Source organism: Pseudomonas sp. AU12215 (genome assembly GCF_001675465.2).
In the GTDB taxonomy this organism is placed as follows: Bacteria; Pseudomonadota; Gammaproteobacteria; order Pseudomonadales; family Pseudomonadaceae; genus Pseudomonas; species Pseudomonas nitroreducens.
In genome coordinates, this window is the sequence record NZ_MACM02000155.1 from 1 (window position 1) to 55,760 (window position 55,760).

Below are 55,760 nucleotides of genomic sequence, written 5' to 3' on the forward strand. Positions count from 1 at the left end.
CCCGCCGTACCGACAAGGGTATCGAGCTGCGCGTGCACCCGACCCTGATCCCGGCCGACCGCCTGATCGCCAATGTGAATGGCGTGATGAACGCGGTCATGGTCAACGGCGATGCCGCCGGTTCCACGCTGTTCTACGGCGCCGGCGCCGGCATGGAGCCCACCGCTTCCTCGGTGGTCGCCGACCTGGTGGACGTGGTTCGCGCCATGACCGCCGACCCGGAGAACCGCGTGCCGCACCTGGCCTTCCAGCCGGACTCGCTCTCCGACCACCCGATCCTGCCGATCGACGCCTGCGAAAGCGCCTACTACCTGCGCATCCAGGCCAAGGACCATCCGGGCGTACTGGCCCAGGTGGCGACCATCCTCTCCGAGCGCGGCATCAACATCGAATCGATCATGCAGATGGAAGTCGAAGAGCATGACGGTCTGGTGCCGATGATCCTGGTTACCCACCGCGTGCTCGAGTCGCGCATCATCGAAGCCATCGCCGCGCTGGAAGCGCTGGATGACGTCGTCGGCAATGTCGTACGCATCCGCGTCGAACAACTGAACTGAATCGACTGCGGCGGCGCCTGCGCGCCGCCGCCAACCCGAAGGTTTCACACCATGCGTTACATCAGTACCCGCGGCCAGGCGCCTGCGCTGAACTTCGAAGACGTGCTGCTGGCTGGCCTGGCCAGCGACGGCGGCCTCTATGTGCCGGAAAACCTGCCGCGCTTCACCGTCGAGGAGATTGCCTCCTGGGCCGGCCTGCCTTACCACGAGCTGGCCTTCCGGGTGATGCGCCCGTTCGTTGCCGGCAGCATTTCCGATGCCGACTTCAAGAAGATCCTCGAGGAGACCTACGGCGTGTTCGCCCACAACGCCGTGGCGCCGCTGCGCCAGCTCAACGGCAACGAGTGGGTGCTGGAGCTGTTCCACGGCCCGACGCTGGCCTTCAAGGACTTCGCCCTGCAACTGCTCGGCCGCCTGCTCGACCACGTGCTGACCAAGTGCGGCGAGCGTGTGGTGATCATGGGCGCCACCTCCGGCGACACCGGCTCGGCCGCCATCGAGGGCTGCAAGGCCTGCGAGAACGTCGATATCTTCATCATGCACCCGCACAACCGTGTGTCCGAGGTGCAGCGCCGGCAGATGACCACCATCCTCGGCGAGAACATCCACAACATCGCCATCGAAGGCAACTTCGACGACTGCCAGGAAATGGTCAAGGCCAGCTTCGCCGACCAGGGTTTCCTGAAAGGCACCCGCCTGGTGGCAGTGAACTCGATCAACTGGGCGCGGATCATGGCCCAGATCGTCTACTACTTCCACGCCGCCCTGCAGCTCGGCGCACCGGCCCGCTCCGTGGCCTTCTCGGTGCCCACCGGCAACTTTGGCGACATCTTCGCCGGCTACCTGGCGCGCAACATGGGCCTGCCGGTCAGCCAGCTGATCGTCGCGACCAACCGCAACGACATCCTGCACCGCTTCATGTCCGGCAACCGCTACGACAAGGACACCCTGCACGCGTCGCTGTCGCCGTCCATGGACATCATGGTCTCGTCCAACTTCGAGCGCCTGCTGTTCGACCTGCACGGCCGCAATGGCAAGGCTGTTGCCGAGCTGATGGACAACTTCAAGGCCACCGGCAAGCTGGCCGTCGAGGATGACCGCTGGACCGAAGCCCGCCGCCTGTTCGATTCGCTGGCGGTGAGCGACGAGGAGACCTGCGAGACCATCGCCCAGGTCTACGCCGAGTCCGGCGAACTGCTGGACCCGCACACCGCCATCGGCGTGCGCGCCGCTCGCGAGTGCCGTCGTAGCCTGGCGGTGCCCATGGTCACCCTGGGCACCGCGCATCCGGTCAAGTTCCCGGAAGCGGTGGAGAAGGCCGGCATCGAGGCTGTCCCGGCGCTGCCGGCGCACCTGACCGACCTGTTCCAGCGCGAAGAGCGTTGCACCGTTCTGCCGAACGAGCTGGCCAAGGTACAGGCCTTCGTCAGCGCCCACGGCAACCGCGGCAAGCCGCTCTAAAACGCGGCTCGCTGTCCGGAAAAACCCGCCAATCGGCGGGTTTTTTCATGCCCGCAGGAACGGGCTGTGAAACATGCCGTCATGACCAACGGTACTGAAACTCGCGAACTTTATCGCCGAACGTGCGGTCTTCTTCCTGTGTTTTTTCATTTCGCAACAAGGAGATACGACATGGACCGGCTAAGCGCCCTGCTGACCGAGACCTTCGCTCCCTACGCTCCCTCCCTGGGCCCGGCACGCCCCGACGGCGGCCGAATTCTGACCCTCACCAACGACGAAGGAGACGTGGTACTACGGCGAGTCATCGAGGGCCAGCATCTGGCCGACCATGACCAGAGTGCGGATGCGGTGCAGACCATCCGCCGTGACCTGCTGATCTCTGAAGGTCGCATGGAGGATGATGTCGTTTCCCAGTTGCGCCGGCGCGCTCAGGTGCTGAGCTACGGCACCTGATCCACCCCGATGTGAGAACGCCGCCCACCGGGCGGCGTTCTCGTTTGTGCGTCAGAAATGAAAAACGGCCCCGAAGGGCCGTTTCTTAATGCAACGGGAAAGGTCAGCCGCCGAGGTACGCGTCGCGCACCTTGGGGTTCACCAGCAGGTTGGCGCCGGTGTCCTGCATGACGATGCGACCGTTTTCCAGCACGTAGCCGCGGTCGGCGAGCTTGAGCGCCTGGTTGGCGTTCTGCTCGACGAGGAAGACGGTCACGCCTTCCTGGCGCAGCTGTTCGACGATGTCGAAGATCTGCTGGATGATGATCGGCGCCAGGCCCAGGGACGGCTCGTCGAGCAGCAGCAGCTTGGGCTTGCTCATCAGCGCACGGCCGATGGCGAGCATCTGCTGTTCGCCGCCGGACATGGTGCCGCCGCGCTGGTTGAAGCGTTCCTTCAGGCGTGGGAACAGGGCCAGGACCTTGTCCATCTGCTCCTGGTAGTCACCCTTGCTGGTGAAGAAACCGCCCATGGCGAGGTTCTCTTCCACGGTCAGGCGGGCGAACACGCGGCGGCCTTCGGGCACGACGGCGATGCTCTTGCGCATGATCACGGAGGATTCCTTGCCGACCAGCTCCTCGCCCATATAGGTGATGCTGCCGGAGGAGGCGCGCGGCGAGCCGCACAGGGTCATCAGCAGGGTCGACTTGCCGGCGCCGTTGGCGCCGATCAGGGTGACGATCTCGCCCTGCTGGACTTCCATGCTGACGTCGTGCAGCGCCTGGATCTTGCCGTAGAAGGTGGAAACCTTGTCGAACTTCAGCATGACTCAGGACTCCCCCAGATAGGCTTTGATCACATCCGGGTTGCCGCGGATTTCCTCCGGGGTGCCGTCCGCCAGGGGAGTGCCCTGGTTGATCACGTAGATATGGTCGGAAATGCTCATCACCAGCTTCATGTCGTGCTCGATGAGCAGGACGGTGACGCCGTGCTCGGAGCGCAACATGGCGATCAGCGCCTTGAGGTCCTCGGTTTCCCGCGGGTTCAGGCCGGCCGCCGGCTCGTCCAGCATCAACAGTTGCGGGCGGGTCATCATGCAGCGGGCGATCTCCAGGCGGCGCTGTTGGCCGTAGGCGAGGGTGCCCGCCGGGCGGTTGGCGATGTCCTTGAGGTTGACGATGTCCAGCCAGTGCGAGGCGTAGTCCAGGGCCTCGGCTTCCGCGCGACGGAAGGCCGGGGTCTTGAGCAGGCCGGCGAGGAAGTTGGTGTTGATGTGCCGGTGTTGCGCCACCAGCAGGTTCTCCACCGCGGTCATTTCCTTGAACAGGCGTACGTTCTGGAAGGTCCGCACCACGCCCTTGTGGGCGATCTTGTGGCCCGGCAGGCCCTGGATGGGCTCGCCGCGCAGCAGGATCTCGCCACCGGTGGGGGCGTAGAAGCCGGTCAGGCAGTTGAATACGGTGGTCTTGCCGGCGCCGTTGGGGCCGATCATCGAGATCACCTGTTTTTCCTGGACCTTCAGGGCCACGTTGTTGACGGCCAGCAGCCCGCCGAAGCGCATGGTGAGGCCGGATACTTCAAGAATCGGTCGGCTCATTTGCGCAACTCCAGGTGCGGGCGCTGCATGGGCAGAAGCCCCTGCGGACGCCAGATCATCATCAGCACCATGAGGGCGCCGAACATCAGCATGCGGTACTCGCTGAACTCACGCATCAGTTCGGGCAGCAGGATCATCACCACGGCGGCCAGGATGACGCCGAGCTGGGAACCCATGCCACCCAGCACCACGATGGCGAGGATGATGGCCGATTCGATGAAGGTGAACGACTCCGGGGTGACCAGGCCCTGGCGCGCGGCGAAGAAGCTGCCGGCGAAACCGGCGAAGCAGGCACCGAGGGTGAAGGCGGAGAGCTTGATCAGCGTCGGGTTCAGGCCCAGCGCGCGGCAGGCGATCTCGTCTTCGCGCAGGGCTTCCCAGGCGCGGCCCAGGGGCATGCGCAGCAGGCGGTTGATGACGAACAGCACCAGCAGTACCAGCAGCAGCGCGACCAGGTAGAGGAACACGACCTTGTAGTTCGAGTTGTAGGCAATGCCGAAGAACTCGTGGAAGGTCTGCATGCCCTCGGGGGCGCGGCGCTCGAAGGTCAGGCCGAACAGGGTCGGCTTGTCGATGTTGCTGATGCCGTTGGGGCCGCCGGTCAGCTCGGTCATGTTGCGCAGCAGGATGCGAATGATCTCGCCGAAGCCCAGGGTCACGATCGCCAGGTAGTCACCGCGCAACCTCAACACCGGGAAGCCGAGGATGAAGCCGAAGAACGCCGCCATCAGCCCGGCGATCGGCAGGCATACCCAGAAGCCCAGGCCGTAGTAGTGCGACAGCAGCGCGTAGCTGTAGGCGCCCACTGCGTAGAAGCCGACGTAGCCGAGGTCGAGCAGGCCAGCCAGGCCCACCACGATGTTCAGGCCCAGGCCCAGCAGCACGTAGATCAGGATCAGGGTGGCGATGTCCACCGCGCCGCGCGAGCCGAAGAACGGCCAGGCGAGGGCGACGACGATCAGGCCCATGATGATCTTGCGTTGCACGGAGGCGTGGGTCAGGCGTTCGGCCAGACGGGTATGCGGATGCGACAGGGCTTGCTTGACGCTGCCGCCGAAGGCGAAGCGGTCACGCACCAGCTGCCAGACGAACATCAGCACGGCACAGGCGGCGATGGTCCACAGGCGGGTGGGGCTGACGTTTTCCAGCTGCAGGCCGATACCGATCACGCTGAGCTTCAGGCCCAGCACCGGGTAGGCCACGGCCATCACCAGCAGGGCGCTGAAGAAGGCGGTCTTGAGTTTCCGAGTCATACCTTTTCCACCTCCGGGCGACCGAGCAGGCCAGTGGGGCGGAAGAGCAGCACGAGCACCAGCAGGGTGAAGGCCACCACGTCCTTGTACTGGTCACCGAACACGTCGGCGCCAAAGGCTTCGGCCACGCCCAGCACCAGGCCGCCGAGCATGGCGCCCGGGATGCTGCCGATGCCGCCCAGCACCGCGGCGGTGAATGCCTTGATGCCGGCGAGGAAGCCGATGTGCGGGTTGATCACGCCGTATTGCAGGCCCAGCAGCACCGCAGCCACGGCGGCCAGGGTGGCGCCAATGACGAAGGTCAGGGCGATGATGTTGTTGGTATTGATGCCCAGCAGGTTGGCCATCTTCAGGTCCTCGGCGCAGGCGCGGCAGGCGCGGCCCAGGCGGGAGCGGGAGATGAACATGGACAGGCCGTACATGGTCAGCAGGGTGACGATGAAGATCAGCACCTGCATGTACGAGATGGTCACGCCGGTCATTTCGTCGGCGCCGATCACGAAGTTGCCCGGCAGCAGGTTGGGGATTGCCTTGTCCTTGGAATCCTGGGCGAGTAGCACTTCGTTCTGCAGGAAGATCGACATGCCGATCGCGGAGATCAGCGGAATCAGCCGGTTGCTTCCGCGCAGGGGCCGATAGGCGATCCGCTCGATGCTGTAGCCGTAGGCGCTGGTGACGATGATCGCCGCGGCGAAGGTGCAGATGATGACGACAGGAAGACTCACGATTCCCATCATCGCCAGCCCCGTGATCACGATGAAGGCCACGTACGAGCCAATCATGTACACCTCGCCATGGGCGAAGTTGATCATGCCGATGATGCCGTAGACCATGGTGTAGCCGATGGCGATCAGGGCATAGGTGCTGCCGACGGTGAGACCGTTGATCAGCTGTTGCAGGTAGTGATAGAGCTCAGGCATTACCTAACTCCTCGGGCGTCGCGTGAAGCGGCGCTTGTGGCGCGACGGACCCCCGGAATACTCGGATAAACAAAGCCCACTGCGTGGGCAGTGGGCTTTGTGTGGCGGCGGGTGGCTTACTTGGCTTCGGTCTTGGTGCCGTCCTTGTGCCACTGGTAGACCACGAAGTTGAAGTTCTTCAGGTCGCCCTTCTCGTCGAAGGCCAGGTCACCGGTCGGGGTTGCGAAGGTGTTGGCACGCAGAGCGGCGGCTACCTTGTCGGTGTCCTCGCTGCCGGCTTTCTTGATGCCTTCGGCGATGACCTGGACCGCGGCGTAGGCCGGGAACACGAACGGACCGCTCGGGTCTTCGTTCTTGGCCTTGAAGGCGTCAACCAGGGCCTGGTTCTTCGGATCCTGGTCGAAGGACTTCGGCAGGGTCACATACAGGCCTTCGGAAGCCGGGCCGGCGATGGCGGAGATTTCCTTGTTACCCACGCCTTCCGGGCCCATGAAGCCGACTTTCAGGCCTTTCTCGGCAGCCTGGCGCAGGATCAGGCCCAGCTCCGGGTGGTAGCCGCCGTAGTAGACGAAGTCGACCTTGGCCTGCTTGAGCTTGGCGATCATCGCGGAGAAGTCCTTGTCGCCGGCGTTGATGCCTTCGAACAGGGCGACCTTGATGCCGGCGCCTTCCAGGGTCTTCTTCACGGCAGTGGCGATGCCTTCGCCGTACTGCTGCTTGTCGTGGATCACGGCCACGGTCTTGGGCTTGATGTGCTCGGCGATGAACTTGCCGGCGGTCGGGCCCTGCAGGCTGTCGAGACCGATGGTGCGGAAGATCAGCTTGTAGCCGCGGGAAGTGATGTCCGGGCTGGTGGAGGCGGCGGTGATCATCAGCACGCCTTCGTCTTCGTAGATGTCCGAAGCCGGTTGAGTGGAGCTGGAGCACAGGTGGCCAACGACGAACTTGACGCCATCGTTGACGATCTTGTTGGCAACGGCCACGGCTTGTTTCGGGTCGCAAGCGTCGTCGTAGACCACGCCTTCGAGTTGCTTGCCGTCGACGCCGCCGGCCTTGTTGATCTGCTCAATGGCCATTTTCGCGCCAATGAACTGCATCTCCCCATACTGGGCGACTGCGCCGGTCACCGGGCCGGCCAGAGCGATCTTGATGGTGTCGGCGGCCATGGAGAAGCTGGCAACGCCGGCCAGGGCCATGGCGGTGAACAGCTGGGAAAGACGCTGAGTACCCTTTTTCATAGTGCTCCACTCTTCTTGTGTTTTCGTTTTTGTAGTCCTGGTGGCCGAAGGGCTACCGGACCGGGATTGCCCCGGACAGGCCCACCGGCAACTGTACCGGTACAGTGTAGAGTGCCGCCGGACCGCTTGAAAAGCGGGGGGCGGACAGCCGATTGTGGGCATGTCGCAAGATTGAAACAAACGTACAGAAAAACGGCGCCTTCCGACTTATCCCCCTGGGTTTTCCGTCACCATGGAAAACGCCGTCCGAACCTTGCCTGGCGCGGTCCCGGCGCTATCATGGCGCCGTTCGTTTACCAGGTGAGATCCATGACAGAAGAAGCTAGCACCCTCTATGCCAAGTTGCTTGGCGAAACCGCGAAGATTTCCTGGCAGGAGCTCGCGCCCTTCTTTGCCCGCGGCAACCTGCTCAAGGTCGCGGGTTCTGCCGATCTGGTGGAGGTCGCGATGGGCGTGGCCGAGGACGACAGGGCGAAGGTATCGGCCTGGCTGGCCAGCGGTGAGCTGAGCAAGGTCGACGAAAAACTGGCGCAGGATTTTCTCGACCGTGACCCGGAGCTCTGGGCGGTAGTGATCGCCCCCTGGGTGCTGGTACAAGAAAGAGTTCGAAAAGAATCCGTGCACTGACGCGGGGCGATTTCCAATTCGAAAAGGCCGGCTAGACTGTCGGGATTCCATCGAAGGAGATTCGCCATGTTCGAACCGGGCCATCTGCACCTACAGTCCCTGCCGGGGCTGGGGCAGCAGGAGATCGACGCTCACATCAACTATGAAGTCCGCAAGGATGTGGAAAAAGGCACCATCGTTCACTTCGTCATGAAGGGCGAAATCGACGGCAATGCCTTCACCGAAGAATGGGACATGCCCAAGGAACAAGCCTTCAATTTCGCCAGCGATGCCACCCGCATCGCGCAGAAGCATGGCCTGCACCCGCGATTCGGCTCGATGGTGCGCAACCACAAGGAATACGACGCGATGTTCGAGGACATCCGTCAGAAGCTCGGCACCCAGCCCGGCGACCCGATCGACCTGGACAAGGTGATCCACGGCGACTCGTAACCGACGCACGCAATAAAAAGCCCGGCCTGTGCCGGGCATTTTATTGCGTGCAGTTCAGCCCCGCCAGGCGACGGCGGTTTGCCTGTAGGAGCGAGCTTGCTCGCGAACGGATTCACCGGTGACTTGGTCGTGAGGCGGTTCGCGAGCAAGAACAGGGCGTCCTACTCGTTTCCACCAGCGCTAGTGGCTCACCCAGCGCTGCCGCGCCCAGGCGCTGAGCGAATCCACACACAGCACCAGAAGCAGCATGGCGAGGATCACGGTCGCCGCCTGGGCCTGCTGGAACAGGCTGAGGCTGAAATACAGCATCTGCCCCAGCCCACCCGCGCCGACGAAGCCGAGCACGCTGGCCATGCGGATGTTGTTCTCCCAGCGGTAGAGCATGTACGCCACCAGTTGCGGCCAGACGGCCGGCAGGGTGCCGTAGGCGAATGCGGCGATGCGTCCGCCACCGGCCAGGCGCACGGCTTCTGCCGGGGCGCTCGGGGTATTCTCCAGCGCCTCGGCGAACAGCCGGCCGAGCACGCCGCCGGTGTGCAGGGCCAGGGCGAGCGTGCCGGCGTTCGGGCCCAGGCCGGCGGCCAGCACCATCAGTGCGCCCCAGACCAGCTCCGGCACCGCGCGCAGGGCGTTGAGCAGCAGCCGCGAGAGGCTCTGCGCAATACGCCCGAAGCGCCCGGCCGCGGGCAGCGCCAGCAGCATGCCCAGCAGCGCTGCGAGCAGGGTGCCGATGGCCGACATGGCCAGGGTCTCCAGGGCGCCGCGCCCGACTGCCGCGAGGTGCGTTGCGCTCAGGTCCGGCGAGAGGAAATCGCGCCCGTAATCGAGCATCTGGCCCAGGCCGCGCGCGTCGAACAGGCCGCCGCTGTCCATCTCCAGGTAGGCGAAAGACGCGCCGACGGCGAGCAGGATCAGCAGCAGCCAGCCCAGGCTGCGCAGCAGGCCGGTCATTCGAGCCTCCCGCGCAGGAAGCGGCTGAGCAGGTCGGCGGCCAGCACCAGCACCAGGAAGGTCAGCAGGATGCTGGCCACCTCGCCGCCGGCGAACATGCGCAGCGACAGGTCGATCTGCTGGCCGAGGCCGCCGGCGCCGACGAAGCCCATCACCACCGAGGCGCGGATCGCGCACTCCCAGCGATAGACGGTGTAGGAAATCAGTTCCGCCGCCGCCGAGGGCAGCACGCCGTAGGCGAAGGCCTGCAACCGCGAGCCGCCGCCCAGCAGCACGGCGCGCGTCGGTCGCGGGTCCACCGATTCGAAGATTTCCGCGTAGACCTTGCCGAGCATGCCGCCGTAGGTGATGGCGATGGCCAGCACGCCGGCGGTGGGACCCAGGCCCACGGCGCGGACGAACAGCAGCGCCCAGACAATTTCCGGCACGCTGCGCAGCACGATCAGCAGGCCGCGCACCGGCCAGCGCAGCGCTCGCGCCCACCAGGCCGGCAGCCCGCCGCGGGGCAGGGCGGAGATCGACAGCGCGCGGGTTGCCAGCAAGGCGGCGGGGAAGGCGATCAGCCAGGCCAGCGCCATGCCGGCGGTGGCGATGGCCAGGGTTTCCAGGGTGGCGCGGCCGAGCAGGGCGAGGAATTCCTCGTCATGGGCCGGCGGCCAGAAGCCGGCTAGGAAGTTCGCCATGGTCCGCGCGTTGTCGCCACTGAACAGGCCGGCGATATCCAATTCGGACAGGCGCACTCCAGGCCACAGCAGGGCCAGGGCCAGCAGGGTGAGCAGCAGGCGCGGCAGCGCCGCCGGATCGCGGAGCGAGGTCTTCGACAGAGCAGGGTTCAGCATCGCGGGATCTGCACCACCACGGGCCTGCCTTCCGGCGAGGAAGCGCCCTGCTGGCCGAGCTGCTCGTTGGCGTACAGCGCGCGCAGGTCGTCGGGGCTGACGCTCTGTGCCGCCTTGTCGAAGGCGATACGGCCATCACGCACGCCGACGATACGCGGGAAGTGCTCCAGCGCCAGGTCCACGGCATGCAAGCTGGCGAGCAGCGTTACGCCGCGGTTCTGCGCTTCCCGAGTCAACACGCCGAGGGTGTGGCCGGCGAGCACCGGGTCCATGGCCGAGACGGGTTCGTCCGCCAGCAGCACTTCGGCCTGCTGGTACAGCGCGCGAGCGATGCCGACGCGTTGCAGTTGGCCACCGGAAAGCTGATCGCAGCGCTCGAAGAGTTTGTCGCCCAGGTCCAGGCGTTGCAGCTCGCTGTGGGCGCCGGTGCTGTCGAGGGGGTAGAGCAGGCTGGCCAGGCTTTTCCACAGCGGCCATTGGCCGAGGCGGCCGGCGAGAACGGCGGTGACCACCCGCTGGCGCGGTGGCAGCGGCGGAGCCTGATGCACCAGGGCGATACGCGAGCGCAGGCGCTGGCGCGCGGGGCCGCTCAGTGCCCAGGGCTGGGTGCCTAGCAGGTCGAAACTGCCGGAAGCGGGTTTCAGGGCGGTGGCCAGGATGCGCAGCAGGGTGGTCTTGCCGGCGCCCGAAGGGCCGATGATCGCCACCCGTTCGCCGGTGTCGACATTGAGGTCGATGCCGGCGAGCGAGCGCTGGCCATTGGCGTGGATGTGCTCCACGCCGGTCAGTTTCAGGGTCACTTCAGCAGGCCGGCGGCGCGCGCCGATTCCTCGATGCCCTTGTAGTTCTCAGGCTGGGTCTCGATGAAGCGGCTGGCCGCCTGCAGGTCGAGGATTTCCTTGTCGCGCGGCTTGCCCGGGTCGAGGGCGAGGAAGGCTTTCTTGATCTTCTCGGCCAGGGCCGGATCGAGGTTGCCGCGCACGGTCCAGTTGTAGTCGTAGTAGGTCGGCGTAGTGGCGAAGACCTTCACCTTGTTGGTGTCGACCTTGCCGCTGTCCACCAGCTTCTGCCAGACCGAAGCGTTGAGCACGCCAGCATCGACCTTGCCGGCCTGGACCCAGGCCACGGTGGCGTCGTGGGCGCCGGAATAGGCGACGCGGGAGAAGAACTGCTCGGGCACCACGCCGTCCTTCTGCATGAAGTAGCGCGGCATCAGGCTGCCGGAGGTGGACGAGACCGAGCCGAAGGCGAAGGTCTTGCCCTTGAGGTCCTGGATCGATTTCACGTTCGGGTCGGCAGTGATGAATTTGCTGGTGAACTGCTGGTCCTGCTCGCGCTGCACCAGCGGGATGGCGTTGCCGGTCTTCAAGCGCGCCTGGACGAAGGTGAAGCCGCCCAGCCAGGCCATGTCCAGGCGATCCGAGGCCAGGGCCTCGACCACGCCGGCGTAGTCGGACACCGGGATGAACTTCACCGGCATGCCCAGTTGCTCTTCAAGGTAGGCGCCCAGCGGCTTGAACTTGCGCAGCAGTTCGGTCGGGGCTTCGTCGGGGATGGCGGAGACCTTGAGTTCCTTCGGTGTATCGGCGTGGGCGAAGACGGCGGACAGGGACAGAGCGAAACCGGCGGCGAGCGCCAGGGTGCGTTTGAGCATGGGGAGAGTTCTCCGGGTCAATGGCGGAAAAAACTCCGGCAGTATAGTGGCGGCGCGACTGTTTGGCTGCTCTGGCATCGTCGCAGCGGCTGCGGCCGGCAACCGGCGGTGCCTGCTAGAATGCCGCTCCCCGTACTTTCCCAGCCTTGTACCGGAGATTACTCATGTCGTCCGCCAGCCCCTCTCTTGCCTTTGCCGGCCTCGGCCTGATGGGCGTGCCCATGTCCCGCCGCCTGCTTGCCGCCGGCTTCCCGCTGACGGTGTGGAATCGCTCCGCCGGCAAGCGCGAACTGCTCGCCGCCGAAGGTGCGCAGGCCGTGGCGATGCCTGCGCAGTTGTGTGCCGATGCCGAGGTGGTGATGCTCTGCCTGGCCGATACTGCCGCCGTGCGCGAAGTGGTGTTCGGTGCCGGCGGCATCATCGAGGGCGCTCGCGCAGGCCAGGTGCTGGTGGACTTCTCCAGCCTGGAACCGGCCGCCACCCGCGAGATGGCCGCCGAGCTGGAAGCGCGCACCGGCATGCGCTGGGTCGACGCGCCGGTCTCCGGCGGTACGCCGGGCGCCGAAGCGGGTACGTTGGCAATCATGGCGGGCGGGCGCGTCGAGGACATCGAGCGCGTGCGGCCGATCCTGGCCCATCTCGGCCAGCGCCTGACGCGCATGGGCGACGTCGGCGCGGGGCAGGTGACCAAGGTGTGCAACCAGATGATCGTCGCCTGCAATGCGCTGGTGATCGCCGAAGTGGTGGCGCTGGCGGAGAAATCCGGCGTCGATGCCAGCCTGATCGCGCCCGCTCTGGCCGGCGGTTTCGCCGATTCCAAACCCTTGCAGATCCTGGCTCCGCAGATGGCGCAGAGCCAGTTCGAGCCGGTGAAGTGGCACGTGCGCACGTTGCTCAAGGACCTGGACACTGCCGTGAAGCTTTCCCGCGAGGAAGGCTCGGCCACGCCGATGAGCGGCCTCGCCGCCCAACTGATGCGCCTGCACGGTAGCCAGGGCAACCTTGAACGCGACCCGGCTACCCTGGTCGAGCAATACCGTCTTTCGAAGGAATTCCCCGTATGAAACTCTGCGCCAACCTGTCCCTGCTGTTTACCGAAGTCCCCCTGCTGCAGCGTATCGACGCCGCCGCCAAGGCCGGTTTCGAGGGCGTGGAGATCCAGTTCCCGTACGACGTCCCCGCGCAGGACCTGAAAGCTGCACTGGATGAAGCCGGCCTGCCGCTGATCCTCATCAACCTGCCGGCCGGCGACCTGATGCAGGGCGGCCCGGGCATTGCGGCTGTGCCGGAGCGCGCGGCGGAGTTCGAGGCGGCGCTGGCCAAGGCGCTGGACTACGCGCGCATCGTCAAGCCGCAGCACGTCAACGTGCTGGCCGGCCGGCTGGTCGAGGGGCAGGAGCGCGAGGTTGCTCTGCAGACCCTGGCCGAGCGTCTGCGCAGCACCTGCGATGCCTTCGCCGGCACGGGCACCGACGTGCTGATGGAAGCCATCAACTGCCATGACATGAAGGATTTCCTGCTCAATACCCCGGAGCACCTGCAGGACATGCTCGAGCGCGTGGCGCGGGAAAACCTGCGTGCGCAGCTGGACCTCTACCACATGGCGCGCATGGGCCTGGAGCTGGTGGATTGCATCTACGCGCTGATGGGCCAGATCGGCCACGTGCAGTTCGCCGACTACCCCGAGCGTGGCGAACCGGGCTCGGGCGAGATGGAATTCGAAGTGCCGCTGCAGGTGCTCGATGACGTCGGCTACGACGGCTGGCTGGGCGCGGAGTACCGCCCCACCGGCACCACCGCCGACTCCCTGCGCTGGCTGCCGCGCTGGCGTGCGGGGAAGTTCGATTTCTGAGGGAACCCCGCAGTCAGGCCTGATTGCGCAGCAAGGCCGTGTCGCTGTCTTCGCGGTAGGCCTCGAGGAACTCCACCAGTGCGGAGAGGGGCAACGGGCGGCTGAACAGGTAACCCTGGGCCAGCTCGCAATGGTTATCGCGCAGGAACGCCAGTTGCTGCGCGTGCTCTACGCCCTCGGCGATCACCTTCAGGTGCAGCTTCTGCGCCATGGCGATGATCGCCTGGGCGATCTCGCTGTCGCGGCGCGACTGCGGCACGTCGCGGATGAAGGAGCGGTCCACCTTCAGCGCATCCAGCGGCAACTGGCGCAGATAGGACAGCGATGAGTAACCGGTGCCGAAATCGTCGATCGACAGGCTCACACCCAGCTCGCGCAGGCGGTTGAGCAAGGGGACGGCCTGGCTGATATTGGACATCACGGCGTTCTCGGTGACCTCCATCTCCAGGTAGCGCGCGGCAAGGCCGGTTTCTTCGAGCGTCTGCTGGACTTCATCGACCAGCCCTTCGCGGCCGAGGTTGCTGGCGCAGCAGTTCACCGCTACCCGCAGGTCCGTGTGGCCCAGGTCGTGCAGGCGTCGCAGGTCCTCGCAGGCGCGGCGCAGTACCCAGGCGTCGAGCGCGCCGATCAGGCCATTGGCGGTCGCCAGGCCGATGAAGCGGTCCGGCGCCAGCAGGCCGTGGGTAGGATGCTTCCAGCGCACCAGCGCTTCGAGCTGTTCCACTTCGCCATGATCGATACGCAGGATCGGCTGGTAGTAGAGCACCAGCTCGTCGTCCCACAACGCCTTGCGCAGTTCTTCCTCCAGCTGCAGTTCCTGGGTCGCCTTGGTCTTCAGGTGCGGGCTGAAGAAATGCGTGGCGTTGCGGCCGTTGCCCTTGGACTGATAGAGCGCCAGGTCCGCGTGCTTGAGCAGTTCTTCGGGTTGATCGCCGTCGTTGGGGAACAGGCTGATGCCCACGCTCATGGTCATCACCAGGTTGCGCCCGGCCGTGCTGATCGGCTCCTTCATGCGCTGCATCAGGCGTTGCGCGAGGATGCGCGCCTCGTGGTCCTCACCCAGGTCGGCGAGGATGCAGAACTCGTCGCCGCCAAAGCGCGCCAGCAGGTCGGTGCTGCGCAGCGCACTGCGCAGGCGCTCGGAAACGATGCACAGCAGCTCGTCCCCGGCGGCATGGCCAAGGGAATCGTTGACCCGCTTGAAGTGGTCGACGTCCAGCAGGATGACCGCCATGCCCTGGCCCTTCTGCCGATTGCGCTGCAGGCGGGCGGTGAATTCCTCGTTGAGCGCGTTGCGGTTGTGCAGGCCGGTGAGGCCGTCGAAGCGGGCCAATTGCTGCAGCGAGGCATTGGCGTGGTCCAGTTGGCTGAGCAGGGCGTTGACCCGGCTCAACTCGCTTTCCTTGCTTTCCAGGCTGTCTTCGATCCAGGCCGCCCAGAGCCCGGCGAGCACTACGGCGAGGGCCAACAGGCCAACCATCAGGCCGAGCTGGATGGCGTTGTTGCGCCCAAGGTCCGCCACCGGCGCTACCCAGGAGGGCAGGGTCAGGGTCAGGGCGGCCATGCCGGTGAAGTGCATACTGGCGATGGCGCCACCCAGCAGCAGGCTGGCGAAAACCTGGTAGATCCACTGGCGGCCCGCCGGCTGGCGATTGAGTACCGGCGCCAGTACCAGGGCGACGAAGGCCACCAGCACGGCCATCAGCACCGACAGGGTAACCAGCAGCGGGTCGTAATGCTGCATCGGCGGCGACTCGATGGCGGCCATGCCGGTGTAGTGCATCCCGGCGATGCTGGCGCCGATGCAACAGGCGGCCAGCAGGTACTGCAGGGGGCTAAGGCCCGCGTGGGCGAGCAGGCGCATGGCGACCACGCAGATGGCGATGGCGATGAGCAGGGAGATCAGTGTCAGGCCGCCGGAGAAGTGCAGCGGAACCGACGAGCGGAAGGCCAGCATGGCGACGAAGTGCATCGACCAGATGCCGCTGCCCAGGCAGATGCCGCCGACCCACTGCCAACGGTGCGCATGTTGCGGTGCGCGGACCATCCGTGCGGCGATGCTCAGCGCGACGAAGCTGGCGACGCAGGCGATGAGGATGGCCAGCAGAACCAGGCCGGAATTGTGAGAGCACTCCAACAGCACAGCATCGGGTAAGGCGTCCTTCTGCCAGTCCATGGGCGGGATGCTCCAGATGTCGGGGGAGGTGGTTGGCGAATTGATATCACTTTGATGTGAGTCTAGGAAGCTGTCCGCGGCCCGCAAGGTCTTGCGGCCATTTCCGACAAACTGGTTAATACGAAACGACGTACGGTAGTGCCAGATTCTGCTTTGATATTCTCCAGACTCTGAAGGAAGTGCGGTGTTTCGAAATTGACACTTTTTTGACTAATTGCCCGCTAGAGTTGCGCCGCCGGCCGGCAGCATCGGCCATCCCATTTCCTATCCGACTATCGATGTAAGGAGTGCGCTCGATGTCCGAGGGCAAGCGCCGCCTCTTCCCCCAGGTCAGCTCTGCAAGGCTGGTCCTGCTGTTCTCGCTGGCACTGGTGCTGTTCTACAACTTCGCCACCTGGCGGGCCCTGAACAGCCTGGTGCCCATGGAGGGCCTCTGGGGCGTGGCGTTCTTCGCCTCGTTCGCCTTGTTCCTCTGGGCCGCCTTCACGTTGTTGCTGACCCTGGTGTCCTTCCGTCCTTTGCTCAAGCCGGCGTTGACCCTGGTGGCGCTGGTTTCGGCGGCGGCGGCGTACTTCATGAACTCCTACGGTGTCGTGATCGATACCGTGATGGTGCAGAACGTCATCGAGACCAACCCCGGCGAGGCCGCCGCGCTGTTCAGCGCGCGCATGGTCGGCTACCTGCTTCTGCTGGGCGTGCTGCCGGCGGTGATCATCTGGTTGACGCCCGTCCGCTACAGCCCGTTCTTCCGCGGGCTGCTGAACAAGGTGCTGGTCATCCTCGGTTGCCTGGTGGTGGTCGCCGTCTGCGTCGGTTCGTTCTATTCCACCTACGCGCCGGTGTTCCGCCAGGAAGAGAAGCTGACCCACTTCATCAACCCGACCAACTACATCTATGCGGTGAGCAAGTTCACCAAGCAGCGCCTGGGCATCAAGGAACATCTGGTGGTGCAGCCCATCGGCGAGGACGCGGTAATGCCGCGCAAGGTGAATGCCGACGGCAAGAAGTCGCTGATGATCTTCGTGGTCGGCGAAACCGCCCGTGCGGACCATTTCTCCCTCAATGGCTACGCGCGCGAGACCAACCCGGAGCTTGCGAAGCTCGATATCCTCAACTTCACCAACGTCAGTTCCTGCGGCACGTCGACGGCGGTTTCCGTGCCCTGCATGTTCTCGAAGTTCCCCCGCGAGGACTACAGCGACAAGAAGGGCAAGACCAACCAGGGGCTGCTCGACATCCTCCAGCGGGTCGGCGTGTCGGTGCTCTGGTTGGACAACAACAGCGATTGCAAGGGCACCTGCCTGCGTGTGCCCAGCCGCGATATCTCGAAGGATCAGCCGGGCCCGTTCTGCGACGGCAATCGTTGCCTTGACGAAGCCATGCTGCAGGACCTGCAGGCTTACATCGATGGCCTGAAGGACAACGCGATCATCGTCCTGCACGCCGATGGCAGCCATGGTCCGGAGTATTACGATCGTTATCCGAAGTCCATGGAGCGCTTCACCCCGGTCTGCCATACCAACCAATTGGGCAGTTGCAGCAAGGAAGAGCTGGTGAACGTCTACGACAACACCATCCTCTACACCGATTACTTCCTCTCCAAGGTCGTGGAGCTGCTCAAGCACAACGAGGGACGCTTCGATACGTCGATGCTTTACGTCTCCGACCACGGTGAGTCGCTGGGTGAGAACGGTGTGTATCTGCACGCCGCGCCCTATGCCATCGTGCCCAAGGCGCAGACCCACGTGCCCATGGTGATGTGGTTCGGCGACGGCGCCCTGGGTGGCATGGGCGTAGATCGCGGCTGCCTGGAGAAGAAAGCCGGCGGCGACGAGCTGAGCCATGACAACCTGTTCCATTCGGTGCTCGGGCTTTACGGTGTACAGACCAGCCTGTACCAGCCGGACCTGGACATCTTCCACTCCTGCAAACGTGCCATGACCGCTTCGCAATGACTGAAGGGCCGATCTGAACGGCGGCCATGAAAAAGGCCCTGCGGCTTCTGCCGCAGGGCCTTTTGTTTTCCGGGAGCTGTTACTTCTCGCGAACCAGCAACACCGGACGGTTGCTGACGCGCAGCAGGCCTTCGGCCACGCTGCCCAGCATCAGGCGACGTACGCCACGGCGGCCGTGGGTGCCCATCACGATGACATCGGCCTTGGAGGCTTCGGCCTCGATCTCGATGCGCTCGGCAATTTCCTCGCTGGCGCGCTCCTGGCAGACCCGCTCGAAGCTGGTTTTCACCGGGAACTCGGCGATCTTCTCCTTCGCCTTGCCGAGGATGTCATCGGCGGCCTTCAGCGCGGCTTCGCGCAGCGGCTCCGGGTTGTAGTACACGGCGTAGTCGGGCAAATGGCGCAGCGGGCTGTCGACGATGGTGATGACGCGCAGCTCGCCGCCGCTCAGCTGAGCCAGCTTGGCCGCCTCGACCAGGGCTCGGTCGGAAACCGGGCTGCCGTCCACCGCTACCAGAATGCGCTCGTACATGATGTGTTCCCTCAATGAGTGGCTTGGTAGGGAAACTCTATCCCCCCATGGGCGAGAATCCCTTGCGCAGCGTCAATGGTAGTCGGTGTGCCTGAATATGCCGGGAATAGAGCGGGTTGTTTCGCTGATCGTGGGGCTCGCCATTGCGTAGGAACGGTGCCCATGAAAAAAGCCGCCACCGGGTGCCCGGTGGCGGCTTCTTCATTTCGGCGTTGCCGCGATCAGCCGGCGACCAGCACGCGGATCGCCTCCAGGCGCAGCGAGGCCTTGTCCAGCATCGCCAGGCTGTCGTCACGCTGCTTGCGCAGGGCATCCAGCTCGCTGTCACGCACGCTGGGGTTGACGGCCTTGAGCGCGGTCAGGCGCGCCAGCTCTTCGTCCAGGGTCGCTTTCAACTGCTGGCGAGCCAGCTCCACGCGCTCGGCATGGCGCGGGGTGATCTTGGTCTCGGCCACGGAGAATTGCTTCGCCAGCACGTCGCGCTGGGCCTGCACGAACTTGTTGGCGCTGGCGCGCGGCACGCTTTCCAGCTGATCGTTCAGGGTGTCGAAGGACACGCGCGAGGACAGGTCGTTGCCGTTGGCGTCCATCAGGCAGCGCAGCGCCACTGGCGGCAGGAAGCGGCCGAGCTGCAGCTTGCGCGGTGCCACGGCCTCGCTGACGAACAGCAGTTCCAGCAGCACGGTACCGGGCTTGAGTGCCTTGTTCTTGATCAGCGCCACCGAGGTATTGCCCAGCGAGCCGGACAGCACCAGGTCCATGCCGCCCTGCACCATGGGGTGTTCCCAGGTGAGGAACTGCATGTCTTCACGGGCCAGCGCCTGGCCGCGGTCGTAGGTGACGGTCACGCCTTCGTCGTCGCCCAGCGGGAAGCTGGCGTCGAGCATCTTCTCGCTGGGGCGCAGGATCAGGGCGTTCTCGGAATGGTCCTCGCTGTCGATGCCATAGGTGTCGAACAGGCGCTCCATGTAGATCGGCAGGGCGAACTGGTCGTCCTGTTCCTCGATCTCCGCCACCAGCGCCTCGCCTTCGCCGGCGCCGCCGGAGTTGAGCTCCAGCAGGCGGTCGCGGCCGTTGTGCATCTCGGCTTCCAGCGCCTCGCGGGCAGCGGTGCCTTCGGCCAGCAGGGCCTCGAAGGCGTCGTCGTCGCCGCCGTCCAGCAGTTCCACCAGGCGCGGGCCGAAGCGGTGCTGCAGGGCGTTGCCGGTGGGGCAGGTGTTGAGGAAGGCGTTCAGCGCCTGGTGGTACCACTGGAACAGGCGTTCCTGCGGGCTGTTTTCCAGGTGCGGGACGTGGATCTGGATGGTGTGCTTCTGGCCGATCCGGTCCAGGCGGCCGATGCGCTGTTCCAGCTGGTCCGGGTGGGCCGGCAGGTCGAACAGCACGAGGTGATGGGCGAACTGGAAGTTGCGGCCTTCGCTGCCGATTTCCGAGCAGACCAGCACCTGGGCGCCGAACTCTTCATCGGCGAAGTAGGCGGCGGCGCGGTCGCGTTCGAGGATGCTCATGCCTTCGTGGAACACGGTGGCCGGGATGCCGGACTTCAGGCGCAGGGCGTCGCCCAGGTCCATGGCGGTCTCGGCATGGGCGCAGATCACCAGCACCTTGTACTGCTTGAGCATCTTCAGGGTGTCGATCAGCCACTCGACGCGCGGGTCGAAGCGCCACCAGCGGTTGTTCTCGTCGCCGTCGTCGGCCTGGGCCTGGAAGCTGACTTCCGGGTAGAGGTCCGGGTGCTCGCCCAGCGGCAGCTCCATGTACTCGATCGGGTTGGCCAGTACGTAAGGATGCAGTTGGCGTTCCGGGAAGCCCTGCACGGCGGCGCGGGTATTACGGAACAGCACGCGGCCGGTGCCGTGGCGGTCGAGCAGCTCGCGTACCAGGCGGGCGCGGGCCTCTTCATTGCCGGCCTCGACGCTGGCCAGCAGCTCGTCGCCCTCGCTGCCGAGGAAGCCGTGGATGGCCTGGCGCGCGGTAGGGGAGAGGGTGCCCTGGTCGACCAGCTCCTGTACCGCTTCGGCAACCGGGCGGTACTGACTGCTTTCGGTGCGGAAGGCTTCCAGGTCGTGGAAGCGGTCCGGATCGAGCAGGCGCAGACGGGCGAAGTGGCTATCCAGGCCGAGCTGTTCCGGGGTCGCGGTGAGCAGCAGCACGCCAGGGATGACCTGGGAGAGTTGCTCGACCAACTGGTATTCCGGGCTGGCCTGTTCCGGGTGCCACACGAGGTGGTGGGCCTCGTCGACCACCAGCAGGTCCCATTCGGCAGCGAACAGCGCGTCCTGGGCCTTCTCGTCCTCGCGCAGCCATTCCAGCGCCACCAGGGCCAACTGGGTGTCCTCGAAGGGATTGCTGGCATCGCTCTCGACGAAGCGCTCGCGGTCGAACAGCGCGACTTCCAGGTTGAAGCGCCGGCGCATTTCCACCAGCCACTGGTGCTGCAGGTTTTCCGGTACCAGGATCAGTACGCGGCTGGCGCGGCCGGAGAGCAGCTGGCGGTGGATCACCAGGCCCGCTTCGATGGTCTTGCCCAGGCCCACTTCGTCGGCCAGCAGGACGCGCGGCGCCATGCGGTCGGCGACTTCGCGGGCGATGTGCAGCTGGTGCGCGATGGGTTGCGCGCGGGCGCCGCCCAGGCCCCACAGCGAGGACTGCAGCAGGCGGGTGCGGTGTTCCAGGGTGTGGTAGCGCAGGCCGAACCAGGACATCGGGTCGATCTGCCCGGCGAACAGGCGGTCGCTGGCCAGGCGGAACTGGATGAAGTTCGACAGCTGGGTTTCCGGGACGGTGTGCGGCTCGTTCTGCGCGGTGATGCCGTGGTAGATCAGCAGGCCGTCGATCTCGTCCACTTCGCGGACGGTCATCTTCCAGCCTTCGAAGTGGGTGATCTGATCGCCCGGGGCGAAGCGCACGCGGGTCAGCGGCGCATTGCGCTCGGCGTACTGGCGGGTATCACCGGTGGCCGGATAGAGCACCGTGAGCATGCGGCCATCCAGCGCCAGGATGGTCCCCAGGCCGAGTTCCGCTTCACTGTCACTGATCCAGCGTTGACCGGGTTGATACTGCGCCATGGACACCTCCCAAAAAAAGCCGGCTATGGTACCGGAACGCGCAGCGTTCAGCGATGGCCGTAGGCGCCTCCGGTCGTCCGAAATGTCGCTACGGCCGCCGGCAGGTGCCGGATTTCACGGCAGATTCATCGCGAATCGAACAAAGTGTAGCGAGGCGGGCTCAAGTCTCTAGCGCTGCCGCCGATAGCCTGACAAGAGGACTTCCCACCGAGCTTCGGCGCAGGAGCATCCCGATGCTGCCACTTGTACCGACCCATTTTGCCCCCGTCACTGCCCAGCAGGACCTGCCCAGGCCGCGACCGGATGTCGCCCCGGTGACGCCACCTGCGCCCAGCGCGGGCAACGCTGGTGTGGAGCTGGAGCGCCGTCCGGACGAACAGGCGCTCAAGGACGAGTACCAGCGCCGACGCAAGCGTCGCGAGCAGACCGACGGCACGCCCGAGGGCGAGGCGCTGGAGGAGCTGGAAGAAGTCGAGGAACTGGGGGAAGGCGTGCAGGCCGCGCCGCGCAAGGGACTGTGGATCGATGTCGAGGTCTGACTTCCCGGGGTAGTAGACTCTGTCCATCGCTGAATGCCCGAGCCTTGCATGCTGTTCGACGACGCCCCCATCCTGCTGCCCGATGCAGAGCTGCGCCTGATTCCCGACTGGTGCCCGCCGCCGCGTGCCGCCCGTTGGCTGGCGCAGTTGCTGGCCGAGACGCCCTGGGAGCAACCGCTCGTCCGTCTGCACGGCCGTGACTACCCGGAGCCGCGCCTGGTCAATTGGTACGGCGATCCCGAGGCCTTCTATACCTATTCCGGCCTGACCCACGCGCCGCTGCCCTGGACGCCGCTACTGGCGGAGATTCGTGCCGCGGTGGAGGCGGCGGCCGGGCAGCGCTTCAATGGCGTGCTGCTCAACTACTACCGCGACGGCCAGGATTCCATGGGCTGGCACAGCGATGACGAGCCGGAGCTCGGACGCAATCCGGTGGTGGTCTCGCTGAACCTGGGCGGGACCCGGCGCTTCGATTTGCGGCGCAAGGGGCGAAACACAATCGAACATTCCATGGAGCTTTCCGGCGGTTCGCTGCTGGTCATGTCCGGCGCGACGCAGCATTATTGGCAGCATCAGGTCGCCAAGACGCGCCGTCCGGTCGCGCCGCGCCTGAATCTGACTTTCCGCCTGGTGCATGCCCTGCCATGAGCAACGACGACAAGCTGATCGACTTCACCGCCGAGCGCGACAAGCGCATCCACGACGTGCACGAAAAGCGCCTGCAGGATGTGCGCAAGGCCTTCGAGCAGGCACTGCCGCTGGGCAAGTCGCGCAAGAAGGGCAAGAGCAAGCCGAAGAAGCGCTGAGCTTCTTCGCCTCCAATCCCCCGCTTCACCCGCAAACCCCCGCCCTGCGCGGCTTCCCGCCGCACCCCGTCCCCTCCGAAACTTGACCTGCGTCAGTGCTCCGGGCCTCCCCGGAAAGCGCCTTGTCGTCCATTGATCCAGGTCAATTTGCACCGCCAGGCCGCCGGTAATCTGCACACATCCCCAGACGATGTAGGCAACAGGAGGCCAGCATCATGTTCATCGACGAAGTGGTTCTCGCAGGCATCCTTACCGTCGGACTGATGGTTGTTTTCTTCGGCGGGGTTGGAATTTTCATCTGGAAGGACAGCCACAAGAAGAGCTGATCCTTACAGATTCACAGAGCACGCAAGGCACTTCGGGCGACTTAGGTCGCCCGTTTTTTTTGCCCTGACGAAAGTGGGGATGACATATTGTTAGCTTGCTAATAATATGAACGGAAACGATTCCATCATCCTCTTTGCCGGCTATCTTTAAGCGATAGACCCGGACCCTTTCGAGAGACCGCGTGCGACCTACGCTGCAGGCATTCCTCGCGCCGGATACGCTGGCGCTGAAATTCGCAATCAAGACCCTCCTGGCCGGTGGTCTGGCGCTCTGGTGCGCCTTCCGCTTTGACCTTGAGCAGCCGCAGTGGGCGCTGATGACCGTGTTCATCGTTTCCCAGCCGCTGTCGGGCATGGTGGTGGCCAAAGGGCTTTTCCGCCTGATCGGTACCGTGGTCGGTACCGTCATGTCGGTGGTGATGATCGCGCTATTCGCCCAGACGCCCTGGCTGTTCCTGCTGGCCATCTCGCTCTGGCTAGGGCTCTGCACGGCTGCGTCGACGAGCCTGCGCAACCACGTTTCCTACGCCTTCGTGCTATCGGGCTACACCGTGGCGATCATCGGCCTGCCGGCGATCAACCATCCGCTGGACGTGTTCGACCAGGCCGTGGCGCGCAGCACGGAAATCTGCCTGGGGATCCTCTGCGCCTCGGCCATCAGCGCCATCCTCTGGCCCCGTCGCGTCGAGGCCAACCTGGACAAGCAGGCCCAGGCCACCTGGCTTACCGGCATGCAGGCCGCGCGCAGCGAGATCGATGCCGACGCTCGGCAGATCAAGGGACTGCTGCAGGCGCTGGGCAAGATTGTCGAAGTCGACGTGCAGCGCGACCATGCCTGGTTCGAGGGCTATCGCGGACGCATGCGCTCACGCGCGCTGCGGATTCTTTCCCGTGACTTGCTTAGCCTGCTGCGCACCGCGCGCGGTGTAGCGCGCCAGCGCAGCGTGCTGGACGCGGAAGACCGTGCCCGCCTGCAGCCCTGGTTCGAGGAGCTGCGTGCCGCGCTGGAAAATCCCCAGGTCGATGTGATGCATGGGTTGCAGGAGCGCCTGCAGAAGGCCGGCACCGACGACAGCTATTCCAACGACCTGCGCTACTGCCTGACCCGTTGTGCCTTGTTGCTGCGCAAGGCGGTGGATTCGGAACGGACCATGCGTGCGGTAGCCGACGGTCGGGTGGACGATGTTGCCACCGGTACCCTGTCCTGGCACCGCGATGGGCTGATGGCGCTGTTCTACGGCCTGCGCAGTGCGCTGGCGTTACTCGGCATGTCGGCCTTCTGGATGGCCACGGCCTGGCCGGCGGCCACCGGCGGCATGCTGCTGGCGGCGGTGATCTGCAGCCTGTTCGCAAACCGCGACAATGCCGTCACCATCGGCCTGGGTTTCCTGCGAGGCATTCTCTACGCGATCCCGGCGGCTGCCATCGTAAGTCAATGGCTGCTGCCGCAGTGGAACGGCTTCCCGCTGCTTTGCCTGGCACTGGGCGTGCCGCTGTTCTTCGCCTTGCTGGGCATGGCCACGCCAGCGCTGGCGGGCACGGCGACGTCCTTTTCGATCCACTTCATCACGCTCGTAGCGCCCAGCAACGTGATGAAGTACGACCTGGCCAACCTGCTTAATTCGGCCCAGGGCATCGTCATCGGCGTGGGCTTTGCGGTGCTGGTGTTCCGCTTGCTGACCTTGCCGGCGGACTGGCTCAACCGCCGGTTGATCCAGGCCACCTGCGAAGATCTCGGACGCCTGACTCGGCGGCCGCTGGCCGAAGCCGAGAACTGGTTTGGCGGGCGCATGGCCGACCGCCTGATCCGTCTGGCGCGGCACTACACTCTGTTGCCCAAGGAAGAGCAGCGGCGTTGGCAGGACGGCCTGTTCGCCCTTGACCTGGGCAATGAGCTGATCCACATGCGAGCCTGCCTCAACGGCGCCCAGGGGCAGTTGCGCAAGCGTCGTGATCAGTTCCTCGGTGCACTGGGCAGCGTGCTGGAAAAGGGCCCTGGTGCGGGCCGCGAGCCGCGCCTGGAAAGCCTGTGCCCGCCGCTGGAGGAAGCCCTCGCGCATGATCTGCAGGGTGACGACGAATCCAACCGCCTGGCCCGTGCCGCGCTGGCGCAATTACGCCATACCTGGCGCCAGTGGTGCCGTCTGGAGGACGCCAATGGGACTGCATGAGTTCGGCTGGGGTGGCGTGTTTCTGAGTCCGCTGTTCATCTACGCGGTGCTGGCCCTGGGCCTGACCGTGGTTTTGCGCCTGCTGCTGCAGGCCACCCCCTTCGGACGCTGGATCTGGCACGAGGCGCTGTTCGACTGCGCGTTGTTCGTGCTGATTCTCTGCGCCATTACCTGGGCGCTCAGCGCTGTGCCCTGAGAGGAGAAGTTTGTATGCGCGGAACCTTTCGCGTAGCGGTCACCGTCATCCTGGTCATTGCCGCTGTCATGGCCGGCACCTGGCTATGGCGCTACTACATGCTGTCGCCCTGGACCCGCGATGCGCGCGTGCGCGCCGATGTGGTGGTGATCGCCCCGGACGTATCCGGCTGGGTCACCGACCTCGCCGTGCAGGACAATCAGCAGGTCAAGGCCGGTGACCTGATCATGCGCATCGACCACGAGCGCTATGCCGCCAACCTGGAGCAGGCCAAGGCCGTCGCCGAGACGCGCCAGCAGCAATATCGACTGCGCCTGAGCGAAGCCTCGCGGCGCAACAAGCTGGGCATCGCCGCCATCAGTGCCGAGGACAAGGAGACCGCGCAGATCAACGCCGCCATTGCCAAGAGCGAGTTCGACGAGGCCCAGGCCCAGGTGCGGCTGGCGCAGCTCAACCTGACCCGCAGCGAAATGCGCGCCCCTCGCGACGGCCAGGTCACCAACCTGCGCCTGGCCCAGGGCAACTATGCCCAGGCTGGCCAGCCGGTGATGGCGCTGGTGGACCAGAAGTCCTTCTACGTCACCGCCTACTTCGAAGAAACCAAGCTGCCCGGCATCCGTGTCGGCCAGCCGGCGCAGGTGGTGTTGATGAGTGGCGACATCGCCATCGACGGCACGGTGGAAAGCATCAGCAGCGGCATCACCGACCGCAACGCGATCCCCGACAGCCAGTTGCTGGCCAACGTCGAGCCGACTTTCAACTGGGTGCGCCTGGCCCAGCGCATCCCGGTGCGCATCCGCCTGGGCACGGTACCCGAAGGCGTACACCTGAGCGCCGGGATGACCGCCAGCGTCACCGTGAAGGAGCGCTGAGCCCCAGCGCATGCGGTTCGCGCCCGAGCCAGCAGGAAAGTGCCGCGCACAGCACCGACGCGCTTACCAGGCTGACGCCGACCCAGGGCGTCCAGACGATGCCGGCCAGGCTGATCACCGCGCCGCCCAGCGCCGCGCCGAGGGCAACGCCCAGGTGCATGGCCGAGGTGTTCAGCGCCACGCCGGCGCTGCCGCTGGCGGGGTCGCTGGCGAGCAGGTAGCTCTGCACCGCTGGCGAAATCATCCAGCTGATGGTGCTCCAGACCATCAGCGCGCCGAGCAGCAGCCACGGATGTCCGAGGCTCAGCGGGATCGCCGTCATCGCCAGGGCGAACAGCACCGGCACCACGATCAGCGCGCGGCGCTGGCCGAGCCGGTCGCTCAGCCAGCCACCCAGATAACCGCCGCCGATGGCCGCCAGGCCGATCAGTAACAGGGTCAGCGCAATGCTCTGGCTGTCAGTGATCCCGGCGACCTGCTGGAACCAGGGCGTGATGTAGGCGAACAGGGTGAAGTGACCGCCCAACAGAAGAATCGACACCAGTTGTGCGAGATTCAGCGCCGGACTGCGCAACTGGCGCCTGTACGCTGCGCCATTGGCCGGGCTCTCCAGCTTGCGGCGGGGCAGGGCGAGCAGCAGCAGGGCGGCCAGTGGCAGCGAGTAAAGGGCGATGGCGGCGAAGATCCAGCGCCAGCCGAAACAGTCGTTGACCAGTACGCCGGCTGGTACGCCGAACACCAGCGAGCCGCTGATGCCCATGAAGATCAGGCCAATGGCGCGCCCGCGCTGGCCCGGCGGCGCCAGCTCCACCGCCAGCAGGCTGGCCTGCATGATCAGCAACCCACAGCACGCGGCCATGCCGATGCGCATCAGCAGCAGTGAGGCGTAGTCGGGACTCAGCGCGGCGCCAGCATTGAACGCGGCAAACACCAGCAGGGTGATGAACAGCAGCCGCCGGCAATCGGCGCCACGGGTCAGCCAGCCGAGCAACGGCGCGGCGATGGCGAAACTCAGGGAAAACAGGCTGGTGAGCTGGCCGGCGAGGCTGAGCGAGACATTCAGGTCGTCGGCGAGAGAGGGCAGGATGCCGGTGAGGATGGCCTCGGCGAGGCCGGCGGCGAAGGTGCAAAGGGACAGCAATAGCAGTCGAAGGTCCATGGCGGCTCCGATTCCCGGTGAGGGGTTTCGGGCACGAAGCCTTCGGTTATCCCGGATGGATGTGAGGTGACGGGGGCAGGGTAGTCGAGGGGAAAACTGTATACAAGTTTCCGGGGCCGGATGGCCGGCCCCGGAATTTGCATCAGCCGATGGTGATCGGCGGCAGGGCGGGCAGTTCGATGTCGAGTTTCTCGGTCGGCGCCATCACTTCGGCCTCGCCTTTCACCACGGCCTTGCCGTCCTGGTTGAGCACCACGGTGCCGATGCGCACGCGGTTCTTCGGCAGCTTTTCCAGCACTTCCAGTTCCACCGTCAGTTCGTCACCGAGCTTCACCGGGCGGGTGAAAGTCAGGTTCTGGCCGAGGTAAATGGTGCCCGGGCCGGGCAGGGTGGTGGCGATTGCCGCGCTGATCAGCGCGCCGGTGAGCATGCCGTGGGCGATGCGCTCCTTGAACTGGGTGGTGGCGGCGTAGTCGGCGTCCAGGTGCACCGGGTTGCGGTCGCCGGAGACCTCGGCGAACAGCTGGATGTCGCGTTCGCCGACGCTGCGCTTGAAGTTGGCCTTCTGGCCGACTTCGAGTTCTTCATAGGGGACGTTCTGCACGGAAGTCATAGGGGCTCCTCGGATTTCTCGACCTGCGGGACCGGGCACTGCACGCCCAGCCAGTCGATCAGGTTGTGGATGACCTCGTCGCGGTTGCTCTCGTTGAACAACTCGTGGCGAGCGTCGGGATAAATCTTCAGTTGGACGTCACGAACCCCGGCGCGGGTCATCGCCTGGGCGAGATCGCGCAGGCGCTTGCCCTGGCTGACCGGGTCGCGTTCGCCGCCGATCACCAGCACGGGCAGGTCGTGGCGGATGCGCGAGAGATGTTCCACCGGCGTTATATCAGCCAGGCCGCCGAGCAGGTCCACCCACAGCTGGTTGCTGCAGCGGAAGCCGCAGAGCGGGTCGGCGACATACTTATCGACTTCGACGGGGTCGCGGCTGAGCCAGTCGAAGGCTGTACGGTTTGGCTTGAAGGCCTTGTTGAACGAGCCGAAGGACAGCAAGTCGATCAGCGCGCTTTGCCCCAGCGGGCCCTGGCGCCAGCGTTCGAAGCGGGCGATGGCGCGAGCGCTTTTGTACAGCGCGACCGGCTGGTAATTGGAGCCGGACAGCACCGCCGCATTCACGCTGGCGCTGTGTTGCAGCAGGTAGGCGCTGCCAATGTAGCTGCCCATGCTATGGCCGAGCAGGATGATCGGCAGGTCAGGGTGTTCCTCGCGCACATGCTGGTTGAGCGTGTGCAGGTCGCCGATCACCTTGCCCCAGCCGCCGCGGTCGGCGTAATGGCCCAGCTCGCCGTTCTCGGCGGTGCGGCCGTGGCCGCGCTGGTCGATGGCATAGAGGTGATAGCCGGCGGCGTTCAGCGCCAGGGCCAGGCGCTCGTAGCGGCCGGCATGCTCGGCCATGCCATGGGACAGCATCAGGGCCCCGCGGGACGGGCTTTCCGGCGCCCAGTGGCGGGTGTAGAGCGGTGTCTCGTCGCTGGCGGCGAGCCAGTAGGCGGCGTAGGGCATGGGGTCCATCCTGCTTCTTGTTCGTCGATTCTTATTGGAATGGGGCCATGGAGCGGGCCAGACGGGGCGATTCTGCCACGCCGGGACATCTTCTGTATGGATTGCCGATAGCTCCCGGCCATTGTCGTGCAAGTCCCGTCCCAGGCGGCCGCCGGCTCTATCCCGCGCCGTGCCGGGATGGTGGAGCAAGATTCACGCAGTCTATGACGCCGCCTGGAGTCTTTGCGATGACCAAAGGAACTGCTAGCTTCCGTCGAATGACCGCAATGACGGTTCGGTTTCGCTCAGGTACGAGGACAAGAATAAATGCAACCTGATTTCTGGAACGACAAACGCCCGGCCGGCGTGCCCAGCGACATTGACCTGACCCCCTACAAGTCGGTGGTGGAAGTCTTCGAACGCTCCTGCAAGAAGTTCGCCGACCGCCCGGCCTTCAGCAACATGGGCGTGACCCTGACCTACGCCGAGCTGGATCGCCTGTCCGCCGCCTTCGGCGCGTACCTGCAGAAGCACACCGACCTCAAGCCCGGCGACCGTATCGCCGTGCAGATGCCGAACATCCTGCAATACCCCATCGCCGTGTTCGGCGCCCTGCGCGCCGGCCTCATCGTGGTCAACACCAACCCGCTCTACACCGCCCGCGAGATGCGGCACCAGTTCAAGGATTCCGGCGCCCGCGCGCTGGTCTACGTGAACCTGTTCGGCAAGCTGGTGCAGGAAGTGCTGCCCGACACCGGCATCGAGTACCTGATCGAAGCGCAGATGGGCGACCTGCAGCCGGCGCTCAAGGGCCTGCTGGTCAACACCGTGGTCAAGCACGTGAAGAAGATGGTGCCGGAGTACAACCTGCCCCAGGCCGTTTCCTTCAAGGCAGCGCTGCGTCAGGGCCGCGGCCATGGGCTGCAGCCGGTCAAGGTCGGTCTGGAAGACATCGCGGTGCTGCAGTACACCGGCGGCACCACCGGCGTGGCCAAGGGCGCCATGCTCACCCACGGCAACCTGGTGGCGAACATGCAGCAGGTGCATGCCTGTCTGCAGCAACACGGGCCGGACGGCAAGCCGCTGATGCAGGTCGGCAACGAGGTGATGATCGCGCCGCTGCCGCTGTATCACATCTATGCCTTCACCGCGAACTGCATGTGCATGATGGTCAATGGCAACCACAACGTGCTGATCACCAATCCGCGCGATATCCCCGGCTTCATCAAGGAACTGAAGAAGTGGCGCTTCTCCGCGCTGCTGGGTCTGAACACCCTGTTCGTCGCCCTGATGGACCGCCCCGAATTCAAGGAACTGGACTTCTCCAACCTGAAGGTCACCAACTCCGGCGGCACCGCGCTGGTTACCGCCACCGCCGAGCGCTGGAAGGCCATGACCGGTTGCACCGTGGTCGAAGGCTACGGCCTCACCGAGACGTCCCCGGTGGTCAGCACCAACCCCTACGGCGACCAGGCGCGCCTGGGCACCGTCGGCATCCCGGTGCCGGGCACCGCGCTGAAGGTGATCGACGACGACGGCAACGACGTCGGCCTGGGCGAGCGTGGCGAGCTATGCGTGAAGGGCCCGCAGGTAATGAAGGGTTACTGGCAGCGCGAAGAAGCCACCGCCGAGGTGCTGGACGCCGAAGGCTGGCTGCGCACCGGCGACATCGCGGTGATCGACCCGGACGGCTTCACCCGCATCGTCGACCGCAAGAAGGACCTGATCATCGTCTCCGGCTTCAACGTCTATCCCAACGAGATCGAGGACGTGGTCATGGCCCACCCGAAAGTCGCCAACTGCGCGGCCGTGGGTGTGCCGGACGAGAAATCCGGCGAGGCGGTGAAGCTGTTCGTCGTGGCCCGTGAGGGGGGTGTGACCGTCGAGGAGCTCAAGGCCTACTGCAAGGAAAACTTCACCGGCTACAAGGTGCCCAAGCACATCGTGCTCAAGGACGCTCTGCCGATGACGCCGGTGGGCAAGATCCTGCGCCGCGAGCTGCGCGAAACCGCCTGAGGCGAGCGTGAATGAAAAGGGGGGGCTGATCCTGAATCAGCCCCCCCTTTTTTATGGCGTATTGTCGACGCGAGTGGGTCAACCACCACAGCCGCCGCTGCCGCACTGGCAGCAGCCGTCTTTCTTGCGCAGGATCTCGTAGAGATCGTCCTTGAGCTGCAGCTTCTGCTTCTTCAGTGTCTCTATGGTGTCATGGCTGGCGGGAGTGATCCCCGCTTCCATGTTCTTGATCTGCTGGTCGAGGTCGTTGTGGCTGTGGAACAGCTTGGCGAAATGCGGGTCTTCGGTTTTCAGACGGGTAATCTTTTCGCGGAATTCGGGAAACATGAGGGTTCTCCAGGAGAGTGCATAAGCACTGTGCGGGAACCTTAATGGTCCGGTGTTGAGGTAGATCATTGAAGGCAGCGTACCCGGGCGCGCCGCCTGAGACGCTGTTCACAGCAGCCGCCGGCGGCGAATCGCTTCAACCGCTTGAGCCATGCGAAACCGGCCTATCCGAAACTGCGATTTCAACCTTCCGAGCGGGACCTGGCCTGAACACCGGTCCCCGTTCTTTTTTCCGGTTTCATTTCCCTGAAACCCACTTTGTCAGACAATCCAACAAGGCTGCGAGCCTTCTGGGACGGGCTTTTCCGACGAATGGGAGATTGGTGACCGGAAAGCCTGTCTTCGGTCATTTTTCTTACGGACAAGGCTGTGTTTGGTGCTGGTCGCTGTTTCCCAAAGCTGATAATCTCGGCCCGCTTTTCGCTCCCCGAGCCGGGGGAAAGCGACATAAACACAACAAAGAACCGCGAACGCGGTAAAGATGAGCTGTTGCTTAGGAGTGGGCTTCCATGACCGACAATTTCTGGAAGGACAAATACCCAGTGGGGATCGCTGCCGAGATCAACGCTGACCAGTACCCGAACATCCTCGCGGTACTCAAAGAATCCTGCCAACGTTTTGCAGACAAGCCTGCCTTCAGCAACCTGGGCAAGACCCTGACCTACGGCGAGATGTACAAGCTCTCCGGGGACTTCGCCGCCTACCTGCAGCAACACACCGACCTCAAGCCCGGCGACCGCATCGCCGTGCAACTGCCCAACGTGCTCCAGTATCCGATCGTGGTCTTCGGCGCCATGCGCGCGGGCCTTATCGTGGTCAACACCAACCCGCTGTATACCGCGCGGGAAATGGAGCACCAGTTCAACGACTCGGGCGCCAAGGCGCTGGTGTGCCTGGCGAACATGGCTCACCTGGCCGAGGAAGTGCTGCCCAAGACCGGCATCCGCAACGTCATCGTCACCGAAGTGGGTGACATGCTGCCGCCGCTCAAGCGCTTCATCGTCAACTTCGTGGTCCGCAACATCAAGAAGATGGTGCCGGCCTACAGCATCCCCAACGCGCAGAAGCTCATCGACGTCCTGGCCAAGGGCCGCGGCAAGGCGGTGGCGGAAGTCTCGCCCAAGGGCGACGATGTAGCGGTGCTGCAGTACACCGGCGGCACCACCGGCGTGGCCAAGGGCGCGATGCTGACCCATCGCAACCTGGTCGCCAACATGCTGCAGTGCAAGGCACTGATGGGCGCCAACCTCAATGAAGGTTGCGAGATCCTCATCACCCCGCTGCCGCTGTATCACATCTACGCCTTCACCTTCCATTGCATGGCGATGATGCTCACCGGCAACCACAACATTCTGGTGACCAACCCGCGCGACCTGGCCAGCATGGTCAAGGAGCTGTCGCAGTGGAAGTTCACCGGCTTCGTCGGCCTGAACACCCTGTTCGTCGGCCTGTGCAACAACGAAGGCTTCCGCAAGCTGGACTTCTCCGCGCTGAAGCTGACCCTCTCCGGCGGCATGGCCCTGCAGCAGGCTGCTGCCGAGCGCTGGAAGGACGTCACCGGCTGCGCCATCTGCGAAGGCTACGGCATGACCGAGACCAGCCCGGTGGTGTCGGTGAACCCGTTCCAGAACATCCAGATCGGCACCATCGGCATCCCGGTTCCGTCGACCCTCTGCAAGGTCATCAGCGATGACGGCCATGACCTGCCACTGGGCGAGCGTGGCGAGCTGTGCGTCAAGGGCCCGCAGGTGATGAAGGGCTACTGGCAGCGCCAGGAAGCCACCGACGAGATCCTCGACAAGGATGGCTGGCTGCGTACCGGCGACATCGCGATCATCCAGGAAGACGGCTACATGCGTATCGTCGACCGCAAGAAGGACATGATCCTGGTGTCGGGCTTCAACGTGTACCCCAACGAGCTGGAAGACGTGCTCGCCACCCTGCCGGGCGTGCTGCAGTGCGCCGCGATCGGTATCCCGGACGAGAAGTCCGGCGAGGCGATCAAGGTCTTCGTGGTGTCCAAGCCGGGCGTCACCCTGACCAAGGAGCAAGTCATGCAGCACATGCACGACAACCTCACCGGTTACAAGCGTCCCAAGTCCGTGGAATTCCGCGACAGCCTGCCGACCACCAACGTTGGCAAGATCCTGCGCCGCGAATTGCGCGACGAAGAGCTCAAGAAAATCAGAGCCTGAGCCGATAGATAAGAAACCCGCCGCAAGGCGGGTTTTTTGATGGGGCAAGGAAGCCATGTCCCCTATCCGCCTGAGGTGAACGCCTTGAACACTGCCCTTCGTTTGCGCGCCAAGGTCCTGCTCCTGGCCATCGTGCCGATCCTCCTCCTCACCCTGCTGCTGTGCGCGATTTCCACCGTTGCCTTGAAGCAACTGGCGACCCAGCAGGAAGCGCAGATCCGCGAGAACCTTACCCAGGACCGCGAAGCCCAGCTGAAGAACTTCGTCGACGTGGCACTGGCCGCCGTCGGGCCTGTCTACCAGGCCGCTGCTCAGGGCGATGCCGCGGCGCGCGAACAGGGCATCGCCATCCTCAAGCGCCTCGAATACGGCAAGGGCGGCTACTTCTGGGGCTACGACACCCGCTCCATCCGCGTCTTCCAGGGCACCAGCGACGAACGCCTGGGCGAAGACTTCAGCGGCTATCGCGATCCCAACGGCGTCTACGCCATCCGCGAACTGGTGGCGGCGGGGCAGAGCGGCCAGCACTACGTGCGCTACAGCTTCACCCTGCCGGGCGGCAATGCCATCGTGCCGAAGATCGGCTACGCGCATTACCTGCCCAAGTGGAACCTGGTGTTCGGTACCTCCCTCAACCTCGACGACGTCGAGCGCGAAGTGAAGGAGGCCGGTGCCGCTTTCGATGCCAAGATCGATAACCTGCTGCTGCTCATGGGCGGCGGGGCGCTGGCGCTGCTGGTGGTGATCGGCCTGCTCGCCGGACTGTTCAGCCGCGCCATCGTGCAGCCTATCGTGCAGGTCCGCGATAACCTCGACGACATGGCTGCCGGTGATGGCAACCTGACCCATCGCCTGAACCTGGGCCGCCATGACGAGCTGGGTGAACTGGCCGGCTCGTTCAACCGTTTCGTCGAGAAGATTCACGTACTGGTGCAGCAGGTCGCCGGCACCACGAACCAGCTGTCGGGTCTGGTGGGCGATGTGGCCCAGCAGGCGCAGCGCTCCGAACGCGCGATGGACGGGCAGCGCCACGAGACTGACCAGGTCGCCACCGCCATCAACGAAATGACCGCCGCTGCGCAGGAAGTGGCGCGCAGCGCACAACAGGCCGCCGACGCAGCGCAACAGACCGACCGCGAAGGCCAGGCCGCCAAGCGCGAAGTGGACCTGTGCGTCTCGCAGATCAACGACCTGGTGGGCGAGGTGCGCAGCAGCAGCGACTCCCTCGACACCCTGCGGCAGGACGTGCAGGGCATCGTCGGTGTGCTGGAAGTGATCCGTTCCATCGCCGAGCAGACCAACCTGCTGGCGCTCAACGCTGCCATCGAAGCGGCCCGCGCCGGCGAGGCCGGGCGTGGTTTCGCCGTGGTCGCCGACGAAGTCCGTGCCCTGGCCAGCCGCACCCAGCAGAGCACCGGGGAAATCCAGCAGATGATCGACCGCCTGCGCGGTACCACGGAAGGCTCGGTCAGTGCCATGCAGCGCGCCAGCGACATGGCCGAGCGCACCCGTGGCCAGGCCAACCAGGCCGGCCAGTCGCTGGACGCCATCGCCCAGCTGATCGGCACCATCAACTCGATGAACGCGCAGATCGCCAGCGCCGCCGAGGAGCAGACCGCGGTGGCCGAGGAGATCAACCGCAGCGTGCACCAGATCGCCGGCGGCGTGGAGAGCGTGGCGGACGACGCAGCCAAGGGCGCGCGCACGGCGACCGAGCTGAACGGCCTGGGCGAGCGCCTGCGCCAGCTCGTGGGGCAGTTCCGTATCTGAGCGGAGCCGCGCGCTGGCGGCATCGCATTGCTAGGGAATCGCAAGCGCCCATGGATGGGAGCTTGCGCTCCGATTCGGGGACGCCAGGCCAGTGGCGTATTCAACGGCGGTCCGAACAACCGGCTCCTTAGCCGATGGCACGTCTGCCCCCCAGATCGTTCACCGGCGCCTCCGCGCTGGAGACAGTCAACATTCCCCGCGGTACTTTCGGAAATCACCGATACCTCCATGGCAGCGCTGCTCGTAGCCTCGGCCGACGTTCCCACTGTCACGGAGTTCTAGCGCCATGCACCTCATCTGGACAATCTGTATCGGCTTCGTTGCGGGGCTTGTTGCGCGGTGGCTGGCACCCGGGAACAACTCCCTGGGCTTCTTCATCACCGCTGCCCTGGGTATTGCCGGCGCGCTGCTGGCGACCTTCGCGGGCCAGGCCTTGCACTTCTACCAACCCGACGAGTCCACGGGCTTCATTGGCGCGGTGATCGGCGCCGTAGCCCTGCTCGTCCTCTACCACCTGCTGTTTGCCAAAAAGAGCTGAGGAAATTCGCCATGAGTCTGATGGATTCGTTGTTGCAGCAAGTGGTCGGTGCCGTCGGTGGCAATCTGGACGAGCACCTTGAAAATGCGCCCGCCGGCGCACTGGGGCAGAGCCTCACCGCCATGTTCCATTCCGATCAGACGCCGCCTTTCGCCAACACGGTGAGCCAGTTGTTCGGCCAGTCCAGCGATGTGCAGCGTGCGGGCATGCTGAATCAATTGCTGGCTGCCGCTGGCCCGGCACTGCTCGCCCAGATGATGAGCGGCGGCCTGGGCAAGGTGCTGCAGCCGGGCGCGACGCAGCTGACGCCGGAACAGGCCGGGCAGTTGAGCGCGTCGGAGGTGGAGGTGATGGCCGCCCAGGCGGAAAAGGCCAACCCCGGCGTAGTCGAAAGCATCGGCCACTTCTATGCCCAGCATCCCACGCTGATCAAGACCCTCGGCGGCGCGGCACTGGCCATTGCCCTGGCCAAGCTGCGCGAGCACCAGCAGGCCTGACTCCCGGCGGGGCGCGACGCCCCGCCAATACGGGCCGCAACGCATTCGGCGTGGCGGCCCTTGCCGGTCCTCTGCGACAATCCACGGATTGTCGCCATGACAGCCCATTTTCCGGGACCGGCCTCGCTCGTTTGCGCTGCGCCGCTTCCCGCGCATACGCCAGCGAAGCCGATGACCCCAGAAACCACGCCGACTCCCGAACAGCTCCTGCAGCGCATGGACCATGCGCTGATCCGCGACCGCCATCGCCTGCGCCGGCAGCTCCACGAACTGCGCAAGCACCCGGACGACGCCAAGCTCGCCCAGTGGGCCGAGCGTTTCCAGGCCTCCTGTGCCAAGGTCGAGGCGCGCCGTGCGAGCATTCCGAAGATTCGCTACGACGACAGCCTGCCCATCGCCGCCAAGCGCGACGAGATCCAGGCCGCGCTGGAAAAGAGCCAGGTGGTGGTGATCGCCGGCGAAACCGGTTCGGGCAAGACCACCCAGCTGCCGAAGATCTGCCTGGAGCTGGGCCGTGGCACCCATGGCCTGATCGGCCACACCCAGCCGCGCCGCCTGGCCGCGCGCAGTGTCGCGACCCGCGTCGCCGAGGAAATCGGCACGCCACTGGGCTCGCTGGTCGGCTACCAGGTGCGTTTCGAGGACCAGAGCGACGACAGCACGCTGATCAAGCTGATGACCGACGGCATTCTGCTGGCCGAGACCCAGCACGACCGCTACCTGGAGCGCTACGACACGATCATCGTCGACGAAGCCCACGAACGCAGCCTGAACATCGACTTCCTGCTCGGCTTCCTGAAGACGCTGCTGCCGCGCCGTCCCGACCTGAAGCTGATCATCACCTCGGCGACCATCGACCTGGAGCGTTTCTCCAAACACTTCGGTGATGCGCCCATCGTCGAAGTCTCTGGCCGTACCTATCCGGTGGACACCTGGTACCGCCCGCTCGCCGCGGAGATGGATGAGGACGGCGAGGCGCTGTTCGACGACCTGTCCGTGGATCAGGGCATCCTCCGCGCGCTGGACGAAATTGCCGCCCATGAGCGCGAAATCGGCAAGCGCCCCGGCGACGTGCTGGTGTTCCTCCCCGGCGAGCGCGAGATTCGCGATGCCGCCGACATGCTGCGCAAGGCCAACCTGCGCCACACCGAAGTGTTGCCGCTGTATGCGCGCCTGACGCCGGCCGAGCAGCAGAAGATTTTCGCGCCCATGCCGGGGCGCAAGATCGTGCTCGCCACCAACGTCGCCGAGACCTCGCTGACCGTGCCGGGCATCCGCTACGTGATCGACAGCGGCACGGCGCGCATCAGCCGCTACAGCTACCGCGCCAAGGTCCAGCGCCTGCCCATCGAAGCCGTCTCGCAAGCCAGCGCCAACCAGCGCAAGGGCCGTTGCGGCCGGGTCGAGCCGGGCATCTGCGTGCGCCTGTACAGCGAGGAAGACTTCAACGGTCGCCCGGCCTTCACCGATCCGGAAATCCTGCGCACCAACCTGGCGGCGGTGATCCTGCAGATGCTCCATCTGCGACTGGGCGACATCGAGGCCTTCCCCTTCATCGAGCCGCCGGATGGCAAGGCGATCAACGACGGCTTCACCCTGCTGCAGGAGCTCTCGGCAGTAAACCGCGAGGGCCAGCTCACACCGCTGGGCCGCCAGCTCGCGCGCCTGCCCATCGACCCGCGCCTGGGCCGCATGCTGCTGGAGGCCGCACAACTGGGCAGCCTGCCGGAAGTCCTCACCGTGGCCAGCGCGCTGTCGGTGCAGGACCCGCGCGAGCGGCCGATGGACCGCCAGCAGGCCGCCGACCAGGCCCACGCACAGTGGAAGGACCCGGACTCGGACTTCGCCGCGCTGATCAACCTCTGGCGCGGCTTCGAGGAGCAGCGCCAGGCGCTGGGCTCCAACCCGCTGCGCAACTGGTGCCGGAAGAATTTCCTGAACTACCTGCGCCTGCGCGAGTGGCGCGATGCGCACCGCCAATTGACGCTGATCTGCCGGGAATTGCAGCTGCCTTTCGGCTCGAAGTCGGAGGGTGCCCAGCGCAAGAACGAACCCGTCCGCGAGCAGGCCAAGCCGCACGATAACCGTGGCCGCCAGCCGGTTGCCAAGGCGGATGAGCCGAAGGCCCGCGACATCGACTATGCCGCCGTGCACAAGGCGATCCTCTCCGGCCTGCTCAGCCAGATCGGCCAGAAGGCTGAGGAGGGCGACTACCTCGGCGCGCGCCAGCGGCGCTTCTGGATTCATCCCTCCAGTGTGATCGGCCGCAAGAAGCCGCAGTGGATCATGGCCGCCGAGCTGGTGGAGACCACCAAGCTGTTTGCCCGCATGGTCGCCAAGATCGAGCCGGACTGGCTGGAACCGCTGGCCGGGCACCTGGTGAAGAAGAACTACCTGGAACCGCACTGGGAGAAGCGCCGCGGCCAGGTGGTGGCCTACGAGCAGGTCACCCTGTACGGCCTGATCATCATCGGTCGCCGCGCCGTGCACTACGGCCCGATCGATGCGCCGGTGTCCCGCGAGATGTTCATCCGCGAGGCGCTGGTGCGCGGCGAGATCAACAGCCGCGCCAAGTGCCTGTCGGCCAACCGCCAGTTGCTGGAGAAGCTCGACGAGCTGGAAGCCAAGGCGCGCCGGCGCGACATCCTCGCCGACGAGGAAACCCTGTTCGCCTACTACGACGAACGATTGCCGGCGGATATCTACCAGTCTGCCAGCTTCGAGAAATGGTACGAGCGCGAGCACAAGGCAAAACCGGACCTGCTGATCATGCGCGAGGAAGATGTCCTCGCCCGCGATGCCAGTGAAGTCACTGCCGGTCTTTACCCGGATCGCCTGCAACTGGGTGAGTTGCAGTTGCCGCTCACCTACCATTTCGAACCGGGCCACGTGCGGGACGGCGTGACCCTGCGCGTGCCGGCGCCACTGTTGCCGCAACTGCCTGCCGAACGCCTCGAATGGCTGGTGCCGGGCCTGCTGGAAGCCAAGTGCATCGAGCTGGTGCGCTGCCTGCCCAAGGCCATCCGCAAGAACTTCGTGCCGGTGCCGGACTTCGTCCGGGCGGCGCTGGGCAAGATGGTCTTCGCCGAGGGCGCGCTGTCCGAATCCCTCGGCCGCGAGCTGCAGCGCATGACCGGCAGCCGTGTGCCGGAAGAGGCCTGGGCGGAAGCCGAGACCCAGGTGGAAAGCCACCTGCGGATGAACATCGAAGTGGTCGACGCCCGTGGCAAGTTCCTTGGCGAAGGTCGTGATCTGGCGGAACTCACCGCGCGCTTCGCCGAGGCCAGCCAGGCCGCGTTGGCGATCCCGCAGGCCGACAAGCCGCAGAAACCGGTGGAAGCCAAGGGCTTCGCCGGGGTCGCGGAAAAGGTCCAGCAGAAGGTCGCCGGGCTGTCGATGACGGTCTATCCGGCGCTGGTGGAGGAGGCCGGCGTGGTCAAGGAAAACCGCTTCCCGACCCAGGCCGAGGCCGACTACCAGCACCGCCGCGCCCTGCAACGCCTGCTCCTGCAACAGCTCGCCGAGCCGGCCAAGTTCCTGCGCAGCAAGCTGCCGGGGCAGACCGACATGGGTCTGCTCTATCGCGAGCTGGGCCGGGTCGAGTCGCTGGTGGAAGACATCCTGCTGGCCAGCCTGGACAGCGCCATTCTCGACGGTGAAGCCAACCTGCCGCGCGATGGCGCCGGGCTCGCGTCACTGGCCGAGAAGAAGCGCGGCGCCTGGACCGAGCACGCCGAGCGTATCGCCCGCCTGACCCTGGAAATCCTCAAGCTCTGGCATGGCTTGCAGAAGCGCTTCAAGGGCAAGGTCGACCTGGCCATGACGGTGCCGCTCAACGATGTGAAGGGGCAACTGGCCAGGCTGGTCTACCCCGGCTTCGTGCGTGACACGCCGCTGGAATGGCTGAAGGAAATCCCGCGCTATCTGAAGGCTGTGGAACAGCGTCTGGACAAGGTCGCCGGTCAGGTCCAGCGCGACCGCGTGTGGAGCGGTGAGATGGCCGGCTACTGGGAACAGTACTCGGCGCGCCTGGCCAAGCACGCCCAGGAAGGCAAGCGCGACCCGGAGCTGGTGCTCTATCGCTGGATGCTGGAGGAATACCGCGTTTCGCTGTTCGCCCAGCAACTGGGGACGAAGATTCCGGTGTCGGACAAGCGCTTGTCGAAGCAGTGGAGCCAGATCGAGGCCTGAAGATCAGGCCTCATTGGTGAACTCGGCAGCCGTGCCAGATGAACCTAGGGGGCTCATTGTGCAGGGGGCGGGTTGAGGATTTGTTCCACGACGCCTTGAGTGACATCGAGCAGTTGGTTGGACTGGTTGTAAGCGATGTCCGACCGGCCATCGATGACCAGAGCCAACCCGTGGGCCCGGGCGTAGGCTTCAGTGGCGGCCTGGATAGTGCTCTGAATTGTCTTGCGGACCATGTTGTCGTGCCGGGAGCGCTGCTGCTCGATCTTGCTGAAACTCTCGATCTTCGCCTTGAGGTCGGCAATCAGCTGGTCGTCGTCGATTTTTTGTATGCAGGCACCGCCCCTTGCCAAGCCGTGTACGTTGATTTGCATAATGTTCGTTGACGACACACCCTGGGTAGTCTTCTGCTCGGCTTGTGGGGCATCGCTTTTATCCTGGGCCATGCATCGTTGTATGGCGGCGGTTCGCAGACTGGACGCCTGCTGGTTCAGACGACGGTTTTCCTGCTGTAGGGCCCGGTAATTCTCGTCATTGATTTCCTGTGGATAGGGGTGCTTTTCCTTGATCGAGTCGGAGACGGCAGACTGGATCGTCGCTGTCTCGATGACTGCCCAGGTGGGAGCCGGACGGGATGGAGGGGTGCGTTCGCATCCCGTGAGGAGAATCAGTAGCAGCACGCACGCTTGAGTCCGCATGGAGGAATCCTTTCCGGTGACGGCGTAAGGCAAGGTTGGCAGTAGCTTGAAGTCTTTGCATGCGAATCATGCGGGCTATTCGCCATTGGCTGAAGTGGCGATCCTGCCAAAGCCTGGTATTCAGTCGCGCCTGGGAATGCTCAGCCCGCGCTGCACCGCAGGCCGCGCCAGGAAGCGCTCCAGAACGCGCTTCACGTTCTGGAAGTTCTCGAAACCGACCAGTTCACCCGCCTCGTAGAAACCGACCAGGTTGCGGATCCACGGGAAGGTGGCGATGTCGGCGATGGTGTAGCGCTCGCCCATGATCCAGTCGCGGCCTTCCAGGCGCTGGTCGAGCACGGCCAGCAGGCGCTTGGCTTCGTCGACGTAGCGCTGCAGCGGGCGCTTGTCCTCATAGTCCTTGCCGGCGAATTTGTTGAAGAAGCCGATCTGGCCGAACATCGGGCCGATCCCGCCCATCTGGAACATCAGCCACTGCAGCGTCTCGTAGCGACCGCTGGCGCCGGGGGCGATCAGCGAGTCGGTCTTGTCGGCGAGGTAGACCAGGATCGCGCCGGACTCGAACAGCGCCAGCGGCTGGCCGTCCGGCCCGTTGGGGTCGAGGATCGCCGGAATCTTGTTGTTCGGGTTCAGCGACAGGAATTCCGGGCTCATCTGGTCGTTGCGCTCGAAGCTGACCAGGTGCGGCTCGTAGGGCAGGCCGAGCTCTTCCAGCATGATCGACACCTTCACGCCATTGGGCGTGGGCAGCGAGTACAACTGCAGGCGGTCAGGGTGTTCGGCGGGCCATTTGCGGGTGATGGGGAACGCGGAAAGGTCTGACATGCATACTCCGGTCAGGTCACTGGGAAAAGCAGCGGAAGGCCTCAGGATAGACCTCCGGAAGCGGCCGGTCATGACCCGCACGCGACAAAAAGGTAAGGTGCGGCCCCATAGTCACCGGAGAAGGAACCCACCATGAGCCTGCACGGCACCTACGATCCGCAGAACATCTTCGCCCAGATCATTCGCGGCGAGGCCCCCTGCTACAAGCTGTACGAGGACGACGACGTGCTCGCCTTCCTCGACCTGTTCCCGCAGTCCTACGGCCATGCGCTGGTGATTCCGAAGAATTCGCCGGCGCGCAACATCCTCGAAGTCGACCCGGACGCCTTGGCCAAGGTGATGCGGGTGGTGCAGCGCCTGACCGGCGTGATCGTCGAAGAGCTCAATCCCGATGGCGTGCAGGTCGCCCAGTTCAACGGCGCGCCCGCCGGGCAGACGGTGTTCCACATCCACGTGCACATCGTCCCGCGCTATGCCGGCGAGGGCCTGGGCATCCACGCGGCGAACAAGGCCGAGGCGGCTGAACTGGAGAAGCTGCAGGCGCGCCTCGTTGCCCGTCTGAACGGCTGAGGCGCGCCAGGCGGTTATTCGACGGCGGGCTTGATGTCGAAACCGGTGCGGTTGTCGCTGACGATGCGGAAGGCGTTGTTGCCGCCCGGCTCGAGCGGCACCAGCAGTTCGCGGCGCAGCATGGCCTTGCTGCACAGGCCTTCGCCGTCCTTGTCGCCGATGATGCCGACCACGTGCTTGCCCGCCGGCACGTGGAAGCTGGCCGACTCGCCCTTGCCGATGCGCGCGGCTATTTCGTGGTCGATGGTGATGGCGACGTAGCAGCCGCCACCGAGATAGCCGACGTCGCGGGTGACGTCGACCTTGACGCTGTCCTTGCCGGGTTGCTGGTACGCCAGCAGGCGGTCGGTGGGGACGGGATGGACCTCGTCGTTCTGGTACGAGGCACAACCGGAAAGCGCGAGCACGGACAGGACGGCAAGAATCGAACGCATAGATTTCCTCCATGGACAATGCAGCCTAGGCTAGCCCATCCGGCGGGTTTCCGTCGGCTTGGCAACGCGCTGTAGGAATTTGGAGTAGTCTTCAGCAAACGTGAGCCGGGCTGGAGCGCTCGGCCGCCGCCATCGAGGCCGACCCGCCGGGCGGTTGAGCCAAGGAGCAGGGCGATGCACCGCAACAGCGATCCCGACCATCTGTTCGAGTCCAGCGCCGGACCGACCGGCCTGGAGGAGGCAGACCATCGTCTGCTGATGCGGTTGATCTTTACCTGTACCGGCGCGACGCTGGGATTGTTCTCGATTCTCCAGTTCTTCGCCGGCAACTACTGGCTGGCCGGCGCCGAACTGGCCACCTGCGGCCTGCTGCTGTGGGCCACGCAGCGGCTCAAGCGGGTAACGCGCCTGGTGCCCTGGATCATCGCCTACCTGCTGCCGACCTTCTGCTTCATCCTCTACATCATCGTCATGCCCAACGCTTCGGCATCGGCCTTCGTCTGGGTCTACCTGATGCCCGTGATGGCTTACCTGCTGCTGGGCAAGTGGCGCGGCTTCCTGCTTGCCGTGCCGTTCATGCTGATCGCCACGGTCATGTACCTGCACGCCAATCACCTGCGCCTGGATGCCCCGGGATTGATCGACATCGGCAATGGCATCTTCTGTGGCGTCCTGGTGATCGCCTTCATGCACGTGTACGAGGAGCGGCGTGCGGCCGCTTACAAGCAGCTGCGGAACCTGGCGCTGACCGACGCGCTGACTGGCGTGGCCAGCCGCGAGAGTTTTCAGCGCACGTTGCGCCGTTGCATCCAGGAGGCGGCGCGCTACGAGACGCGGCTTGTGCTGGTGGTGCTGGACGTCGACCATTTCAAGAACATCAACGACCAGTGGGGCCACGATGCCGGCGACAAGGCGCTGCAGCACCTGTGCAATCGCCTGCGCCACCGCCTGCGCGCCACCGACCTGATCGGCCGGCTGGGCGGCGAGGAATTCGGCCTGTTGCTGCCCTTCACCGACCGCTTCGACGCCAAGCCGCTGGTGGAGTCCCTGCGCCGGGATATCGACGAGGCGCCGCTGATGTACCACGGCCAGCGTATCCCGATCTCCGCCACCTTCGGCCTCGCCGAATGGCCGGGCGATGGGCTGGATGCGGACGAACTGTACCGCTGCACCGACCGTCGCCTGTATCGCGGCAAGGCCGAGGGGCGCAACCGCCTGGTCTACAGCGATCCGGTCTGAGTGCGCCTGGCGGCCAGCGGCTTTGCCAGGCGCGCATAGGCCGTGCGCACCTGGCGCGCCATCTTCCGTTCAACCCATTCGTAGCTCAGCCAGGACAGCAACAGGATGGCTGGCACGCTGATGCCCAGCGTCTGGTAGGGCGTCAGGCCCAGCCGTTCATGCAGCCAGTACGCGGCCAGCCAGAGCACGATCACGTGCAGCAGGTAGACCGAATAGGACCAGTCACCCAGCGCATGCAGCACCCGGTTGCGCTCGAACAGTGGTTCCAGCGCCACGCAGGCGGCGAGCAGCGCGGCGGCGGGCAGGCCCCAGGTGAGCAGGCGCCAGGGATGGTCGGCAGGGAACAGGACGATGGTCGTCACTGCAATGGCGGCTGTCGCCAGCGCCAGCGGTCGCGGCCAGTTCAGCCAGCCGCGCCGGTAAAGCGCCGCGAGGCCCAGGCCGAGGAGGAACTCGAAGATGATCGGGTTGCGGTAGAAGTTGCTGACCCACGGTTCGCGCGCCAGTACCTGCGCCACCAGCAGCACCAGTGCGGTCACCAGCCAGGGCCGCCAGCGTTCGGCAACCAGGAAGGAGAGGGCGAACAGGCCGTAGAAGAGCATCTCGAAGTTCAGCGTCCAGCCCACCGGTAGCACCGGGTACTTGCCGAAGCCGCCGGGGTTCTCGCTGGGGATGAACAGCATGGACAGCAGCAGTGACTTGCCGCCGACGCCGTAGACCGGCATCACGTCGGCGAAGGCGTAGATGATCAACGCGGTGATCGCCGTGTATAGCCAGTAGGCTGGGGCGACGCGGGCCAGGCGCTGGACCAGGAAGGTCAGCGGCGACATCGGTCGGCCGGCGCTGGAAAGGTGGATCACGAAGCCGCTGAGGACGAAGAAGATGTCGACGCCGACCTGGCCACGGGTGGAGAGCAATCTGCCGCCGAGGCTGTCGGCGCGGAAATCGAAGAACACCTGCATGAAGTGATGGAATACCACCAGCCAGGCGGCCAGTGCCCGCAGAGCCTGAAGCGAAACCAGCATGGGTGGGCGAGCCCTCCGTCTGTGGGAAAAGAAAAGGGGCGCGGCAGTGCGCGCCCCTTTCCTCGACAGTGCGGATTCGCCGATCGTTCACCGTGCCTGCTGGACGGTGCCCGCCGGCAGCGCCGGGCCGCGTTCCAGGCGCAGGCAGATCAGCGCTGTGGCGATGGCTGCCACTGGCAGCAGGGCGCCGACCCAGGGCAGTGCGGCGAGGCCGGGGCCGTGGTCGATGGTCATGCCGCCGAGCCAGGCACCCAGCGCGTTGCCGAGGTTGAACGCGGCGATGTTGAAACTGGCCGCCACGCTCTGGCCGGCGCCATGGGCTTTTTCCAGCACCCACATCTGCAGCGGTGGCACGGTGGCGAAGCCGGCGGCGCCGAGCAGAGCAATGAAGACGACCACGGCGATCTGGTTCTGCAGCGCAAAACTCATCAACCCCATGACCACTGCCAGTGCCACCAGGCTGCCAAGCAGGGCGGGCACCAGCCTGCGGTCGGCCAACTTGCCGCCGAGCAGGTTGCCCAGCACCAAGCCGCCGCCGAACACCAGCAGCACCGGCGACACGGCGCTCTCGGAGAAACCGGCAAGGCGGGTCAGCAGCGGCGACACGTAGCTGAACACGGTGAACACGCCGCCGAAACCGAGCACGGTGGTCAGCAGGCCAAGCAGCACGGCCGGGCGCTTCAGCACGCGGAAATCGTCGCGCAGGTTGCCGGCCGCCGGCGGGGCTCCGTTGCGCGGCAGGTAGATCGCCAGAATCGCCAGGGCCAGCACACCGATGCCGGTCACCACCCAGAAGGCCGCACGCCAGCCATAGAGTTGGCCGAGCCAGGTGCCCAGCGGGACGCCGAGGATGGTGGCGACGGTCAGGCCGGTGAACATCAGGGCGATGGCCGAGGCGCGGCGCTCGGCCGGCACCAGGCTGGTGGCGACCACCGAGCCGACGCCGAAGAAGGTGCCGTGGGCGAAGGAGGTCAGCACCCGCGCGGCCATCAGCGTGGCGTAGTCCGGTGCCAGGGCACAGGCCAGGTTGCCGAGGGTGAAGATCACCATCAGCCCCAGCAGCGTGCGGCGCTGCGGCCAGCGCGCGGTGAGGGCGGTGAGCAGCGGCGCGCCGAGCACCACGCCCAGGGCGTAGCCGGAGATCAGCAGGCCGGCAGCGGAGATCGACACGCCGAAGTCCTGGCCGACCTCCAGCAGCAATCCCATGATCACGAATTCGGTAACGCCGATGCCAAAGGCACCGGCGGTCAAGGCATACAAGGCAATGGGCACGATGGCTCTCCCTGGCTGATTTGCATAAAGAGTGAAGAATGGGCGCCACCTTATCCCCGCGCGTATTGCTGATATAGACTGCCTTTGAGCAAATCACCTGTGAATTGAATTCAACATGGCGCGCCCTGACGTCAACCGCTTCGGCGAAATGGAAGTCTTCATCCGTGTGGTGGAAACTGGCGGTTTCACCGCCGCCGCGCAGCAGTGCGGGATGACGCCCTCGGCGGTGAGCAAGCTGGTGGCGCGCCTGGAGGATCGCCTCGGCGCGCGGCTGTTCAACCGTTCCACCCGACGTCAGCAGCTCACGGCTGAGGGCGCGGCCTTCTACGAGCGCAGCCTGCGCATCCTCGCCGACCTGGACGAAGCTGAGCGCGAAGCCTCGGCCAGCGCCGAGCCCCAGGGCCGGGTACGCATCAGTTGCAACCTGCCGGTGGGGCGGCAGTTCCTCATTCCGGCGCTGCCGCTGTTCTTCGAGCGCTACCCCGGCGTCAGCCTCGACCTGCAACTGACCGATGAAGTGGTGGACCTGCTGGAAGTGCGTGCAGACGTCGCCGTGCGCAGCGGCCCGCTGCGGGATTCGCGGCTGGTGGCGCGTTCACTGGGGGAGTCCGGGCACAAGATTGTCGCCGCACCCGAGTACCTGGCTCGGCACGGTACGCCACAGCATCCGCGTGAGCTGGACGAATACAACTGCCTGGGCTTCAGCTACCGGCGCGTCGAGCCGGACTGGCCATTTCTCGGCAAGCCGGCGGATGCCCCTGAGCCCAGCGGCAACCTGCTGGCCAGCGACGGTGACAGCGTGCGTCACCTGGCGCTGGCCGGGTTGGGGCTGGCGCGGCTGGCAGAGTTTCAGGTGCGCGGAGATATTGCTGCCGGCCGGCTGGTAGAGGTGCTTGCGGACTTCAACCCTGGTGATCGCAAGCCCATGCATGCGCTCTACCTGGGCAAGCCGGGGCACCTGCCCGCACGGGTACGCGCGGTGCTCGACTTCCTCGCCGAGCACGTGCGCATCGACTGACTCAGGCGGCTTCGAGCAGCGCCAGGGTGTCGGTTGCACCCATCATTCTTGCCGCGGCCAGCGGAGTCAGGCCGCTGGCGTCGCGAGCATCGCGGTTCGCGCCATGTTCCAGCAGGCAGCGGACAATCTCCGGACGGTTGAACATCGCGGCCATCATCAGCGCGGTCTTGCCGTCGGGCGAGGCGCCTTCCACCTGGGCGCCGCGGCCGAGCAGCAGGCGGACCATCTCCAGATCGCCCTTGAAAGCGGCGCCGGCCAGCGGTGTCTGGCCTGCATTGTTGCGCAGGTCCGGGTCGGCGCCGTGCTCCAGTAGCACGGCCGCGGTGTCCTGGTGGCCATAGTAGCTGGCCAGCATCAGCAGGCTGTCGCCCTTGTGGTTGCGCAGGTTGGCCGGCAGGCCCTGGCTCAGCAGGCTGGCCAGGCGCTCGGTGTCGCCCTGGCGGGCGAGGTCGATCACCTGGTTGGCGAATTCCAGGGTCTGTTCGTCCATTTCCGGGCGATTCGCAGCATTCATCCTGAAGTCTCCTTGGCAATGTCGGGAATGATTCGCAGGATAAGGATTCGCGCGCTCTGGCGCGCTAACGCCGTGCCTATGGTGCCGGTGGAAAAAATCAATCCCTTGCTTCAAGGCAGGCACGGCGTGATTTGCGTCTGTAATCTTGCGCAAATGCCGTCCTCGCACGGCGGCTTTTCGGCGAATTTTGCAGCATAATCAGCGACCAGCGGTTGCACCTTAGGTGAAACCGCAAACCGCCGGGCGGGCAAAGGTGCCGCCCCGGCAAGGGAGTGGCACACTGCCCTGTTGCAGGGATTGCCATCCCAGAGGCTTCGCGCAGGGCGCGCAAGCCCATGAATATTCGGTGCCGGCCAATGCGCGGGCACCTTGCTGCCTAACCCAGCTGCCCGGCCCGGCGGCTTTGAGAATTGAAGAGGATTGACCGTGCATAAAGTCGTGATCAGCGGAACCGGCCTGTATACCCCGCCGTTCAGCATCTCCAACGATGAACTGGTGGAATCCTTCAACAGCTACGTCCGCAGCTACAACGACCAGCACGCCGACGCCATTGCCAAGGGCGAAGTGGAGGCCCTCTCCGAGTCCAGCTCGGCGTTCATCGAGAAGGCTTCCGGCATCAAGAGCCGCTTCGTGGTGAACAAGGAAGGTATCCTCGACCCTCAGCGCATGGCGCCACGTATTCCGGAGCGTTCCAACGAAGACTGGGGCATCCTCTGCGAGATGGCGACCGCCGCCGCGAAGCAGGCCCTACAGCGCGCCGGCCGTACTCCCGAAGACATCGACGGGGTGATCGTCGCCTGCTCCAACCTGCAGCGCGCCTACCCGGCCGTGGCCATCGAAGTGCAGGCTGCCCTGGGCATCCAGGGCTTCGGCTACGACATGAACGTCGCCTGCTCCTCGGCCACCTTCGGCATCCAGGCCGCGGTGAACAGCGTGCAGTTGGGCCAGGCCCGGGCGATCCTGATGGTCAACCCGGAGATCTGTACCGGCCACCTGAATTTCCGCGACCGCGACAGCCACTTCATTTTCGGTGACGCCGCTACCGCCGTGATCATCGAGCGCGCCGACCAGGCGACTTCCAAGCACCAGTTCGACGTAGTCAGCACCAAGCTGCTGACCCAGTTCTCCAACAACATCCGCAACAACTTCGGCTTCCTCAACCGCGCGGCGGAAGAGGGCATCGGCACTCGCGACAAGCTGTTCGTGCAGGAAGGCCGCAAGGTGTTCAAGGACGTCTGTCCGATGGTGGCCGAGCTGATCGGCGAGCACCTGGCGCAGAACGATATCCCGGTCAGCGACGTGAAGCGCTTCTGGCTGCACCAGGCCAACCTGAACATGAACCTGCTGATCACCCGCAAGCTGATCGGCCGCGACGCCGAGCCGCACGAGGCGCCGGTGATCCTCGACACCTACGCCAACACCAGCTCGGCTGGCTCGGTGATCGCCCTGCACAAGTACCAGGACGACCTGCCCGCCGGCTCCATCGGCGTGCTGAGCTCCTTCGGCGCCGGTTACTCGATCGGCAGCGTGATCCTGCGCAAGCGCTGATCGTGCCCGCCGACGACAACGAGCTGTTGTCGCGCCTGCTGGCCGGTGACCAGCAGGCCTTTCGCACCCTGGTAGCCACCTACCAGGGTGCGATGCGCGCCGTCGCCATTGCGATCGTCGGCAGCGCCCATGCCGACGAGGTGGTGCAGGACGCCTGGCTGGCCGCCGTGCGCAACCTCGATGGATTCCAGGGCCGCTCCAGCCTCAAGACCTGGCTGCTGACCATCACTGCCAACACCGCCAAATCCCGCCTGCGCAAGGTTCGTCGCGACGTTTCGCTGGACGAGCTGCCTGCGCCCCACGGCAGCATCGACGATTCCCGCTTCGCCGCCGACGGCCACTGGAGCCCGGCGCCGCTGGCGTGGCACGAGGACTCGCCCGAGGCCCTGCTGGCCGAGGACGAGCTGCGCCAATGCCTGGAAAAGACCCTGCTCAGCCTCTCCGAATTGCAGCGCAGCGTGTTGCTGCTGCGTGAGCGCCAGGGCCTGGAATTGGAGGAAATCTGTAATCTGCTGGAGGTTTCGCTCTCCAATGCCAGGGTACTGCTGCACCGTGCGCGGCTGAAGGTGTTCGCCACCGTGGAGCACTTCGAGGAGACCGGGGAATGCTGACCTGCAAGGAACTGGTGGCGCGCTCCAGCGACCTGCTGGACGAACGGTTGGGCTGGCGCGAGAAGATCGCATTGCGCCGGCACCTGCTGTTGTGCCGCCACTGCCGGCGCTACCTGCGGCAGATGCGCCTGACCCAGGCGACCCTGCGCCTGCTGCCAGAACCGCCTCGCCCGGACTCGGAGCGCCTGGCTGACCATCTCGCCGAGTTTCGCCGGGACAGCGCACGGCGCTAAGAGCTTTCTGTAGGAGCGAGCTTGCTCACGAACTGGCGTTCCCAGCAGCGCCGTAGGATGGCGTTTGCCGGAGACGTCCGGGTGATGCCGATGCCTGCGGTCGCGCGCATGGCGCGCTCCGGCAGGCGACTCCTCAGCTCAGGCTTTGCGCCCGCCACGCATCCAATCCCCCCGACAGCGCCCAGGTACGCGGATGCCCAAAAGCCTGCAGTCGCTCCGCCAGCATCGCTGCGGAAAGCTCGTGGGGGCAGGCGCAGTAGATCACCACGTCCTTGTCCTCCAGGCTGTCGCGCAACTCGTCCAGCTTTCCGTCCAGGCTGAAGGCGATGGAGCCGGGAATCGCCTCGTCATCGAATTGCGCGCGCACATCGAGGATCAGCGGCGGCTCGCCGGCGTCCAGGCGTGCGCGCAGCTCATCGACGCTGATGCGTGGAATCCGCGCGGTGCGCTTGAGCAGGCTGAAGCGCTGCCAGAGCTTCCAGGCGATGAACAGCGCGAAGGCGCCCAGCAGCACCGCTACACCAAGGCTCGCGTACTCGGTGAGCCATCCCAGGACACGGTCCACGGCATCGCTGAAGATGCTCCCGAGCATCAGCGCCGAGCCCGCCCAGAGCGCGGCGCCAGCACAGTCGTACGCAAGGAAGCGTGGCAGCGGCGTGCGGGTCATGCCGGCCATGGTGGTGGTCAGCGCGCTGGCACCGGGGAGGAATCGCGAGATCAGCAGCGCCCGCGGACCGATGCGCAGGTACAGGCTCTGGCTCTGGCGGATGCAACTGTCAGGTGACAGCGAAACCTTGCACACGCTGCGCAGCATGAAGCCGCCATAGCGTCGCCCGGCGCTGAACCAGATCAAATCGGCAATCAGGCAGGCGCATACGGCCACGGCCAGCGCCTGCCCCAATGGAACGCCGCTTCCCTGCAGGGCAAGCGCTCCGGCGACGATCAACGCCGGATAGGCGGGAATCGGCAAGCCGAGTTGTTCCAGCAGGACGTTGAAGAACAGCAGCGTCAGGCCGTGCTGCTGGATCAAGGGTTGCAGTTCATGCATGGGTAAGCCTGAAGGCGCTGTCGTTCAGAAGTGAGGTCGGAGCATACCGCCAAAGAGGCCGAAAGAAACGGCTGAAAGCCTAGTCGGGCGCGGTCCTGAGCCTTTATGCAATAAGGGAATCAAAAGTTCCTTTGTAATAAAAGTTTTATCTACGAGCAACCGATCTGAAATAACCCCTCGCCAAGATTCCCAGCAACACAAACGGGGGCCGCCAGAACGGCCTGTGCGAGTCCTTGGGGGGCGCGCAGCAGCCAGGCACTCGGCGTGTTCAACGCAAATACCATTAAGGGGAATCTTCGATGATCCGTAAGCACTTCGCCGGTTACGCCGCCACTGCCCTGGCACTGGCCGTTTCCGCCCAGGCTTTCGCAGGCACAGTCACCACCGATGGCGCCGATATCGTTATCAAGACCAAGGGCGGTCTTGAAGTCGGTACCACCGACAAGGAGTTCAGCTTCAAGCTCGGTGGCCGTCTGCAAGCGGATTACAGCCGCTTCGATGGGTTCTACACCAAGAACGGCAACAACGGTGACGGCGCCTATTTCCGCCGCGCCTACCTGGAACTGGGCGGCACTGTCTACAAAGACTGGAAATACCAGATCAACTACGACATGTCCCACAACTCCGGTAACGCTGACAACGGCTACTTCGACGAGGCTTCCTTCAGCTACACCGGCTTCGCTCCGGTAACCCTGAAGTTCGGCCGTTTCGACCCGGACTTCGGTCTGGAGAAAGCCACCAGCTCCAAGTGGGTGACCGCCACCGAGCGTACCAGCGCCTACGAACTGGCTGACTGGATCAACACCCACCAGGATGGCATGGGGGCCCAGGTTGGCGGCGTCGTCGCCAACCTGGCCTACCTGGACGCCGGCGTATATGCCAAGGACGCCGACGACACCGACGGCGACAGCGTCAAGCAGTTCAACTTCCGCGGCGTGTTCGCTCCGCTGAACACCGACGGCAACGTCCTGCATGTCGGCCTGGATTACGCCTACCGTGACCTGAACGACACCGCCTTCGATTCCCGCATCCGTCCGCGTCTGGGCATGCGTGGTATCGCCACCAACGGCGGTAACGACGCTGGCGACAATGGCAACCGCGCGACCTTCGGCGGCGCCACCCTGAGCCCGGCCGGTTCCTACAAGGACGACTCCACCTGGGGCGCAGAATTCGCCTACGCCTTCGGCCCGTTCTCCGCTCAGGCCGAATACCTGAAGCGCAAGCTGAAGGCTGATGCCGATGCCTTCCAGGACATCAAGGCTGACGGCTACTACGGCCAACTGGCCTACACCATCACCGGCGAATCCCGCGTTTACAAGCTCGATGGCGCCAAGTTTGACACCATCAAGCCGGCCAACAAGGAAATCGGTGCCTGGGAAGTCTTCTACCGCTACGACCACATCAAGGTCGATGACCCGAACGTGGTCGTGGCTACCGCCACCCGCGACGTGGGCGACACCAAGGCCAGCACCAACACCATCGGTGTGAACTGGTACGCCAACGAAGCCGTGAAGGTCTCCCTGGACTACGTTCACGTCAGTACCGATGGCATCCGCAACGCCAACGGTGACGACGACGGCAACGGTGTCGTGACCCGCCTGCAGTACGTGTTCTAAGAACTACAGCAATACCGTTCGACTCCTTTGTGTGAACCCCCGCCCCGGCGGGGGTTTTTTATGCGAGCCGGGAAATTGCTTCTTTATGAACGCCGAACATCCCGATTGCGCGGGAGCGATTTGCCCTTGATCGGCTCGCTTCACGTCGAGAATGAAATCATCCCGGGCGGAGTCCACTACAGCACCCTTGCCGGATCAGCGGAGCAAGGGGCCCGCTGGGCGCCGGCGGAATTCGAACTCGAGCAGCTCATCGAACGGATTGCCCATTTCCAGTCGTGTCCAGCCCAGCTTGATGAGGAAGGCCAGCGCCCCCAGGTTGTCCGGCCTCACGCTGGCGCGCCACAAGGGGTTGCTCTGCAGTTCCGCTCGGCTCATCACCAGCGCCATCACCGCGCGCCCAACACCTGAACCACGCAACTCCGGGCGCACGGCGAGATCGGTGACGAAATAGTACGGGTGGTCGGGATTGGGCAGGCAAATCCCCACAACCGCCACCAGCAGATCGCCGCGCAGGATGCTGTACAGGACTCTGTCCGGAGCGTTCAGCAGCTGTTCCAGCCATTCGCGGTCCATCGGGCCAAGCTGCGCAAAGAGCACGGGGTCGGCGAACCAGCTTTCGTACGGCGGGAAGTCTTCCGCCTGGAAAGGGCGAATCTGCATGCGGGCGCTCTCCGGTGCAGCTTTGGGATATTTCACACTCGCATCTGCTGGGCGATTGCGTCAATCGACCCTGAGCGCTCGCGTCATTGAGGCCGCGCGCGGCCAGCACCTACCCTGCGGGCACTCAACCCACCGGGAGTCGACCATGCTGCGCAATCACTTCGAGACCGAACACAACCTGTTCCGCGATGCGTTCCGATCCTTCCTCAACAAGGAAGTGGTGCCTCACCAGGAGGAATGGGAGGAAGCCGGCGTGGTGGACCGCAGTGTCTGGCGTAAGGCGGGGGAGATGGGCTTCCTGCTGCCTTGGGCGGAAGAGGAATACGGTGGATCCGCTCTGAAGGATTTTCGCTACGAACAGATCATGTGTGAGGAATTGGCTGCCATCAACGAGCCAGGTTTCATGATCCCGCTGCATTCGGCGCTGTGCGGCCCCTACATCGCCGAGTACGGCAATGCCGAGCAGAAGGCCCGCTGGTTACCGGGGATCATTCGTGGCGAAAGCATCCTGGCGGTGGCGATGACCGAGCCGTCCGCCGGCTCCGATCTAGCCGGCATGCGCACCACGGCGGTGGACAAGGGGGACCATTTCGTCCTCAACGGCTCCAAGGTGTTCATCTCCAACGGCCTGCTGGCGGACCTGGTGATAGTCGCGGCGAAGACTGATCCTTCGAACAAGCACGCCATGGGGCTGTTCGTGGTTGAACGTGGCATGGAAGGCTTCGAGCGCGGGCGCAATCTGAAGAAACTGGGCATGAAGAGCCAGGACACCGCCGAGCTGTTCTTCAACAACGTGAAAGTGCCGAAGGAAAATCTGCTGGGCGACGCCAAGGGCGGTTTCTTCTACTTGATGAACATGCTGGCCCAGGAACGCCTGACCAACGCCTGTGGCGCGGTGGCCGGCGCCGAGGCCGCGCTGAACGCGACCGTCGACTACGTGAAGGAGCGCAAGGCGTTCGATCGCCCGATCGCGCACTTCCAGAACACTCGCTTCAAGCTCGCCGAGATGCGTACGCAGATCGACGTGGCGCAGGTCTTCACCGATCGTTGCGTAATGGACCACAACCAGAAGAAGCTCACTCCCGAAGTGGCCGCCGAGGCCAAGCTGTTCACCACCGAACTGCTCTGCAAGGTGGTGGATGAGGGCGTGCAACTGCACGGTGGCTGGGGTTACATGTGGGAGTATCCGATCTGCAAGATGTACGCGAACGCGCGCATCCAGCGCATTTTCGCTGGTACTTCGGAGATCATGAAAGAGATCATCAGCCGCGGCATGAAGCTCTGAGGCGCGGCGCCCACGCATCGATTGAGCGAAACAGGAGTGCCCATGAACGGCCCGCTCGCCTCCCTGAAGATCCTCGACTTCTCCACCCTGCTGCCGGGGCCGTTCGCCTCGCTGCTGCTGGCCGACATGGGCGCCGAGGTGTTGCGCGTGGAGTCGCCCACGCGCATGGACCTGGTGCGCGTGCTGCCGCCGCACGTGGACGGCACCTCCGCCAGCCACGCCTACCTCAACCGCAACAAACGCTGCATTGCGCTGGATCTCAAGCAGGCCGAGGCGGTGGAGGTGGTGAAGCAACTGGTGCAGGAATACGACATCGTGCTGGAGCAGTTCCGCCCCGGCGTGATGGACAAGCTCGGCGTCGGTTACGAGGCGCTCAAGGCGATCAACCCGAAGCTGATCTACGTATCGATCACCGGCTACGGCCAGACCGGGCCGCTGCGCGACCGCGCCGGGCATGACATCAACTACCTGGCCCTAG

The 55,760-nt window shown here is 65.0% G+C and carries 54 protein-coding genes (1 of these 54 running past the window's edge); 30 read left to right on the forward strand and 24 right to left on the reverse strand.

The window, feature by feature from the left end; all coding sequences use genetic code 11:
• From A9513_RS23745 to A9513_RS23755, 3 genes are all read left to right on the forward strand, one after another.
• On the forward strand, positions 1–557 hold a 557-nt coding region (locus A9513_RS23745), incomplete at its 5' end, for an ACT domain-containing protein (RefSeq protein WP_141678503.1).
• A 51-nt stretch (positions 558–608) separates the two neighbouring features.
• Positions 609–2,018, forward strand: a complete 1,410-nt coding sequence (gene thrC / locus A9513_RS23750) for a threonine synthase (protein ID WP_065085757.1) — start codon at positions 609–611, stop codon at positions 2,016–2,018.
• Between the two features lie 171 nt (positions 2,019–2,189).
• Entirely contained in the window at positions 2,190–2,471 is a 282-nt protein-coding gene (locus A9513_RS23755; protein ID WP_024766891.1) for a DUF3509 domain-containing protein, read from the forward strand.
• 103 nt (positions 2,472–2,574) lie between these two features.
• On the opposite strand, the gene A9513_RS23760 is transcribed toward A9513_RS23755, so the two are convergent.
• The 5 genes from A9513_RS23760 to A9513_RS23780 form a co-directional block, all read right to left on the reverse strand.
• Positions 2,575–3,276 carry an ABC transporter ATP-binding protein gene (locus A9513_RS23760; RefSeq protein WP_024766892.1) on the reverse strand — a complete coding sequence of 234 codons (702 nt, stop codon included), beginning with the start codon at positions 3,274–3,276 and terminating at the stop codon, positions 2,575–2,577.
• A 3-nt stretch (positions 3,277–3,279) separates the two neighbouring features.
• Complete coding sequence (gene livG / locus A9513_RS23765; protein ID WP_024766893.1) at positions 3,280–4,047, reverse strand: high-affinity branched-chain amino acid ABC transporter ATP-binding protein LivG; 768 nt, start codon at positions 4,045–4,047, stop codon at positions 3,280–3,282.
• On the reverse strand, positions 4,044–5,300 hold the full coding sequence (locus A9513_RS23770; protein ID WP_054907400.1) for a high-affinity branched-chain amino acid ABC transporter permease LivM: 1,257 nt from the start codon (positions 5,298–5,300) through the stop codon (positions 4,044–4,046). The genes livG and A9513_RS23770 overlap by 4 nt, the downstream gene beginning before the upstream one ends.
• Positions 5,297–6,220, reverse strand: a complete 924-nt coding sequence (gene livH, locus A9513_RS23775; protein WP_024766895.1) for a high-affinity branched-chain amino acid ABC transporter permease LivH — start codon at positions 6,218–6,220, stop codon at positions 5,297–5,299. The genes A9513_RS23770 and livH overlap by 4 nt, the downstream gene beginning before the upstream one ends.
• Positions 6,221–6,336: 116 nt before the next feature.
• Entirely contained in the window at positions 6,337–7,458 is a 1,122-nt protein-coding gene (locus tag A9513_RS23780) for a branched-chain amino acid ABC transporter substrate-binding protein (protein WP_024766896.1), read from the reverse strand.
• A gap of 309 nt (positions 7,459–7,767) precedes the next feature.
• On the opposite strand from A9513_RS23780, the gene A9513_RS23785 reads away from it, so the two are divergent.
• Positions 7,768–8,085, forward strand: a complete 318-nt coding sequence (locus A9513_RS23785) for a DUF2288 domain-containing protein (protein WP_054907401.1) — start codon at positions 7,768–7,770, stop codon at positions 8,083–8,085.
• Between the two features lie 66 nt (positions 8,086–8,151).
• Positions 8,152–8,517: a DUF5064 family protein gene (locus tag A9513_RS23790; RefSeq protein WP_024766898.1), complete on the forward strand. Its 366-nt coding sequence runs from the start codon at positions 8,152–8,154 to the stop codon at positions 8,515–8,517.
• 180 nt (positions 8,518–8,697) lie between these two features.
• Here the strand turns inward: A9513_RS23790 and phnE are convergent, their stop codons facing one another.
• From phnE to A9513_RS23810, 4 genes are read right to left on the reverse strand one after another with little or no spacing between them, the layout of a single operon-like run.
• Positions 8,698–9,468, reverse strand: a complete 771-nt coding sequence (gene phnE, locus A9513_RS23795; RefSeq protein WP_065085758.1) for a phosphonate ABC transporter, permease protein PhnE — start codon at positions 9,466–9,468, stop codon at positions 8,698–8,700.
• Positions 9,465–10,307 carry an ABC transporter permease gene (locus A9513_RS23800; protein WP_065085759.1) on the reverse strand — a complete coding sequence of 281 codons (843 nt, stop codon included), beginning with the start codon at positions 10,305–10,307 and terminating at the stop codon, positions 9,465–9,467. Before A9513_RS23800 ends, phnE begins: the two co-directional genes overlap by 4 nt.
• Positions 10,301–11,107, reverse strand: a complete 807-nt coding sequence (locus A9513_RS23805; RefSeq protein WP_065085760.1) for a phosphonate ABC transporter ATP-binding protein — start codon at positions 11,105–11,107, stop codon at positions 10,301–10,303. The genes A9513_RS23800 and A9513_RS23805 overlap by 7 nt, the downstream gene beginning before the upstream one ends.
• Positions 11,104–11,961, reverse strand: coding sequence for a putative selenate ABC transporter substrate-binding protein (locus tag A9513_RS23810; protein ID WP_024764632.1), 858 nt, complete (start codon positions 11,959–11,961; stop codon positions 11,104–11,106). The genes A9513_RS23805 and A9513_RS23810 overlap by 4 nt, the downstream gene beginning before the upstream one ends.
• Positions 11,962–12,125: 164 nt before the next feature.
• Here A9513_RS23810 and A9513_RS23815 point away from each other — a divergent pair, with 164 nt between their 5' ends.
• Positions 12,126–13,025, forward strand: a complete 900-nt coding sequence (locus tag A9513_RS23815; protein ID WP_024764631.1) for an NAD(P)-dependent oxidoreductase — start codon at positions 12,126–12,128, stop codon at positions 13,023–13,025.
• Positions 13,022–13,813: a hydroxypyruvate isomerase family protein gene (locus A9513_RS23820; RefSeq protein ID WP_037010207.1), complete on the forward strand. Its 792-nt coding sequence runs from the start codon at positions 13,022–13,024 to the stop codon at positions 13,811–13,813. The genes A9513_RS23815 and A9513_RS23820 overlap by 4 nt, the downstream gene beginning before the upstream one ends.
• A 13-nt stretch (positions 13,814–13,826) precedes the next feature.
• On the opposite strand, the gene A9513_RS23825 is transcribed toward A9513_RS23820, so the two are convergent.
• A complete protein-coding gene (locus tag A9513_RS23825; protein WP_024764629.1) occupies positions 13,827–15,989 on the reverse strand; it encodes a bifunctional diguanylate cyclase/phosphodiesterase in 2,163 nt (720 codons plus the stop codon).
• Positions 15,990–16,285: 296 nt separating this feature from the next.
• Between A9513_RS23825 and A9513_RS23830 the strand changes: the two genes are divergently transcribed.
• The gene (locus A9513_RS23830; protein WP_065085761.1) at positions 16,286–17,944 is read left to right on the forward strand and encodes a phosphoethanolamine transferase; all 1,659 of its coding nucleotides are present in this window, start codon (positions 16,286–16,288) and stop codon (positions 17,942–17,944) included.
• Positions 17,945–18,023: 79 nt separating this feature from the next.
• On the opposite strand, the gene A9513_RS23835 is transcribed toward A9513_RS23830, so the two are convergent.
• Positions 18,024–18,476 carry a universal stress protein gene (locus tag A9513_RS23835; RefSeq protein ID WP_024764627.1) on the reverse strand — a complete coding sequence of 151 codons (453 nt, stop codon included), beginning with the start codon at positions 18,474–18,476 and terminating at the stop codon, positions 18,024–18,026.
• 221 nt (positions 18,477–18,697) lie between these two features.
• Positions 18,698–21,550, reverse strand: coding sequence for an RNA polymerase-associated protein RapA (gene rapA / locus A9513_RS23840; RefSeq protein ID WP_169888908.1), 2,853 nt, complete (start codon positions 21,548–21,550; stop codon positions 18,698–18,700).
• Between the two features lie 227 nt (positions 21,551–21,777).
• Between rapA and A9513_RS23845 the strand changes: the two genes are divergently transcribed.
• From A9513_RS23845 to A9513_RS23865, 7 genes are all read left to right on the forward strand, one after another.
• On the forward strand, positions 21,778–22,083 hold the full coding sequence (locus A9513_RS23845) for an aspartate-semialdehyde dehydrogenase (RefSeq protein WP_065085762.1): 306 nt from the start codon (positions 21,778–21,780) through the stop codon (positions 22,081–22,083).
• Positions 22,084–22,131: 48 nt separating this feature from the next.
• A complete protein-coding gene (locus A9513_RS23850) occupies positions 22,132–22,731 on the forward strand; it encodes an alpha-ketoglutarate-dependent dioxygenase AlkB (protein ID WP_065085763.1) in 600 nt (199 codons plus the stop codon).
• Positions 22,728–22,889, forward strand: coding sequence for a hypothetical protein (locus A9513_RS36200; protein WP_089285726.1), 162 nt, complete (start codon positions 22,728–22,730; stop codon positions 22,887–22,889). Before A9513_RS23850 ends, A9513_RS36200 begins: the two co-directional genes overlap by 4 nt.
• 215 nt (positions 22,890–23,104) lie before the next feature.
• Entirely contained in the window at positions 23,105–23,215 is a 111-nt protein-coding gene (gene ccoM / locus A9513_RS36735) for a cytochrome c oxidase subunit CcoM (RefSeq protein ID WP_024764625.1), read from the forward strand.
• Positions 23,216–23,397: 182 nt separating this feature from the next.
• The gene (locus A9513_RS23855) at positions 23,398–25,386 is read left to right on the forward strand and encodes an FUSC family protein (RefSeq protein WP_065085764.1); all 1,989 of its coding nucleotides are present in this window, start codon (positions 23,398–23,400) and stop codon (positions 25,384–25,386) included.
• Entirely contained in the window at positions 25,373–25,582 is a 210-nt protein-coding gene (locus tag A9513_RS23860; protein ID WP_024764623.1) for a DUF1656 domain-containing protein, read from the forward strand. Before A9513_RS23855 ends, A9513_RS23860 begins: the two co-directional genes overlap by 14 nt.
• A gap of 14 nt (positions 25,583–25,596) precedes the next feature.
• Complete coding sequence (locus A9513_RS23865) at positions 25,597–26,454, forward strand: HlyD family secretion protein (protein ID WP_024764622.1); 858 nt, start codon at positions 25,597–25,599, stop codon at positions 26,452–26,454.
• Here A9513_RS23865 and A9513_RS23870 read toward each other — a convergent pair.
• The 3 genes from A9513_RS23870 to A9513_RS23880 all read right to left on the reverse strand — a co-directional run bounded on the left by A9513_RS23870 (position 26,435) and on the right by A9513_RS23880 (position 29,176).
• Positions 26,435–27,613: an MFS transporter gene (locus tag A9513_RS23870; RefSeq protein WP_065085765.1), complete on the reverse strand. Its 1,179-nt coding sequence runs from the start codon at positions 27,611–27,613 to the stop codon at positions 26,435–26,437. The genes A9513_RS23865 and A9513_RS23870 overlap by 20 nt on opposite strands.
• 142 nt (positions 27,614–27,755) lie before the next feature.
• Complete coding sequence (locus tag A9513_RS23875; protein ID WP_024764620.1) at positions 27,756–28,226, reverse strand: MaoC family dehydratase; 471 nt, start codon at positions 28,224–28,226, stop codon at positions 27,756–27,758.
• A complete protein-coding gene (locus A9513_RS23880; RefSeq protein ID WP_024764619.1) occupies positions 28,223–29,176 on the reverse strand; it encodes an alpha/beta hydrolase in 954 nt (317 codons plus the stop codon). Before A9513_RS23880 ends, A9513_RS23875 begins: the two co-directional genes overlap by 4 nt.
• Before the next feature lie 306 nt (positions 29,177–29,482).
• Between A9513_RS23880 and fadD2 the strand changes: the two genes are divergently transcribed.
• The gene (fadD2, locus tag A9513_RS23885) at positions 29,483–31,171 is read left to right on the forward strand and encodes a long-chain-fatty-acid--CoA ligase FadD2 (RefSeq protein WP_065085766.1); all 1,689 of its coding nucleotides are present in this window, start codon (positions 29,483–29,485) and stop codon (positions 31,169–31,171) included.
• Positions 31,172–31,249: 78 nt separating this feature from the next.
• On the opposite strand, the gene A9513_RS23890 is transcribed toward fadD2, so the two are convergent.
• Positions 31,250–31,498, reverse strand: a complete 249-nt coding sequence (locus A9513_RS23890; RefSeq protein ID WP_024764617.1) for a YdcH family protein — start codon at positions 31,496–31,498, stop codon at positions 31,250–31,252.
• Positions 31,499–32,007: 509 nt separating this feature from the next.
• On the opposite strand from A9513_RS23890, the gene fadD1 reads away from it, so the two are divergent.
• From fadD1 to hrpA, 5 genes are all read left to right on the forward strand, one after another.
• Positions 32,008–33,693, forward strand: coding sequence for a long-chain-fatty-acid--CoA ligase FadD1 (fadD1, locus tag A9513_RS23895; protein WP_065085767.1), 1,686 nt, complete (start codon positions 32,008–32,010; stop codon positions 33,691–33,693).
• Between the two features lie 84 nt (positions 33,694–33,777).
• Entirely contained in the window at positions 33,778–35,463 is a 1,686-nt protein-coding gene (locus tag A9513_RS23900) for a methyl-accepting chemotaxis protein (RefSeq protein WP_024764615.1), read from the forward strand.
• 286 nt (positions 35,464–35,749) lie between these two features.
• Entirely contained in the window at positions 35,750–36,001 is a 252-nt protein-coding gene (locus A9513_RS23905; RefSeq protein WP_024764614.1) for a GlsB/YeaQ/YmgE family stress response membrane protein, read from the forward strand.
• An 11-nt stretch (positions 36,002–36,012) separates the two neighbouring features.
• The gene (locus tag A9513_RS23910) at positions 36,013–36,498 is read left to right on the forward strand and encodes a hypothetical protein (protein ID WP_065085768.1); all 486 of its coding nucleotides are present in this window, start codon (positions 36,013–36,015) and stop codon (positions 36,496–36,498) included.
• Positions 36,499–36,669: 171 nt separating this feature from the next.
• Positions 36,670–40,689 (forward strand): ATP-dependent RNA helicase HrpA, encoded by a 4,020-nt coding sequence (gene hrpA / locus A9513_RS23915; RefSeq protein ID WP_065085769.1) that lies wholly within the window; start codon positions 36,670–36,672, stop codon positions 40,687–40,689.
• A gap of 53 nt (positions 40,690–40,742) precedes the next feature.
• On the opposite strand, the gene A9513_RS23920 is transcribed toward hrpA, so the two are convergent.
• Together A9513_RS23920 and A9513_RS23925 are read right to left on the reverse strand one after the other, a co-directional pair.
• Positions 40,743–41,384, reverse strand: coding sequence for a hypothetical protein (locus tag A9513_RS23920; protein ID WP_024764611.1), 642 nt, complete (start codon positions 41,382–41,384; stop codon positions 40,743–40,745).
• Positions 41,385–41,504: 120 nt separating this feature from the next.
• A complete protein-coding gene (locus A9513_RS23925; RefSeq protein WP_065085770.1) occupies positions 41,505–42,209 on the reverse strand; it encodes a glutathione binding-like protein in 705 nt (234 codons plus the stop codon).
• A gap of 132 nt (positions 42,210–42,341) precedes the next feature.
• Between A9513_RS23925 and A9513_RS23930 the strand changes: the two genes are divergently transcribed.
• Positions 42,342–42,779: an HIT family protein gene (locus A9513_RS23930; RefSeq protein ID WP_065085771.1), complete on the forward strand. Its 438-nt coding sequence runs from the start codon at positions 42,342–42,344 to the stop codon at positions 42,777–42,779.
• Positions 42,780–42,793: 14 nt separating this feature from the next.
• Here the strand turns inward: A9513_RS23930 and A9513_RS23935 are convergent, their stop codons facing one another.
• Entirely contained in the window at positions 42,794–43,213 is a 420-nt protein-coding gene (locus A9513_RS23935) for a hypothetical protein (RefSeq protein ID WP_054907426.1), read from the reverse strand.
• A 174-nt stretch (positions 43,214–43,387) separates the two neighbouring features.
• On the opposite strand from A9513_RS23935, the gene A9513_RS23940 reads away from it, so the two are divergent.
• Entirely contained in the window at positions 43,388–44,452 is a 1,065-nt protein-coding gene (locus tag A9513_RS23940; RefSeq protein WP_064979759.1) for a GGDEF domain-containing protein, read from the forward strand.
• Here A9513_RS23940 and A9513_RS23945 read toward each other — a convergent pair.
• Positions 44,434–45,477 (reverse strand): acyltransferase, encoded by a 1,044-nt coding sequence (locus tag A9513_RS23945; protein WP_024764606.1) that lies wholly within the window; start codon positions 45,475–45,477, stop codon positions 44,434–44,436. The genes A9513_RS23940 and A9513_RS23945 overlap by 19 nt on opposite strands.
• An 87-nt stretch (positions 45,478–45,564) precedes the next feature.
• The gene (locus tag A9513_RS23950; RefSeq protein WP_065085772.1) at positions 45,565–46,749 is read right to left on the reverse strand and encodes an MFS transporter; all 1,185 of its coding nucleotides are present in this window, start codon (positions 46,747–46,749) and stop codon (positions 45,565–45,567) included.
• Between the two features lie 115 nt (positions 46,750–46,864).
• Here A9513_RS23950 and A9513_RS23955 point away from each other — a divergent pair, with 115 nt between their 5' ends.
• The gene (locus A9513_RS23955; protein WP_065085773.1) at positions 46,865–47,767 is read left to right on the forward strand and encodes a LysR family transcriptional regulator; all 903 of its coding nucleotides are present in this window, start codon (positions 46,865–46,867) and stop codon (positions 47,765–47,767) included.
• Between the two features lies 1 nt (position 47,768).
• Here the strand turns inward: A9513_RS23955 and A9513_RS23960 are convergent, their stop codons facing one another.
• Positions 47,769–48,281 carry an ankyrin repeat domain-containing protein gene (locus A9513_RS23960; RefSeq protein ID WP_065085774.1) on the reverse strand — a complete coding sequence of 171 codons (513 nt, stop codon included), beginning with the start codon at positions 48,279–48,281 and terminating at the stop codon, positions 47,769–47,771.
• Positions 48,282–48,707: 426 nt separating this feature from the next.
• Between A9513_RS23960 and A9513_RS23965 the strand changes: the two genes are divergently transcribed.
• From A9513_RS23965 to A9513_RS23975, 3 genes are read left to right on the forward strand one after another with little or no spacing between them, the layout of a single operon-like run.
• A complete protein-coding gene (locus A9513_RS23965; protein WP_037010238.1) occupies positions 48,708–49,829 on the forward strand; it encodes a beta-ketoacyl-ACP synthase III in 1,122 nt (373 codons plus the stop codon).
• A 2-nt stretch (positions 49,830–49,831) separates the two neighbouring features.
• Positions 49,832–50,440, forward strand: a complete 609-nt coding sequence (locus A9513_RS23970) for an RNA polymerase sigma factor (protein WP_024764601.1) — start codon at positions 49,832–49,834, stop codon at positions 50,438–50,440.
• Positions 50,434–50,673: an anti-sigma factor gene (locus A9513_RS23975; RefSeq protein ID WP_037010226.1), complete on the forward strand. Its 240-nt coding sequence runs from the start codon at positions 50,434–50,436 to the stop codon at positions 50,671–50,673. Before A9513_RS23970 ends, A9513_RS23975 begins: the two co-directional genes overlap by 7 nt.
• A 133-nt stretch (positions 50,674–50,806) precedes the next feature.
• Here the strand turns inward: A9513_RS23975 and A9513_RS23980 are convergent, their stop codons facing one another.
• Complete coding sequence (locus A9513_RS23980; RefSeq protein WP_024764599.1) at positions 50,807–51,721, reverse strand: DedA family protein/thiosulfate sulfurtransferase GlpE; 915 nt, start codon at positions 51,719–51,721, stop codon at positions 50,807–50,809.
• Positions 51,722–52,020: 299 nt separating this feature from the next.
• Here A9513_RS23980 and A9513_RS23985 point away from each other — a divergent pair, with 299 nt between their 5' ends.
• Positions 52,021–53,337 (forward strand): OprO/OprP family phosphate-selective porin, encoded by a 1,317-nt coding sequence (locus tag A9513_RS23985; protein WP_024764598.1) that lies wholly within the window; start codon positions 52,021–52,023, stop codon positions 53,335–53,337.
• A 195-nt stretch (positions 53,338–53,532) separates the two neighbouring features.
• Here the strand turns inward: A9513_RS23985 and A9513_RS23990 are convergent, their stop codons facing one another.
• Positions 53,533–53,997, reverse strand: a complete 465-nt coding sequence (locus A9513_RS23990; protein ID WP_065085775.1) for an N-acetyltransferase — start codon at positions 53,995–53,997, stop codon at positions 53,533–53,535.
• Between the two features lie 145 nt (positions 53,998–54,142).
• Between A9513_RS23990 and A9513_RS23995 the strand changes: the two genes are divergently transcribed.
• Both A9513_RS23995 and A9513_RS24000 read left to right on the forward strand, forming a co-directional pair.
• On the forward strand, positions 54,143–55,282 hold the full coding sequence (locus tag A9513_RS23995) for an acyl-CoA dehydrogenase family protein (RefSeq protein ID WP_024764596.1): 1,140 nt from the start codon (positions 54,143–54,145) through the stop codon (positions 55,280–55,282).
• A 42-nt stretch (positions 55,283–55,324) separates the two neighbouring features.
• Positions 55,325–55,760 carry the 5' end (the start) of a CaiB/BaiF CoA-transferase family protein gene (locus A9513_RS24000; protein ID WP_065085776.1) on the forward strand. 746 nt of this gene lie beyond the right edge of the window, so 436 of the gene's 1,182 nt are visible here — the first part of the coding sequence; the start codon lies at positions 55,325–55,327; its stop codon lies beyond the right edge, outside the window.

Bases quoted from the DNA above. Each gene is read 5' to 3' on its own strand.
- fadD2 (WP_065085766.1), top strand. From the start codon at position 29,483: ATGCAACCTGATTTCTGGAACGACAAACGCCCGGCCGGCGTGCCCAGC.
- A9513_RS23985 (WP_024764598.1), top strand. From the start codon at position 52,021: ATGATCCGTAAGCACTTCGCCGGTTACGCCGCCACTGCCCTGGCACTG.
- A9513_RS23940 (WP_064979759.1), top strand. From the start codon at position 43,388: ATGCACCGCAACAGCGATCCCGACCATCTGTTCGAGTCCAGCGCCGGA.
- A9513_RS23825 (WP_024764629.1), bottom strand. From the start codon at position 15,989: ATGGACTGGCAGAAGGACGCCTTACCCGATGCTGTGCTGTTGGAGTGC.
- A9513_RS23835 (WP_024764627.1), bottom strand. From the start codon at position 18,476: ATGTACGAGCGCATTCTGGTAGCGGTGGACGGCAGCCCGGTTTCCGAC.
- A9513_RS23785 (WP_054907401.1), top strand. From the start codon at position 7,768: ATGACAGAAGAAGCTAGCACCCTCTATGCCAAGTTGCTTGGCGAAACC.
- ccoM (WP_024764625.1), top strand. From the start codon at position 23,105: ATGTTCATCGACGAAGTGGTTCTCGCAGGCATCCTTACCGTCGGACTG.
- A9513_RS23870 (WP_065085765.1), bottom strand. From the start codon at position 27,613: ATGGACCTTCGACTGCTATTGCTGTCCCTTTGCACCTTCGCCGCCGGC.
- livG (WP_024766893.1), bottom strand. From the start codon at position 4,047: ATGAGCCGACCGATTCTTGAAGTATCCGGCCTCACCATGCGCTTCGGC.
- A9513_RS23905 (WP_024764614.1), top strand. From the start codon at position 35,750: ATGCACCTCATCTGGACAATCTGTATCGGCTTCGTTGCGGGGCTTGTT.
- A9513_RS23810 (WP_024764632.1), bottom strand. From the start codon at position 11,961: ATGCTCAAACGCACCCTGGCGCTCGCCGCCGGTTTCGCTCTGTCCCTG.
- phnE (WP_065085758.1), bottom strand. From the start codon at position 9,468: ATGACCGGCCTGCTGCGCAGCCTGGGCTGGCTGCTGCTGATCCTGCTC.
- A9513_RS23780 (WP_024766896.1), bottom strand. From the start codon at position 7,458: ATGAAAAAGGGTACTCAGCGTCTTTCCCAGCTGTTCACCGCCATGGCC.
- A9513_RS23920 (WP_024764611.1), bottom strand. From the start codon at position 41,384: ATGCGGACTCAAGCGTGCGTGCTGCTACTGATTCTCCTCACGGGATGC.
- A9513_RS23995 (WP_024764596.1), top strand. From the start codon at position 54,143: ATGCTGCGCAATCACTTCGAGACCGAACACAACCTGTTCCGCGATGCG.
- A9513_RS23955 (WP_065085773.1), top strand. From the start codon at position 46,865: ATGGCGCGCCCTGACGTCAACCGCTTCGGCGAAATGGAAGTCTTCATC.
- A9513_RS23770 (WP_054907400.1), bottom strand. From the start codon at position 5,300: ATGACTCGGAAACTCAAGACCGCCTTCTTCAGCGCCCTGCTGGTGATG.
- A9513_RS23890 (WP_024764617.1), bottom strand. From the start codon at position 31,498: ATGTTTCCCGAATTCCGCGAAAAGATTACCCGTCTGAAAACCGAAGAC.
- A9513_RS23800 (WP_065085759.1), bottom strand. From the start codon at position 10,307: ATGCTGAACCCTGCTCTGTCGAAGACCTCGCTCCGCGATCCGGCGGCG.
- A9513_RS23935 (WP_054907426.1), bottom strand. From the start codon at position 43,213: ATGCGTTCGATTCTTGCCGTCCTGTCCGTGCTCGCGCTTTCCGGTTGT.
- A9513_RS23845 (WP_065085762.1), top strand. From the start codon at position 21,778: ATGCTGCCACTTGTACCGACCCATTTTGCCCCCGTCACTGCCCAGCAG.
- A9513_RS23820 (WP_037010207.1), top strand. From the start codon at position 13,022: ATGAAACTCTGCGCCAACCTGTCCCTGCTGTTTACCGAAGTCCCCCTG.
- A9513_RS23980 (WP_024764599.1), bottom strand. From the start codon at position 51,721: ATGCATGAACTGCAACCCTTGATCCAGCAGCACGGCCTGACGCTGCTG.
- A9513_RS23880 (WP_024764619.1), bottom strand. From the start codon at position 29,176: ATGCCCTACGCCGCCTACTGGCTCGCCGCCAGCGACGAGACACCGCTC.
- A9513_RS23910 (WP_065085768.1), top strand. From the start codon at position 36,013: ATGAGTCTGATGGATTCGTTGTTGCAGCAAGTGGTCGGTGCCGTCGGT.
- A9513_RS23755 (WP_024766891.1), top strand. From the start codon at position 2,190: ATGGACCGGCTAAGCGCCCTGCTGACCGAGACCTTCGCTCCCTACGCT.
- A9513_RS23975 (WP_037010226.1), top strand. From the start codon at position 50,434: ATGCTGACCTGCAAGGAACTGGTGGCGCGCTCCAGCGACCTGCTGGAC.
- A9513_RS23875 (WP_024764620.1), bottom strand. From the start codon at position 28,226: ATGACTTCCGTGCAGAACGTCCCCTATGAAGAACTCGAAGTCGGCCAG.
- A9513_RS23945 (WP_024764606.1), bottom strand. From the start codon at position 45,477: ATGCTGGTTTCGCTTCAGGCTCTGCGGGCACTGGCCGCCTGGCTGGTG.
- fadD1 (WP_065085767.1), top strand. From the start codon at position 32,008: ATGACCGACAATTTCTGGAAGGACAAATACCCAGTGGGGATCGCTGCC.
- A9513_RS23760 (WP_024766892.1), bottom strand. From the start codon at position 3,276: ATGCTGAAGTTCGACAAGGTTTCCACCTTCTACGGCAAGATCCAGGCG.
- A9513_RS23990 (WP_065085775.1), bottom strand. From the start codon at position 53,997: ATGCAGATTCGCCCTTTCCAGGCGGAAGACTTCCCGCCGTACGAAAGC.
- A9513_RS23815 (WP_024764631.1), top strand. From the start codon at position 12,126: ATGTCGTCCGCCAGCCCCTCTCTTGCCTTTGCCGGCCTCGGCCTGATG.
- A9513_RS23860 (WP_024764623.1), top strand. From the start codon at position 25,373: ATGGGACTGCATGAGTTCGGCTGGGGTGGCGTGTTTCTGAGTCCGCTG.
- A9513_RS23925 (WP_065085770.1), bottom strand. From the start codon at position 42,209: ATGTCAGACCTTTCCGCGTTCCCCATCACCCGCAAATGGCCCGCCGAA.
- hrpA (WP_065085769.1), top strand. From the start codon at position 36,670: ATGACCCCAGAAACCACGCCGACTCCCGAACAGCTCCTGCAGCGCATG.
- livH (WP_024766895.1), bottom strand. From the start codon at position 6,220: ATGCCTGAGCTCTATCACTACCTGCAACAGCTGATCAACGGTCTCACC.
- A9513_RS23790 (WP_024766898.1), top strand. From the start codon at position 8,152: ATGTTCGAACCGGGCCATCTGCACCTACAGTCCCTGCCGGGGCTGGGG.
- A9513_RS23930 (WP_065085771.1), top strand. From the start codon at position 42,342: ATGAGCCTGCACGGCACCTACGATCCGCAGAACATCTTCGCCCAGATC.
- A9513_RS23850 (WP_065085763.1), top strand. From the start codon at position 22,132: ATGCTGTTCGACGACGCCCCCATCCTGCTGCCCGATGCAGAGCTGCGC.
- thrC (WP_065085757.1), top strand. From the start codon at position 609: ATGCGTTACATCAGTACCCGCGGCCAGGCGCCTGCGCTGAACTTCGAA.
- A9513_RS23865 (WP_024764622.1), top strand. From the start codon at position 25,597: ATGCGCGGAACCTTTCGCGTAGCGGTCACCGTCATCCTGGTCATTGCC.
- A9513_RS36200 (WP_089285726.1), top strand. From the start codon at position 22,728: ATGAGCAACGACGACAAGCTGATCGACTTCACCGCCGAGCGCGACAAG.
- A9513_RS23960 (WP_065085774.1), bottom strand. From the start codon at position 48,281: ATGAATGCTGCGAATCGCCCGGAAATGGACGAACAGACCCTGGAATTC.
- A9513_RS23830 (WP_065085761.1), top strand. From the start codon at position 16,286: ATGTCCGAGGGCAAGCGCCGCCTCTTCCCCCAGGTCAGCTCTGCAAGG.